Consider the following 57671-nt stretch of genomic DNA (forward strand, 5'->3'; position numbering starts at 1 on the left):
GAGGTATGGTGGGCACAAGTGCAAGAAAGTGGAATTAAGCCATTGAAAGAGTTCGCACGAAAACTGAGGCCTTATCTTCACGGTATTATTGGATCGGCAAGTTATCCGCTCAACACCTGCACATTGGAAGGGATAAACAACAAAATAAAGTTAATCAAGCGAATGGGGTATGGGTATCGAGATACAGACTACTTCTTCTTGAAGATAAAAGCGGCTTTCCCCGGAAAGCCGCGATGAACCTTTTTTGTTCCTACTTTTTATGATCTTTGTCTCGTTTTGGATTGCTTTTTATTTAAACAGGATTAAAATAGTTAGTCTTGCTAACTAAATGCCATTCTTTGATTGGGTGAGTATGCTAAACCAGAATTTAGAGAAGATAGAACGCTTCGCCTCGAAAGTATGGCGAACACAGGTAAATGAAGATCCTATCTGTCAGTTGAGCTTCAACGAATATGATTACTTGAAGGTGATTCAGGCGTCTCCTGAGCCGATTCGATTGACCGATCTTGCTGTTGAAATGCAGGTGACCAAGCCTTCAGCGACGACTATGGTACAAAGGCTCGAGAGAAAAGGCCTTGTGGAGCGTAAGGCGTCACTGGAAGACGCGAGATCTAAACTCGTGGTACTGACTCAAAAAGCAGAATTAGGTTTAGAAGAAGAGAGCAAGATCTATCAAGTGATGGCACAAATACTGGAAAGCCGTTTGTCTGATCAAGAGTCTAAGCAACTGAATCAGTTATTAGACAAAGCGTTGAAATAATTAATTTAGATATTTAGTTAGCCTTATTAACTAATTTATCGAGTCATGTCCCACTTATATGTGACTCACAATGAAAGTAGAGTAAGAAATGAGTAACTCAATTAGTCGTCAATTTTGGCGATACACAATCCCAACGGTTGCGGCGATGCTAGTTAATGGCCTCTACCAAGTTGTGGATGGCATCTTTATCGGTCGTTATGTCGGCGCTGATGGGCTGGCAGGTATCAACGTCGCGTGGCCGGTGATCGGTTCGATTCTTGGCCTAGGTATGTTGGTGGGTGTCGGTACTGGTGCTCTGGTATCGATTCGCCAAGGTGAAAAAGATACTCAAGGTGCTAAGCAGATCTTAGCTACGGGTTTGACTTTGTTGTTAGCTATAACCCCCATTGTTTCTGTCTTGCTGTATCTGTTTGCCGATAACTTTTTGCTTTGGCAGGGCGCAGAAGGGCGAGTGTATGAGCTTGGTTTGCAGTACTTACACATCTTGATTGGCGCCAGCGTGTTTACCTTGGGTTCTATCGCGATGCCGTTTCTACTGCGTAACGACGATAGCCCGAATCTAGCGACTATCCTGATGATTATTGGTGCGGTCATTAATATCGTTCTGGATTACTTGCTTATCGCTCTATTTGGATGGGAGTTGATGGGCGCGGCATTGGCTACAGCGATTGCTCAGTTTGTGGTGACGGCTTTAGGTCTCGCTTACTTCTTCTCACGCCGTGCAAACCTGCGTTTACGTTGGAGTGAGTTGAGATTGAAGCTTGCGGTAATCCCACAGATTTTCGCGATTGGTACATCAAGCTTCTTTATGTACGCTTATAGCTCAATGATGGTGGCATTGCACAACGCTTTGTTCTCTCAATATGGCGACCAGTTGATGATTGGTGCTTACGCTATTTTGGGCTACATCGTGACGGTTTATTACCTAACTGCGGAAGGTATCGCTAATGGTATGCAACCATTGGTGAGCTACAACCATGGTGCACGTAACCAAGCGAATATTCGCAAGTTGCTTAAGATTGCGATGTCGAGCTCTGTCTTGATTGGTGTCGCGTTTGTATTGTTATTGAACATATTCCCACGTGAGTTTGTTTCAGTGTTTAACTCGGACGAACCTCAGCTAGTTGAGTACACCGTATTGGGTATTCGACTGCACATGTTTGCATTGGCGCTTGATGGCTTCTTAGTGGTTGCGGGGGCTTACTACCAGGCGGTGAACAAAGGCAGTAAGGCGATGTTCGTGACGGTAGGTAACATGCTGATTCAACTACCGTTCCTTTACATTATGCCTAAGTTGTATGGTGTGCCGGGAATATGGATTGCGTATCCACTGTCTAATATCGCGTTGAGCGCGGTGGTGATGGTGATGCTCTACAAAGACGTAAAGAAGCTCGACGCCTCGCCGATGGAAACCGCAACGGCATAGGTCGATTTTCTTGAGACAAATTAAAAGGTCTAGCATGTGCTAGACCTTTTTCGTTTTGAAAATCGCTTCGTTTTGAAACTAGTATTTAGATGTTCTTAACGTCTAAACCTGCAAGCTGATGCCAGTAGCCATTACACTGGCGGCTCTCAATCTTCATTGGGTTTTGACCCTGTTCGTTGGCTCTGAAGTTATTGATTTCAGAGAAGGTATCAACGCCAAGTGGGCTTAAACGAACCACATCCACTAAGTCATGCATGTTTGGTAAGTCATTCACCAAGTTGTAGCAGTAGCCTGATTGAGTCTGGATGCCGTTAAGGTTGAAGACTGACTGACCCTCTTGGCTCTCAACTTGAAGGCCTGTTGGGTATTTGATACAGCAGGTTTCACAATCGTCTTTGGCTTTGTTCTCTGCACGAGCCGTAAAGCAGCGAGCTGAATACGCTAGCGGTAAGTAGCCGTGGCTGAACACTTCAACTTCAAACTTGTTGCGGATGTTTAGCTCGTCACACTGTGTCATCACATTGCTCAGCCATTCACGAGAAAGCTCGACCGGCATACACCAGCGCGTCATACCTTGCTTTAAGAATAAGTTCAGCGTGCGTGCGTTGTAGGTGTTTACTGCTGGGCCAACTACGAATGGTACTTTGCTTTCGCTAGCCAGTTGAATGGCAGACACATCGTTCGCTTCAATGGCAAAGTCACCGTTATCAATGTACTTCTTCATGATGTTGACTTCGCTAGGTGCTTCCAACAACGCCATAGTCGACAGAACCACCTGCTTACCTGATGCAGACAGCTCTTTAGCAATGTCCATCCAGTGTTTTGCTTTCATTTCGCGACGCTTTGAACATACCGCTTCACCTAGGTAGATGATGTCTGCTGAGCTTGATTTTGCTTGCTCGTAAAAGCTTTCAACGTCTTGTTTTGGCCAAAAATAAAGTAGAGGGCCTAATGCGTATTTCATTGAGTTCTCCAGTTGGCTCTATTGCCATTTACGGTGATAAGCGCCAAGCGTGGTTTGTGTACCTTCAGATACATTCGCCAGTGTCGCATTCCAAGCTTGTTCTACTTGGTACTGTTCAGGGTTTGCTAAGTAGCGGTCGATGGCAGCACGCCAAGTACGAGTTACTTGTTCTACATAAGCAGGGCTACGCTGACGACCTTCAATTTTTACGGAAGCGACATTAGCTGCGAATAATTCAGGCAGCATAGATAGCGTGTTAAGGCTCGTTGGCTCTTCGAGTGCATGATAACGCTTACGTTCACCATCGATATCTGCTTCAAAACGGCCTTTACATAACGTAGGGTAGCCTGCGTTTTCACCTGCTACATACTTGTCGATAAGGATCTCATTCAAACGAGATTCTAGGCCGGTTTCTGTCTCTTGCCAGCGAACGTATTTAGCTGGAGAACAAGCGCCAACCGTGTTCGGTGACTCACCCGTCATGTATGAAGATAGGTAGCAACGGCCTTCTGCCATGATGCACAAACTACCGAAAGCGAATACTTCGAGGTCAACGTCAGAAGTGATGTTGCGAGAAAGCTGTTTGACCTGATGAATCGATAATACGCGCGGCAGTACGACACGTTTTACGTTGAAGTTCTTATGGTAGAAGTCGATCGCAGCGGCATTGGTTGCAGAAGCTTGAACTGATAGGTGCAGTTCTAGATCTGGATATTTGTTTGCAGCGTACTCAAGGACAGCGATATCAGCGATGATCAGTGCATCAACCCCCAGAGCGGCTGCGTTGTCCACGGCGTTAGTCCAACGTTCGAAGCCATTTGGGTGAGCAAACGTATTTAAAGCAACATGAATTTTCTTGTTGTGGTCATGTACATACTGCACAGCACGATCGAGCTTTTTACCCGCAAAGTTAAGGCCTGCAAAGTGTCGGGCATTGGTATCGTCTTTGAATCCGATATAAACAGCATCCGCACCGCAATCAATGGCGGTTTTCAAAGCAGGTAAGTTACCCGCTGGGCATAAGAGTTCCATTTGCTCACTACCAGTAGAATTAAGTTGAAGCGGGCATTTTATGAAGAATTATGAATGACAGAATTGATGTAAGGCAGGTTTAGATGGATAAATCTGCTTTTACTCCGTTTGAGGTACTGACGAGTGGTGATTTGTGTGTCGTTTTTCTGATAAGAGGATAGGGCTTAAATCGTGTAATTAGTTCTTATGACGACGGTTTTGTGCGAATAACTCTTCGACATCTTGTTTTGGCTGCGGACGATAGAAGTGGAAGCCTTGAATTGAGCTGCAGTTGAGGTTCGACAGGAGGGTCGCTTGCTCACTGGTCTCGACACCTTCTGCAACCACGGTTAAATCGAGGGATTTACCGAGGTTGATGATGTTTTCAATCACGGTGATCTGTTTTGGAAGGGTATCGATATCCGAGATGAAAGCACGGTCGATTTTAAGCTCATCAATTGGGAAGCGAGCTAGGTAAGACAGAGAAGAGTAACCAGTACCAAAATCATCTATGGAGAGAGCAAAGCCGAGCTTTTTAATCGCGTTAAGCATTTGTACTGTGTGTTCACTGTCACTCATCACAGCGCTTTCAGTAAGCTCAAAGGTAATTGCACTTGGGTCTAGCTCAGTAGAGCGTAGTAGTTTCTCCATGTAATCAATCAGTTTAGGGTTGCCAAACTGTTCTGGAGAAAGGTTGATTGCAACACGACCTGGCAGGATCCCTTGCATCTTCCAACGCTTCACGGTTGCAAATACTTCACGCATCACCACACGGCCAAGTTGTTCGATAAGACCAGCACGCTCTGCGACAGGGATAAATGCAGCAGGACTAATATAGCCTTCAACCGGGTGCTTCCAACGGACCAAAGCTTCTGCACCATTGATGGTAAAATCACGAGCATTCACCTTTGGCTGATACCAAACTTCAAGTCCGTTTTGCTGGAGTGCTTTTTGTAGTTCGATTTCAAGCCACAGTCGCATACGCGCTTCTTTGTTCATCTGCTCGTTGAACTTAATTAAGCGGTTACGACCACGATCTTTGGCTTCATACATCGCAGTATCAGCGTTTTGCAGCAAAATACGAGCATCGATGCCGTCTTGAGGAAAGCGCACACTACCAATTGAACAAGCTAAGCGCTTACTGAAGTGGTGGAGGTCAAAGGGCTGATTGATCAGCGAAATGATTTTTTCTGCTAGTGTTTCTGCGGTTCTTGGATGCTCAGGCTCTGGCAGAATGATACCAAACTCGTCGCCTCCCAGATGCCCAATCACAGCTTGACGTGGCAGCAGGCGCTTAAGGCGCGAAGCCACTTCCTTAATCACTTTGTCGCCAATATGGTGCCCTAGTGAATCATTGATATTCTTAAAGTTATCAATGTCTAAGTACATCATGACAACCGGAGTGTCATTGTGAATGAACTGTTCCAGACGTTTAGTAAAACCCACTCGATTGTAGAGTTTAGTGAGTGAGTCTATGTAGGCATCTTCACTGTTGGTAGGCGTATATTGTTTAGTGGTCTCTTGAGCGTCCTGAATGAGCACAAGCTGAGTGCTACTTCCAAGAATCGCAGTCGAGTCGATGTTGAGTTGAACCTTACGTTCAAAGCCACATCGAGCACCGGTTAAGCAAACCAAACCAGACTCAGAAATAATAGAGCTGAGGCTATTATTAAAGACCGTTTTGGTTTGTTCATCGATAAACAAGCGTCCTAACTCTTCACCGATGAGTTCAGTCGGAGAGTTAAAACCGAGCAAGCGTGCAGCCGATGGGTTAGACGACAAGATATAGTCGTTTTCAACCAGCAGTAGCCCGTCAGGTAGTAGCTGAGATAACTTATGAAACTTGGCTTCGGATTCTTCTAAAGAACGGACGAGTACTTGATTTTCTGATGTGTCGAAAGCGTGGAAGACGATGTAATCGGTATTCTTGCCATTGGTAAGCGGGGACAAGCTGAAGTGGAGGCTTGTGTCGAGGTCAGTTTCGTTAAGGGTGACTTCGGCTTCAATGGTTTCGCCGTTGAATGCTCGTTCGTAGTATGGTTTTAGGTGTTGGTAGAATTGTTCACCTAGGGTTTGGCGGTCGTTCATGCCTGCAAGCTCAGTTTGGCTTAAACCAGCAATATCGCAATAACGCTCATTCACCATAAAGTAGTTATGTTGAGCATCAAGCACTGCAAAAAAGAACGGGCTGTTTGCAGTTAGCTGAGTAAACCAATGTTGTAGTTGCTGGGGAGGCATCAAAGTACTACCAATTCTCCAAGAGCTTGATTATTCACAATCGATAAATATTTATTTCTTTTGTGTGGTTATCGATATTTACCTGTGAGTGCAGCGATCCGCTGTAATTCTCATTACCTGAGTTACTATAACTGTGATTTTCAGGATATTAAAGGTCGAGCATCAAACAGAAGTTAATTTGATACATAACAGTAACTGAGATCTCAACATCATCTATGATGCATTCCATATTATTGACAAAGTTACGGATAAGTCACGTGATAAACAAGATTCGCACTCAACTAGTTCAAAATGCCGCATCAATTTTGCGATCTCCAGTCCAGTTATTGCCTAAAACAGTACAAAAAAGAGCCTTGTTAGAGGGGCTTAAGAACGTATTCAAAGAAGCGCTAGAAGACGGCGACTTTGAGTTTTTAGAAGATAAATGGCTTAAAGTCTCAATAAAGGATATGGGGTTAAGTTGGTGTATTAGCTACCAAAATGAGCAACTAGTTGTAGCTGATAAAGAGGTTGTTGAAGATGTTAGCTTTAGCGGCAATCTCAATGATCTTGTGTTAATTGCTGGTCGTAAAGAAGACCCTGATACGCTTTTCTTCCAACGTAGACTGTCTATAGAGGGCGATACAGAGCTCGGTTTAGAGGTTAAAAACTTGATGGACAGCGTAGATTTAGACTTATTGCCAGCTCCCTTGAAAACTTTGTTAAATCAATTAGCTGATTTTGTGCAGAAGGGAGTACAATCCCCGGATACACAAAGTGAGGTAATGAATGCTTATTCGAACTGAAGCACCGGCAGATATACTTGTCATTGATCGTCTATTGAAATCTGTTTTTGAAACGGATGCAGAAGCTAACCTGGTTATGAGCCTACGTGAGAATAGTCATTTAACACTATCGCTGGTGGCTTGTTCTGATGAGGGCGAAGTTATTGGCCACGTAATGTTTAGCCCGATTACTCTGCATGGTGAAGATCATAATTGGCAAGGGCTTGCTCCGCTTGCAGTGAAAGAAGAGTTTCGCAATCAAGGCATTGCTAAAGCTCTGGTTGAAGATGCGTTCTCTACATTGGTTGATTTTGGTTACCCAGCGTGTGTCGTGCTTGGTGATCCTGCTTATTATGATCGTTTTGGCTTTAAAGCCGCGAGCGAGTTTGGTTTAAGCTGCTCTTGGGATGTTCCTGAAGGTGCTTTCCAAGCCATTGAACTGGTTGAAGGGGCACTCGCTGGGCATTCTGGTGAGGTGGCTTACAGCTCTGAATTCAATGAGTTATAAAGCAATGTCCAACGCAATAAGATACAAACTGATTTAGTCTAAATAAAGGAGCTTGATGCTCCTTTATTTTTTGTTAGTATCAGCCCAATTCTAATGAGCTCTTTTTAGTTTGCTCTAATTAGCCGCTCACTATTAACCTAAGGTAATAACCGCTAGATATGTCACAAACACACGCACAGTACCTGCAAGAGATGGGCATCAGCCAATGGGAGCTTAGCCACCCAGAACGTTTGGCGGGTTATGAATCAAAACTGACTCCGCTAGCGAGTGATTGCAAGTTACTTCTGGTTTCGCCTGAAAAACCCCAGGGCGATCTCGCCGTGATGTTTGAGCGTGTGCTGAAAAGTATCAAGCTTGATTTATCTCAGGCTCTGCATATTCAGCCTCAACATCTAACGTCAATCGAACTAGGTAATGTTGAGTGGGTGTGGTTTGCTGGATGTGAATCTGCTCAAGAGCTCAAAGCAAAAACACTGCAATCCCCATTGCTGTCTGACATCAATGGCAATAACCAACATCGCCGCGACTTATGGCAACAAATTTGTGCATATGACTAATCAATTTTTACCGACTTCACCCCATCATCTAGACGCTATTTGGCAGATAGAACAGGCTGCGCACTCTCACCCATGGTCAGAGACTATGATCCGAGATCTCGATAGCCGAGGTGCTTGTCATCATGTTCTTGAAGTTGACGGGCAAGTGGTCGGATACTTTTTCGCGCAGAATATCGTTGGTGAAGTGACGCTCCTTAATATTGCTGTGGATCCAAGCCAACAAGGCAAAGGCTATGGTAAGGCGCTGACTGAACACTTCTTAGATATCTGTGAACAAGCTGACGCGGAAAGTGCTTGGCTAGAAGTACGCGAAAGTAATGTGAATGCGTTTAACCTTTACGAAAAGGTCGGCTTTAATGAGGTGGACCGTCGTCGTAACTATTACCCAACCAAGCAAGGACAAGAAGACGCCATCATTATGAGCTATCTTTTTATGTCTTTTAGCTAGTGATTGATCTGCTCCAGCCAGACTGGACACTTCATTAAGCGACATTTTGTTGTTCAAAGTTAACTGGGCTTAGATACCCAAGAGCACTGTGCCTTCTCGTTCGATTATAATCAACCTCTATGTACTCGAAGATCGTTTGGCGCATCTGCTCTCTCGTCATAATCGGCTCATATTGGATCGCTTCCACTTTCATAGAATGGAAGAAACTCTCAACACAAGCATTGTCCCAGCAGTTTCCTTTCCTACTCATANTGTTCAAAGTTAACTGGGCTTAGATACCCAAGAGCACTGTGCCTTCTCGTTCGATTATAATCAACCTCTATGTACTCGAAGATCGTTTGGCGCATCTGCTCTCTCGTCATAATCGGCTCATATTGGATCGCTTCCACTTTCATAGAATGGAAGAAACTCTCAACACAAGCATTGTCCCAGCAGTTTCCTTTCCTACTCATACTTTGCTTGAGATTATAAGCAGTTATGAGATCTCGATAATCCTTTGAGYAGTACTGACTACCTCGATCACTATGAACGATAACCTGCTCGGGGAATCCGCGACGGAACAACGCCATTGATAGCGCATCACAGACCAGCGTAGCCGTCATTCTGGTATCCATAGACCATCCAATTACTTGTCTTGAGTAAAGGTCAATAATTACCGCCAAGTACAGCCAGCCTTCGCTTGTGGCTATATAGGTGATGTCTCCAGCCCATTTTTCATTCGGAGCCGATGCGCTAAAGTTCTGAGCCAACAGGTTTGGAGCAACAGGCATTTGATGCTTGCTGTCCGTAGTGCACTTAAACTTGCGTGCAGCNCTAGTTCTTGCTCTCGCTGACTAGTACTGGTGTCTTTCTTCGAGTTCTTTCGCCACCCGTAGATTTGAGATTCATGTAAAGAAAGCTGTCTTGCTGTCGCAGCTACTCCCACTTTATCTGCTAACTTCAGGGCTTCTGCTTTAAATTCAGGGGAATGTTTAATTCTAGTTTTCTTAGTTGTCATTGTTCACCTCGTTAGTGATTGTACTCACTTAACTCAGTGTCCAAAACTGCTGGGGCGGATCAGTTAATACTTTGTACAACGATTTTGTATTCTAATATTTATATTTTCTCCTATTAACTTTAGTTTTTTGTAAAGCTTTCAGGCATTGATACTGCAAGTCTGGTGATAGTTTGATGAAAACTGTTGCTTATGGCGGCTCAGAAGGTGATCTGCTGCATATTTTGTGAAGAGAAATAAGCATGCATCCGTAAACTGTTACCTCAGTCATCCCTCACTTTGAAAGAACCCTATAGGATAAAACTTGGATTTAATCTGAGTGAGAGAACTATGCGGTTAGAACAGACTAAATGTGTGATATTTGATTGCGATGGCACGCTTATCGACAGTGAAAAGCTGTGCTGCCAAGCCTTAGTCAATGTCTTCAGCGAATTTGGGGCCAAGCTAAGCCTCAACGACTGCTACGCTCACTTTCAAGGGGGGAAGCTAGCCGATATTTTAATGGACACACAGACACGTCTGGGTCTGTCTATCTCAATTGACACACTAGAGCCATTATATCGAGCTGAACTAGAAGCACTGTTTCAACGTCACCTAAAGCCAATGGATGGAGCCGTTGAACTGATTGAATTTCTGAAGAACCAAGACATAGAATTTTGTATCGCTTCAAACGCGCCCAAATCTCGTGTTGAATCTTCTCTTGCGATGACAGGTATGCTCGACGATTTTAAAGGTAAGGTGTTTTCAGCATTCGATGCAAACAGCTGGAAGCCAGAACCTGACTTGATCATGTACACAGCAATGAATATGGGCTTTTTGCCCAACGAGTGTATTTATGTTGATGATACCTTGAAAGGCATAGAAGCAGGGGTCCGTGCTGGCATTCAGTCATTTAGGTTAAGACCAAATCTAGACGAATCAGTAAATGGCGATCCAGAAGCCGACACAGCGGAGCTAGCGGCTCAGGATATCTATAGTTTGGAAGAGATTTCTCTCTGGATTAATGGCAAGCACTGCTCAAGTGGTGATAAACCGAACTCTGCAGCTTTGGTGGGTTAGCGCCTAGTTGAAGGCTGAGTACTTTACTAAATTGTTTTGTGTGAAACCCACAGGATGCACAAGTAAACTTCTCTCCACTTTCTGAAAGTAGGTATTCGTCATGTTGGCACAAAGGGCATGTCACGTCTTCGATGTTTGGTGCTTCTGTTTTATTCATTATGTGTCACCTGCAGCAAGAGGGTAAGCGAAAATAAGACCCGTATAGATAGACTACTCTTAAGCTCGTTTATTAGACAGTTTTGCTCCTTTATATTCTCTCCTTTGCGACTTGCTTCATGGTAATGATAACTTCATCGTTAGTGGGCTCATTTTTCTTATGGTATTAACGCCATCCAATAAAAAAGGACTCATGTGAGCCCTTATTTGTTGTTGTCCCTTTGCTCTATAACGAGATGATTCTTTCGCGCGAGCTAGGTGCCACTTATCTACAAACGTTTAGGTGCGATATCTCGACAATGTCTGCGATAGGGTTACAGACGCTTCTGTTAATTTAGACACGCCATTCGATGAGTTTTGTGCGACATCTTTAATCACATCTGATTGACTGCGAATATCGTTAAGTTCAGCTGCAATAGTATTTGCCACGTTGCTTTGCTCATCCGCTGACGTGGCGATTTGAATACTCATATCCATCAGCGCTTGAGCTGAATCTGCGATTGAGTTTACGTCGTCACCGATATTAGAAATCAACTGGCTGCTAGTTTGTGCTTGGTCGACCGTTTGCTCAGTGATCTTAGCGATATTTCGGCTCTCTTGTTGCAAACGCTCAATCATCGCTTGGATTTCTACCGTGGCAGACTGAGTTCTGCTTGCAAGCGTTCTTACCTCATCGGCGACAACCGCAAACCCTCGACCTTGTTCACCCGCACGAGCGGCTTCGATCGCTGCGTTGAGTGCCAATAGATTTGTTTGCTCTGAGATTGCGTTAATTGTGGTGATTACTTCATTAATTTGGCTAGTGTTAACGTTCAGGCTTGTTACTGAAGAAGAGGTTTGCTCAATCAAAGAAGAAAGTGTGGTGATCTCTGATATAGCTTGCTGAACTTTAGCGTGGCTGTCATTGATTTGTTGTGCGTCTTGCTCAGTTTGCTCGGTAGAGCCTGCGGAAATGTTAGACACTTCATTCGCTGAAGCGGTCATCTGATCCATAGCTGACGCAACAGAATCGAGAGAAGCGTTCTGACTCATGATTTGTGTTTCGCTGCGTTTCATCTCAGCTTCGAAGGAAGAAGACGTTTCACTAAGCGTTGCAGCACTTTGGTTCACATTATTAACAAGCTCAGTCAATGTGTCCATTGAACGATCTAGTGCGCAGCCGATCGTACCGAATTCATCGCGTCCAGGGTGGAAGCCGAGTCGTGAGGTTAAATCACCGTCACCAATCTTTTGAGTAGTTGTGTAAAGTACCCAAAGTGCACCACCTAAGAAAGTAGCGACCCAGTAGCAGAAAAGACCAAAAGGCACACACCATAAAAAGCTGAGTAATAAGGTGTACAGTGCTTGCTGCTTTTGGTTTTGAATATCGTTATTAGAAACGGTGAGTGAGTAATAATTGCCATCATTAGCGATTGCCGTTGCAGTCACAACACCATTAGTTGAAATCGTAGTTTGTTGTGGACGTGATTGTTGAGTAATGCCACTCACGTTAGTTGGGGTGTCTGATGCTGACAAAATGCCCTGGAGTTTATATTCGGCTTGTTGCTTTGCACTAGCGTCAATATATTCCACTTTATTAACGTAATTTAAGCCTGACAAGCTTGCCACAGCGGCGAGAAAGATTAAGAAAATAACCCAAAATTTGTCGTTAATAGACATTTTGATAAACAGTTTGTCTATCGTTCGAAATTGTACTTCTTTCATAAAAACTCCACGGTAAATCCTTTACCGTGGACTCTAAATAACCGACTTCAATAAAAATGTGATGCAAGCCGAGTAATTGTGAAAACTAATGATATAGACATTCCATAAATGAGAGATTGATCGACTATATCATTAGTGAATTGCTTTATTAGCCGAGTGACGGTAATAACCCTACAGATATAAGGATTTGAATTGCAATGATAAATACACCAACACTACCCGCTAAGAACAGTGCTTTGCTCCCGCCCAAAACTTGGTAATTAGATTGTGAGCCGTTAGTCGCAATGGTGAAATCTGTGTAGCGTACTTTGTAGACCATGACAGTAGGTAAAAGAATGGCTAATACAGAAAGTGCGATGGCTGCGTAACCCAAAGCCATGATGAAGCCTTGTGGGTAAAATAGCGCAAAGCCGAGCGGTGGTAAGAAAGTAATAACGGCAGTCTTTACTCGTTTTGCATTGCCTAGTTTATTGCTTAATGAGTCGCCCATAAATTCGAACAGACCCAAGCTAACACCGATAAAAGACGTCAGAAGAGCGAGGTCGGCAAACACACCGACGATCACACTTAGATTTGATTGATGCACAGTTTGCGACAGCGATACCAAAAGTGCACCCAAGCTAGTGTCAGAAAGTAACTGCTCTTGGCTCACAACACCTAAAGTAACGCCTTGCCAAAAAATGTAGATAACTAAAGGTAACGCGGAACCTACAATCATTACTTTGCGTAGAGAGCGTACATCACCATCTAGGTATCTAACGATAGAAGGGATACTGCCGTGGAAGCCGAAAGAGGTGAACACGACTGGAATTGCCGCAACAATCAGACCTTGCTGTAGTGGCATGCTTAATAGGTATTGAGAAGTGATGTTAGGTGCTAAGAAGCTGAGAACCAAAACCATCGCGACCAGTTTTAGCCCAAATAATACACGGTTAACCTTATCAACACTGTGCGTACCAATTGTTACTACGCCAGCCACCAACAATGTAAACAGCAAAGTCGTCACTTGGCCATTGAGCTCAATTCCTGCGATGTCGGCTATTCGTTGATTAAATTGCGCACCACCGCCTGCGATGTAAGCGGCGCACAGTGCGTAAAATAGAAACATAACTGCGAAGCTCGCAATCCACTTTCCCTTTGTTCCTAGAATAGTGTGAGCCAAAGTGTGTAGGGTGGCATCAGATTCAACGAATTGGTGTAACTCCACCATTAATAACGCTGTAAATGCCATTAGTGCCCATAAACCAAGCATCAAGAAAAGTGAAGTTGAAAAGCCAATACCTGCAGAAGCAAGAGGAAGAGCGAGCATGCCGGCACCAATTGTTGTGCCAGCAATGATCAAAGTACTACCAAAAACCTTTGATTTATTCATTGTATATAATTCTTTACGTTAGGGGGTGTTTTGATTGTAATTCTTCTAGCTTAAGCGCATAAACCCAAAGAATATCTCGATTTTGGAGTATTCTGATTGAGTTTAATTCCAATTGCAACGGTTAATGTAATTTAAAATATCCACTGTAAATAAATGTGTACATTGATATTGTTGAGGTGCAAGAAACGAGGTGAGCAAACGTTTGACCATGATCGGCTTCAAAATAATTAGAGTAATTTGTTGTACTTAATGTATGGTGGCAGTACATATGTCGTTCGCGTATACCCCTTTAACGTTGATAACCGTTAATGATCGCGAGTAGCTTCAAGCTATAAATATGGAATGGGTAGAGTAGAGTGCGTTCATCAAAGTGACATAATATAAGTCCAAGATGGTGCACTGGTTAATTGGACATAACGTCCACATCAAGGAATAGAGGGGGCACTATGAGTGACCAATCTTTAAATGACGAAAGTCTAGAGTTGTTAGATGCTATGGAAATTGGCATTGATTTATCTGACTACGAACAGACAGTTAAACAGTTAGCTGAAGAACTTTTTCCATCTTCTAACTAACGTATCATTTCAATTCTTATACTGAGCAAATCTGATTCGCTCACTCGTCATACCAAAAGCTATCCTCATTAAAGTTCGCGAAGATAAACAAGTACGTTTACCATGTTACTTAGTTCTCGACACTTTAATGAGGTTCAATGAACTTTCTCGCACACCTTCATATCGCCAAATACTGTAACAGCAACCTAGCAGGAAACTTGTTAGGCGATTTTGTGAAAGGCGACCCAAATAAACACTATTCAGATTCGCTTTCCGATGGCATTCGACTTCACCGATTTGTAGACAGCTATACAGACAGGCACGATGTTTCTCGTTCTGCTAAATCACTCTTTTCAAATCAAACGAAACGCTTTGCACCTATCGCACTCGATATATTCTGGGATCACTGTTTAGCCAATCATTGGGCCAATTTTTCTAAGCAATCACTAGAGCGTTTTTGTCTCGATAGCCATCAACAAATATTTGATCATCAAGAACCTCATTGGCCGGAAAGCTTTGTGGTCATTCATCAGAAAATGGCAGAACAACGCTGGTTGGAGAGTTACCAGGATATGGAGTCCATTGAAATGGTGTTACAGCGAATGGCATTGAGAAGGCCAAAGCTTGGCATGCTAAAAGCGTGCTACGCTGATTTGGAAAACCATTATGATACGTTGCAGTGTCACTTTAATGAGCTTTATCCCATGGTTTTAAAAGAAGCGAGTGAGTTTAATACGCTTCAATTGAAGAAAAATCAAAAGGAAAGGTAAACAGCGTAATGTAGGTTTGCTACAATCCGCGCCTATTTAATCTTTGAGCATCTTACTATGTCTGAATCTACCAAATCTTTTAATCAATTAGGATTGTCTGATCATTTACTTGCTACGCTAGAAGAGCTGAACTTTGCGGCTCCAACCAGTGTTCAAGAACAAGCGATTCCTTTGGTTTTAGAAGGCAAAGATGTACTGGCTGGTGCTCAAACGGGTACAGGTAAAACGGCGGCTTTTGGCTTACCAATTATTCAAAGATTACTTGCCAGTAAAGATAACGTAATTCCAAATCCTAAGCTGGTTCGCGCTTTGGTTTTAGTGCCAACTCGTGAGCTTGCACAACAGGTGTTTGATAACGTAACCAGTTATGCAAAAGGTACCGATCTCAAGGTGGTTGTAGCTTACGGTGGTGTAAGTATGAAGGTTCAAACTGATAACCTTCGTCAAGGCGCTGACATTTTAGTCGCGACACCGGGTCGTTTGATTGATCATATGTTTACTAAAAACATCATGTTAAGCCAAACAGAAGTATTGGTTCTTGATGAAGCGGACCGCATGCTAGATATGGGCTTCATGCCCGACATTAAACGCATTCTTTCGCGTATGAACGAGGTTCGTCAAACTCTGTTCTTCTCAGCAACGTTTGATAACAAGATTAAGGCGATTGCACATCGTATGATGCAGTCACCAAGTGAAATCCAAGTAACGCCAACTAACAGCACTGCTGAGACAGTTAAGCAGATGGTTTACCCAGTCGATAAAAAGCGTAAAAGCGAACTACTGGCGTACTTAATTGGCTCAAACAATTGGCAACAAGTATTGGTTTTCACCAAGACTAAGCAGGGCACTGATGCGTTGGTTAAAGAGCTTAAGCTAGACGGGATCAAAGCGGCGTCAATCAACGGTGATAAAAGCCAAGGTGCACGTCAAAAGGCTCTCGATGATTTTAAATCAGGTAAAGTAAGAGCATTGATTGCAACTGATGTTGCAGCTCGTGGTATTGATATTCAGCAGCTCGAGCAAGTGGTGAACTATGATATGCCTTACAAAGCTGAGGACTATGTTCACCGTATTGGTCGTACAGGCCGTGCTGGTAACAGTGGTTTAGCAATCTCTCTTATGAGCCATGACGAAGAGTACTTACTAGGCGCTATTGAACGCTTACTTGATACTCGTCTGCCGCAAGAGTGGCTAAAAGGTTTTGAACCTAGCTTAGAACAAGACGTTTCTCCTGACCGAGGTGGGCGTAGCAAGACCCGCTCGTCAGAAAAGCGTAAGATGAAAGCAAAGCTTAAGATTCACCAAAACCGTGGTAAAGCCCGCCGATAAATAAGAGTACTATCACTTCACTCTAATGAAAACGCGCCGTTACGTGAAAGACGTAACGGCGCGTTTTTGTATCGTTCAAACTATTTTTGCCTGGAGTTGATGTTAGTCGTGGTTGTGTTCTGGATTACATTTCCACTCGCACGGCACTTCATAAATTAATTCTTCTAGAGTGCTAGGGTTGAGTACCCACTCATCATCAATGCCAAATTGGTTGATCATTTGTTTATTGAACATTTGCCAGTGCTTCATTAGCGCTTCTTCTGCCGTTGCTTCCATATCACCTTCGTTCCACGTGCTCTCCATGAAGGGAGTAAGGCAGACTGCACCATTCGCAAACATGATCATTTGCCACTTAATTTCGAAGATATTAATGGTTCTGTCTGGGTTTTCTTTGTTGTACTGGTCAGCAAGCATATTGATCTCGTACTCGAGGTCACCCACGTTATCGATAAAATAATCAACTAAGTTGTCTTCTTGACGTACAGAATCAGACAGAAGTTGCGTTGGCCTGCGTGAATGGATCATGTTGGTAAACAGACGCATAGAAAACAAATAGATAGCGATATTCGGTGCGACGTCTTTCGGTAGTTCTTGCATGATTTTACTGATGTAAGACTGGAAATATACGTGCAAACAATCACTTATAGCATGCCATATCTTCTCTTTACTACCGAAATGGTGGCGAATAAGGCTATGAGACACACCCGCTTTCTCACTGATATTACGTAATGAAACGCGCTCGTAACCAGAGTCACAGAACATCTCTGCTGCCACAGTCATTATTTGAAATCGAGTTTCTTCAGCGTCTTTTGCGCTTCTTCTACCTTGCTTCTTTTCAGTCATCTTCAATTCACACATTTATCTGATTACCACATTCTACACTGTTTTTACTCAAATAAAAAATACTGCACAGTTGGAAAGTAAAGCTTGTGGGTCTGAAATTTTTCAATATACTGCACGCCTGTGTAATAAATCATAATAATTAAATGGAGACGCAAGATGCAATCCAAGGTGTCTATTCAAGCCAAAGCGAGTAAGCAGTTAGGAGCGGTGGGCGTTGCACTGTTACTCGCCGGTTCGCTGAGCGGATGTAACAAGGTTCAGTCAGAAGAAAATGTTCAAGTTGTAAAGCCGGTAAAGCTGTTTGAGATCCCTCAGCAAACCGATATCGAACTTGATAGTTTTATTGCAAAAGTCGATGCCACTGACCGTGCGGCATTGTCGTTCCAAGTGGGGGGCGATATTGAAGTGTTCGAAGTACGCATGGGAGAAGAAGTTGAAAAAGGCCAAGTTTTAGCTGTATTGGACGCAACGGATTACCGAATTGCAGTCGATGCAGCACAAGCTAAATTCGACTTAGCTAATAGCCAATACAAACAGGCGTCAGAGTTGTACTCGAAGAAACTTGTGAGTACCGATTACTACGACCAAGCCGTCAACACTTTTACTGCTGCTGAAGTTGAGTTGGACCAAGCGAAAACAAACCTTGGTTACACAACATTAGTTGCTCCTTTCGATGGCGTGGTGTCCATGGTGTTTGGTAAGCAATATCAGTTGATTGCCGAGAAACAACCTGTTTTCAATATTTTGAATAATGGCGAAATGGATGTGACGTTCTCTATTCCAGTTTCAAAACTTGAAGACCGCTCGATTCAAGATTTCGTCGGTTCAAATATGTGGGTAGTAATGGATAGCCATCGTGGTGTTCGTATTCCTACACGCTTTAAAGAAATTTCTACTCAACCAGACGAAGATACCAACAGCTATCAAGCGGTTGTATCTATCGATAAACCTGACGGTATCAATCTACTGTCGGGTATGACAGCGCAAGTTGAAGTGCAGAAAAACAGATCAGAAACGGGCATTGGCATTGTTGATTCAGCTTGGTTGAGCAAAGACGCGGACCATGGTGAGTTATGGCGTTACAACCCAGATTCGCAATTGATTTCTAAGGTACAAGTCACTCTGAATAAGCAAGGCAATGTGATTGATGGCCTAACGTCTGGCGACTTAATCGTTGAAGCGGGTGTTGACGTTTTATCTGAAGGACAACAAGTAAAAGCTTGGTTACGCGAGGGTGGTATTTAATGAACCTTTCTAAATTATCGGTAGTCGTTGCATCTGTATTGCTGCTTCAAGCTTGCAATAGTGAAATCGAACACCGTGAACAACCTTCGTTACTGGTTTCTACTTTTGAAGTTGGTGCGCCACTGACGGATCAATTCAGAAGCTTTAATGGCCAGGTAATGCCTGCAGAACTGACTCCATTGTCATTCAAGCTAGCAGGTGAGATTCAACAAGTGACAGTAGAAGCCGGTGACGTTGTAGAAAAAGGGCAGCTGCTCGCAACGTTGGACAATGCAACCTACATCCAGGAGCTGACAGACGCTAAATCACAGTTTGAGCTTGCCAGTAAGCAACTTGCTCGTGGTAACGAAATGTTTAGCAGCAAGATGCTATCGCAATCTGAGCACGATCAGCTAACAGCTAACTACAAACTCGCTTCTGCGAACTTGGCATCGGCGGAGCGTAAACTCAGTTACACCAAGCTGCTTGCACCTTTTGCCGGTACCGTTTCTACCGTAGACAAACAACGTTTTGAAAACGCCACACCGGGTGAAACGTTATTAAGCTTGTACCAAAACGACAAAGTGTATGTACGTATACAGGTATCAGATTCGATCTTAGCGTCTATTAGCCCTGACATGCGTTCGAATAGCTATCGTCCTAAGGCGACATTTGGTGGGCACACAGGGGAATATCCGCTGACTTATTTGGAACATACCAGTGAACTGCACCCACAATCTCGCACTTACGAGTTTTGGATGCAGATGCAACAGCCTGAAAGTGAAATTCTGCCAGGAACAAGCGCGACAGTTAATGTCGATATGGCCAAGGCTGGTCTTAGCGATGTTCAAGGTTACCAATTACCAATGACAACACTTGAAGCGGGTGCAGAAGCGAACCAGTTTTACGTTTGGAAAATGGAAGATGGCCAAGCATTCAAGAGTGAAGTCGAAGTCGACAAAATCAGCGGTCAAGGCGCACTTATTTCGCATGGCGTTGAACAAGGTGACGTACTCGTAAATTCGAATCTAAGAAAACTCCGTGACGGAATCCAATTGTCAGGAAAAGCAGAATGAACATCGCAGAATATTCAATAAAGAACAAAGTAATTAGCTGGCTGTTTCTAGTCATTTTGGCCATTGGCGGTGTCACGTCTTTTGGTAATCTATCCCGTTTAGAAGACCCAGCTTTTACCATCAAAGATGCAATGATTATTTCAACTTACCCTGGCGCTACGTCTATGGAAGTTGAAGAGGAGCTGACTTACCCGCTGGAAAAAGAGATAAGACAGCTTCCGTACATCGACAAGATTACATCGACATCATCGAACGGTATGTCCCAAATTATGGTTAGTATGAAGATGGACTATGGTCCAGACGAACTGCCTCAAATCTGGGATGAAATGCGCCGTAAGATCAACGATCTACAACCAACACTACCAAGTGGTGTAAATTCTGTTCAGATCATCGACGATTTTGGTGACGTGTTCGGTGTGATGATCATGTTGACGGGTGATGGTTATGACTACGTCGAACTAAAGCAGTACGCCGACTATCTAACGCGTGAAATCGAATTGGTCGATGGCGTTGGAAAAGTAAGTATTGCGGGCGATCAACAAGAGCAACTGTTCGTTGAAATGTCATTAGAGCGTTTAGCCGCATTAAACCTTGATATGTCGACGGTGACGTCACTGTTAGCACAGCAAAACAGTGTGGTTTCTGCTGGCGAGGTAATGCTCAATGGGCAGAGTCTAGCTATCAAGCCAAACGGTACATTGAGCACAGTTGAAGAGCTGGAAAATCTGATTATTCATGGTCGTGACACGGGCAATCTGATTCGTTTAAAAGACGTTGCTGAAGTGACTCGTGGTATTCAAGAAAAGCCAGGTAATGTATTAACGTACAACGGTAAACCTGCAATCAATTTAGGTATCGCTTTCTCATCAGGCGTAAACGTAGTTGAGATTGGCAAAGCGTTAGACGCTGAACTTGAACGCTTAGAAAGCATTAAACCAGCAGGTGTAGAGCTGAACTATTTCTACAACCAAGCGCAAGAAGTCGATAAGTCAGTAGCTGATTTCTTGATTAGTCTGGTTGAAGCGGTTGCGATTGTAATCATTGTACTGCTGTTTGCAATGGGTTTGCGTAGCGGTCTGATCATCGGTTTGGTTCTTCTGTTGACGGTATTTGGCACCTTCATCTTGATGGACTACAACAACGTAGAACTGCACCGTATTTCATTAGGTGCATTGATCATTGCACTCGGAATGCTAGTGGATAACGCAATTGTAGTGGTTGAAGGTATCTTGGTTGGCTTGAAAAAAGGCAAAACAAAGCTTCAAGCAGCAAAGGATATTGTAAAACAAACTCAATGGCCGCTACTTGGTGCAACCATTATCGCAATTACAGCCTTTGCTCCAATCGGTTTGTCAAAAGATGCAACCGGCGAATTCATGGGCTCTCTATTCTGGGTACTGTGTTTCTCATTGTTCTTGAGCTGGGTTACTGCACTAACATTAACACCGTTCCTTGCTGAAATGATGCTTAAAGAAGAGGATAAAGTCGACGAAAACGAAGATCCTTACAAAGGTATTCTGTTCGTAGTGTTCGGTGCTTCTCTTAAGTTTGCACTTCGTTTCCGATGGTTAACCGTAGTGAGCATGGTTGCGTTACTTGCCGTTTCGATCGTTGGGTTCGGTATGGTTAAACAACAGTTCTTCCCGCCATCAAACACACCAATGTTCTACGTTGATATGTGGATGCCAGAAGGCACTGATGTTCGTGAGACCATCAAACAGACGGAAAAAGTAGAAAGTTACATTCGTAAGCAAGACAACGTTGAGTTCGTTACGACAACGGTTGGGCAGGGTATGCAGCGTTTTGCGCTAACTTACCAACCAGAGAAAAGCTATGAAGCGTACGCTCAGTTACAAGTAAGAACGACTGACCGCGACACCATGTTTCAGACATTAGAGGCGTTAGACAAAGACTTAGCCAAGACATTTGAACAACCGACATTCCAGTTCAAATTGATTGAGTTTGGCCCATCGCCAGCGTCTAAAATCGAGGCTCGTATTAGCGGTGCGGACCCACAAATACTTCGTAATATCGCAGTACAAGTGGAAGACATTTTGTTAGCCGACCCAGGCTCTCGAAACGTTCGTCACGATTGGCGTGAACGCACTAAAGAATTGGTACCGCTGTTCAACGAATCTAAGGCTCGTCGCCTAGGCATTTCAAAAACCGACTTGTCTGAGACGTTACAGATGGCGTTTGGTGGTTACAACATAGGTTTACTTCGCGATGGTACTCACATGTTACCTATTGTGGCGCGTTTACCAGAAGAAGAGCGTTTTGACTTCGAATCACTTAACAATGTGAAGATTTGGAGCCCATCGCTACAAACTTACATTCCGGTTGAACAAGTGATTGATGGCGTAGAACTTCAATGGTCTGAACCTTTGATTCAACGACGTGACAGAAAACGTACGCTGACGGTTCTTGCTGACCATGATGTGCTGGGTGATGAAACACCGGCAAGTTTGTTTGCCCGTGTGAAACCTAAGGTAGAAGCGTTAGATCTGCCTGAAGGCTACAGCATTAGTTGGGGTGGTGAATACGAAAGCTCTAAAGATGCACAAGAGTCTCTATTTGGTTCATTACCAATGGGTTACTTATTGATGTTTATCATCACGATGCTTCTGTTTAATTCGGTTCGTAAGCCATTGGTGATTTGGTTTACGGTTCCACTGTCTATCATTGGCGTTTCAATTGGTCTGTTGGGTACTAATATGCCATTTAGCTTTACGGCGTTCTTAGGTTTATTAAGCCTGAGCGGCATGATTCTCAAGAACGGTATCGTACTGCTTGACCAAATCAACAGTGAGCTTGCGACAGGTAAAGATCCATACTTAGCGGTTGTTGATAGTGCGATTAGTCGCGTACGGCCGGTATCTATGGCTGCACTTACGACAATCTTGGGCATGATCCCCTTGGTATTCGATGCATTTTTTGGCTCGATGGCGATTACCATCATGGCTGGCTTAGGCTTTGCTACAGTACTAACACTAATAGTAGTACCTGTGATGTTCGCTATCCTATATAGAATCAAACCGTCCACTGCGGGTTATTAGGGATTGATATAAAAAAGATTCTTTTAAGCCAGCCCAGTCAATTTTGACTGGGCTTTTTTGTGTCTATTGAATTTAAAATGCTCAGGCGAGAGCAAACCGGAGCCAAAGCCGAGCATTAAGTGGTATTGGGGTTCAATCAGTATTGAGTTGAGCGAAAAAAGGAGGAGGGGAACTACATGGCAAGTTGTAAGTCGAGTTCAATCGATTGTGGCATCGCTAAGTGGTAGCCCTGGAACATATCAAATCCTAATTCCTGCATGCGTTCTAGCTGTTGCTGAGTTTCAATACCTTCAATCACCGTTTTCGCGTTGATCGACTCAGCAAGAGAGATAGCAAGCTCCATATCGGACGTATCGCCCTCCTCAAACTTAAGCATGACGGAGCGGTCGACTTTAATGATGTGAGGGGCAATGTGTAAAACGCGGCTTTCTGTAGATGCTTGAGTGCCGAAGTCATCGACAGCGATTTGGAAGCCGTTGTCTGCAAGGGAGGTTGCTGCCAATTTGAGCTTTTCTTCACTATCGACGCTTAGTTCAACGAGTTCCATGACGATTTGGTCACAGGATAGGTTTAATTCGTGGAGTCTTTTAGCCAATAAGCTTTCGCTTACTTTTTCTGCGGCAAAGAGTTCGCCTACATTTGGCAGAACATTCAAAAAGAGTTGAAGGTGACGGACAGTCGATTGAGCAAAGTTACGGATATGAATTGCGCGACTCAACCTTTCAACGTTTATTTTATCCGCATTAGAGGTTTCGTCTGAATGAAAGAAGTGATCAGGGCGAACACTTTCGCCATTACTATTAGAGATTCGCACCAAAGCCTCTACACCTATCTGACACATAGAGCGGTCAAATATAGGTTGATAGACGCTTCTTAGAGTGAGGTCTTGATATTTAGCAATAAACTGCATATCGGCATCTACTGATATACAACTAATAAATTCACTTCTGTCTGATAAAATCATATTCGCTAGTAAGGGGGTAATTCATTGACGGACATAAAAGTCGCGGCTGTCACAATATTGACAGGTGTAAGTAAATTGTCAATTAATAAAAACTTATTTGTCGGGTCAATGTATAAATAAATATAATTAACGAAAAATCAGCATGATAATTGATATTAGTCATTAGCGTTACTTATCATTAACTGCAATTAATAGTTTTTATGAATTAATGAGCTGAGTAACATTGTCCATATCATGATGCACCAATTTAAGGCAATACGGGCTATACACAAGAGAAAAGTAGGGTTAAAGGACTAGATTATGGGTGAATGTCAAAGTTGTAAAATCGAACAGCTTTGATCTTTGCATAGAAATGATATCTACTTCTCAAAATACATTCAAAACACCAAGTTGTTATTATTTAACCTAAGTTAACTTTTGGATAAATAATGAGCGCATGATAAATAGATTTTTGTAAAATATTGGGATGAAGGTCTAGAATTTGTATTTTAAGTACAAAGAGAAAAACTGACCGATATTTTTATTGCCACTGAAGTACCGCATAAAGCTGAAGGTACTTGCGGACTAATTGCTGATTACCTGAACGTTTTAAGGGATGGCCAAATTTTATAAAACAGGGGCTAATCCTAAAGTTATTGTTTAGGTCAGCAGCGAATTGAGAATCGCTCTCTCTAAGTGTAATACCTTGCTGGCTGTACTCGTTTATCTCATCAGGCAACTCGCCCATCCACCAGTGCAGTAACTCTCCACTATTCTTGCTGCGGCTAATCCAATGGTCAGACACGATAATCAAGAGATCATTGGGTTGAATTGCAAACCCATACTCCTGTTGCCAGTTATGAATATCTAACATCAATTTTTTACGACAGGTCTTTCCCGCGCTGACCATATGATGGCTGATCATCCAGACGGTCCCGATCTCAGACGAGATTCGAAAGTGTCGTGGGTTATCTACAGAAGAAAGCATCTCTAAAGGACTGATGTTACTTGCATGATTAAAGCTAATGAAGGTGTGCTCCATTCGGCGTGCAAATGCTTTGCCTATGTGATGCTCACTGATCCCTTGGTTGTGCACAGTAGGGTAATGGTGTTCACAAAGCTTTAGGCAATCGTCTTGAAACTGATTAACGCTTTTAATCACGAGATCTAATAACAATGAAGTCCCTTATACATAGTTACTATCTTATTGATGGGCAATAGTACGGTAATTGATGTGTCATTACCTATTAGCAAAGTCCGAGTTCTTGATCCCTATATCAAAATTAGCGTTTGCCGAGCGATTTTCTGGATAGCACTGGCACTTCGTAGGTCTGTATTCTAAATTATGAGGAATTCTAATCAGTTAGAAGGATTTGGTTAGTTAGCTAAGTAGCAGTGAGTTAACGTAAGCTTAGTCAGTTAATCACAATTCTTCTACTTACATTTTATTTGGACACGTTAATGACCATTCAATTAGATTCGAAACAGAAGTCAGAACTTACCCATACGCTTCAGAAGTACCTTCAGGATGAACTTGATGTGGAGCTTGGTCAGTTCGACGCTGAATTCTTGGTTGACTTCATCAGTAAAAAGTTTGGTGCGGTTTACTACAACAAGGGGATAGAAGAAGCACAAAAGGTCATGGAACGAAAGATGATGGATATCTCAGATGAGCTTTATGAGATTGAACAAATCGTTGAAATCTAACGTTGTGCCCAAACTTGTTCAAAAATTTTGAATAACTCGTTTAATTTGAAATGATGTTACCAATGTAAAGCTTGGTAAATACTATGTTACAGAAACTTAGTGTAGGGTACGCTTTGAAAACTACACGACTCGTTAACTTTCGGAATAGATGTATGGAAAACAACGTTAGAAATTACAACCCTTTAGCAAGAGCGATGCATTGGATTTCAGCGCTAACAATTTTTGGTTTATTTGGCGTTGGCCTGTGGATGGTTGACCTTTCATATTACAGCGAGTGGTACAAAACAGCACCAGACTACCACCGTTCGGTAGGCATTCTTTTGGCTGTTGTTACTGTGGTTCGCTTAGTTTGGAAGTTAGTTACCGCGTCACCGAAAGTAGAAGGTAAAGCTTACGAAGTTGTAGCTGCGAAAATTGCTCATGGCTTTATGTACCTTAACTTAGCGGTTTTATTTATTTCTGGTTATTTGATTTCTACATCAGATGGCCGCGGGATCGATGTTTTCAATTGGTTCACTGTGCCTAGTATGGGCGAACTATTTGCAAACCAATCTGATCTTGCAGGAACGGTTCACTACTATGCTGCCTGGGTACTGATCATTATGGCATCAGTGCACGCCTTAGCGGCGATAAAACACCACGTTATCGACAAAGACGATACGCTACGAAAAATGATAGGAGCTTCAAAATGAAAAAGTCAATTATCGCTACAGGATTAGCATTCGCTATGGCAATGCCTTTCGCTGCTAACGCTGCTGATTACGTGATTGATACAAAAGGTGCACATGCATCAGTTAACTTTAAAGTTAGCCACCTAGGTTACAGCTTTATCCAAGGTCGTTTTAACACATTCTCTGGTGATTTCTCGTATGACGCAAACAACGTTGAAGCATCAAAAGTAAACGTTGTTGTTGATACAACGAGTCTAGACTCTAACCATGCTGAGCGTGATAAGCACATTCGTAGCTCTGATTTCATTGACGCTGGTAAGTTCTCAGACGCTACATTCAACAGCACGAAAGTTGTTGATAAAGGCGACGGCAAACTTGAAGTTATGGGTGACCTTAAACTTCACGGTGTAACTAAGCCAATCGTTATCGAAGCTGAATTCATCGGTGCTGGTCAAGACCCATGGGGTGGTGAGCGTGCTGGTTTCGTTGGTACAACTCGTCTAGAACTTGCTGATTTCAACATTCCAGTAATGGGTGCTTCAAGCTATGTAGATATGGATCTACACGTTGAAGGTATCAAGAAATAATCTCGCAATTAGTGGGCGTTTGTAGGTATCAATCTTTTAGCTAATTTCAAAGTTCACTAGATACCTAAACACGACAATTAGAAATAACGAAAGGCGCAAAGTATTCACTTTGCGCCTTTTTATTAACGTAAATGGCAACGCGTTTGATCTGTTTTGTGTCAAATCTTTAGTAGCGTCTTAAGCCACCATTTACTATTAGCCAGTTAACGTTGCTATGACTGATTCATTTACGTAAGCGACTAATCCCTAATCGATTACCTTTACCTTCGCACATCGCATTGCTAGCTAAATTCTTCCTAGCTAAACCGTTGTCAGTTTGACGATTAACTAGTTATGCTGTTTCTAATTCAGCTTCAGCAACCACGTTTAGACGGTCACCGTAAATAGGGCGAAGTGCTTGCATCACCTCAGTTCGAGTGAGGACACCAACCATTACACCGTTTTCTAATACTGGAAGCATGTGTGGTTGGCTTACTTTCATCGCTTTAGCTCGCTCTTCTAGAGAAAGAGAAGTCAGTCGGGTCGCGAAGCCCATGCTAGTAGTAGGGTACAGTTGCTCCTTGTCGATACATAGGAACTCAGCCACATCAACTAGCTTGTCGTTTGCATCGATTGCCACAACGTCACGGCTCATTAGGTCTACGACTTTCTGACCTTTAGTTGGGATGTAATCTTGGCACCAAAGGTCAACCATTACGTCGTGAACAGAGAAGATACCAACAAGACGACCTTCAACATCGCAAACAGGAGCGCTAACAAGTTGAGCGTCTAAAAGTGAATCAATTGCCACTGATGTAGGCATTTCTACGCTTAGTGTAATTGGTTGAGTGTTCATGATTTGCTTGATAGTCGTTGCTGTTTTCATAGTGATTTCCTTAACTGACGTAATTTCTGTTGTTTGTGTAATTGCAGTAATTTTTGCTGCTTTAAGTTGCGGGCGACGATAGATGCTCCAATTGGCTAAGCCGACCAATACCGAACCACCTACAATGTTGCCGATTGTTACTGGCACCAAGTTTGCGGTGACAAATTTCATGATGTTTAGGTCTGCGTACTGGGCTGGTGTTGCGCCAATTTGCATCCAAAAACTTTCTGGTGCGAATGCTTGAATCGTGATGCCTAGTGGAACCATGAACATATTCGCCACACAGTGTTCAAAGCCTGAGCTAACGAACATTGCCACGGGTAAGACAGTCATCATGGCTTTGGTCATGGCATTAGCAGAGCTGAACGTTAACCAAATGGCTAAACACACCAATAAGTTACAAAGCACACCCAAAGCAAAAGCTTGAACAGGGCTGTGGTGCAGCTTGTGTTGAGCAATATTCAGAGCATTTAAGCCCCATTGCCCACCATCCAATTGATACAAGCCAGCTGCGCTTACTAGAGCCAAAAGGAACATGGCACCGATAAAGTTACCGACATAGACCTTGCCCCAAATAGACAGCATCTTAGTGAAGGTAATCTGCTTGTTTGCCCATGAGATGCTTGATAACACTGAGCTGGTAAACAGCTCGCCACCGCAAATCACAATCAGGATTAAACCCATACTGAATGCTAGGCCGCCGGCTAAGCGACTCAATCCCCATCCAGCATCAGCGCTGCCCGTGGTTACCGTGATGTAGAATAAAAAAGCAAGCCCGATGAATGCGCCAGCCATGATTGCCAAACTCAATGTCATGCTGCTGGTTTTATTTGCTTTGCTTAATGCAAACTTCTCTGCTTCCGCCATCATTTCTGTTGGTGAGAACAGTTGATGATTTTCAGAAGTGCTGGTTGCCATATCCCCCCCTTGAACAATCCGTCATGTGTAATTCCTAGTGTTAATGAATTGGTTAATCCGTAATGGTTAATCAGTAATGTTTTGCAGGGCTCGTTGTGTCCTGCCATTCCAGATTAGGGGGTTGGTCGATAGAGGTAAAATTGATAATTTTTAAAAACCACATCAAATTTATTGATATAGCTTGGGTTACGAGTAGAATGAAATTGATTGCTCATCGGCTTAACAAAAACAGAGCAATAGGACACTGATAATTAAAAGAATTAAGGATGAAATTTGCGTTATTCATTAAAGCAGCTCGCGGTATTTGATGCAGTAGCCGATTCCGGGAGTGTAAGTATTGCGGCAGACAAGTTGGCGTTAACTCAATCTGCGACAAGTATGTCTCTTGCACAGTTGGAAAAAATGCTTGGTAGGCCTTTATTTGAAAGGCAGGGCAAGCAAATGGCGCTTACTCACTGGGGTATGTGGCTGAGACCAAAAGCGAAGCGTTTACTGCAAGACGCGCAGCAAATCGAAATGGGGTTTTACGAACAGCATTTATTGAGCGGAGAGCTCAAATTAGGTGCGAGCCAAACACCCGCAGAACACTTGGTTCCAGACCTCATCAGTATTATTGATAACGACTTTCCAGAGATGCGAATCTCGCTCGGTGTACAAAGTACCGATGCCGTTATCGATGGCGTATTAGATTACAAATATGATTTGGGTGTTATCGAAGGTCGTTGTGACGACAGCCGAGTTCACCAAGAAGTGTGGTGTACGGACCATTTAACCGTGGTTGCATCCGCTCATCACCCGTTTGCGAAGCGTGAAAGAGTGAGTTTGGCGCAACTAGAGCAAGCGAAGTGGGTATTACGCGAACACGGTTCGGGTACTCGCAAAGTTTTTGATAGCTCTATTCATCATTTAATTGGTGATCTTGATGTTTGGCGAGAGTATGAACACGTTCCTGTTTTAAGAAGTTTGGTAGCAAACGGCCCATATTTAACGTGTTTACCTTATCTAGACGTAGAGCAGTTTGTTGAATCAGGTCAGCTTGTGACCTTGAATGTTCCAGAGCTTGAGATGGAACGTACGCTTTCATTCATTTGGCGTGCCGACATGGCAGAAAACCCACTAGCTGAGTGTATTAAGCGTGAAGGCAAGCGTATGATGAAAGGCAAACCGTCAGTTCTATAGCGACAATTTGATAAAATACTGATTACTATATATGTTGAATAAGCGATTCCGGTCTCTGTTTAGTGATAAATGCACATTTGCGTACATTATTAATGTGATCACGATCGTCTAAAAAAAGGCGTTCTTACCATAGTATGCTTACTTGATTTTAAGTGAGGCTAAAACCGGTTGCGTTCAATTACGTAATTAGGCTTTAGAAATAGTATGAGTACATTAGTCGCGATTTCATTAACAACAGGTATTTTGTCAGGTCTTTGGGGATGGATAGCTATCTCTTTCGGCTTATTGTCATGGGCAGGTTTCTTAGGTTGCACCAGTTACTTTGCTTCGCCAACAGGCGGCGTAAAAGGATTGGCAGGTAGCTTACTAACCAACATGACAGGCGTATTCTGGGCAATGGTGATTATCGAAAGCTCAACCTTCGCAGGGTTAGAGATTTTAGGCTACGTGATTACTGCTATTGTCGCTTTCTTTATGTGTATTCAAGCAAAACAAGCGTGGCTAGGTTATATCCCAGGAACCTTCATTGGTTGCTGTGCAACGTTTGCAGCAGGTGGCGATTGGCAACTTGTAGTACCATCTTTACTGCTTGGTGGTGTATTTGGATACTTAATGAAAGCAACGGGGCTATGGCTTCACGAGAAATCGACCCAATCTTCGGAAGTTGTTGAACAACACGCTAAACAAGCAAAAGCTTGATGAATACATTAAGCAAACTATAGTTTAGTCACTGTGAACTCTTGCAAGATAACCCCCAATTAATTTGTATATCGATTTATACAGGCACACCATTTGGTGTGCCTTTTTTGGTTTTGGTTACTCTAATAGTACGACGATCTAATCTGCAGAAGAACTTATACCGTCTATCAGAAAAGCTAAAGGCTTAGGTGTTCCCGTTTGCCATCGTGATAACACGTTTTAGTGTCCACCTTAGTAACAATGGAATACATTCTTGCCCTTGGTTTTCACAGTGCGAGACGATAGCCAGTGCAAGGTCTGGCTTTGCGTGTTTCTTCAATACCTTAGCGACGACTTTCTTGGGAGGAATAGGGTGGTCGTAAGGGATCTTAACCATGTCACGGAAAAAGTTCTCGAATCCATTCATATATAAATAATGTTCGATGTCTTTGTCAGGCAACTCCGTTAAGCGATGACGTTCTTGGTCATTACCAAGCTTTGATAGCACGGTTGCTGCGTATTTTTTACCTGCTGCATCGCCATCTGTAACGACATGCCAGTCGATGCCAAACTCTTGCGCGACCTTAATCAATGCTTTGAGGCCTGATTGAGCAAACTCTATAATCTGCACACCTTCCGCCGCAAGGTTGTAGCCACATTGGTTGGCTAACTCATTAAACAGCCATACTTCTGTTTCGCCTTCTACTAATAGCCAGCAACGGGCAAACAGTGCACCAGAGCGGTGGAATCGAATATGAAAACCAATTCTCCTTAGTTCATCTTTACTAAAGTGATTCATGTTCAATTGATTAGCGATGGTTTTGTCTGATTGACGAACCAAACGGCGAATTGATTGCAATGGAACTGCGGCAAGTAACTCACCACTGTTGGTCGTGAGGATTTTCTGCATCGGCAGCTTTTGCATCAGGCTCCAAGCTCTTGCCAAGTGAGTAGGGTGCAATCGACCTTCGGGATCTTCTAAGATCAAAAGTGGACGTGCACAACGCCTCAATTCGTTTGGCCCTTTGGCTTGGAGATAAGCGTTTAATAAACCCATGAACAATAGGCGTGTTTGTTTATTATTAGTTTCTTCTACGAGCTGATGGATACTCTGGTCGTTAGCACCTGCAGAATAGAGCAATCCATCCCTCTGTTTTCTTGGATTACGGCGAGAATTACTTTTGAAAGAGAAATAGTGTTCAACCAAGCTTTGCATAGACTGTAAGCTACTGCGCATTTCCCCTTTGTTTACATGACCAGGGATCGCCATAAGGCGACGGCAGGTATTATCGATTCGTTTTTCGATTCTAGCTTGGCGCGCGTTACCATTATTGCCATTGCCATTGCCATTGCCATTGCCATTGCCATTGCCATTGCCATTGTTTGAATTTCCGTTTGGCGTGACCGACTTAGCATTGAAAGGGCGATCAAAATGCCTTGCATCGCGTAAGCGAATGACTGGATGCAAGGTCATCAATTCTTGTGCGAGCTTTTCTGAATGGTGCAGCTTGAGAGGATTACCATCTAACCCTAAGAATGCATAGTGGGTAGTGGTTTCGTATTGCTCCAACGTCGCGCTGATTCGGTAATAAATGCGATAAACACCAAATTCGTCTTGGACCCAGATGGGCTTGAGCTTGCGGTAACGGCCTGCATTCAATTCGCTCTTGTCGTTGGCTTTGAGCGACAGGACGATTTGGAGGTGTTGAGACTGCGGGTGTGAAACTGAGTAATCGACATGAAAATCGGTCATTTCAAAGTGGTATGGCACACCGTCTGAAGGAAGAACGACGGAAAGGGCATCAAGTAATGAAGACTTACCCCAAGTATTTTCACCAATAAGCGTGGTTAGCTCGTCAAACGCCAATGACATGCGCTTGATACCTCGAAAGCCAGAAATCTCGATTCTTTCTAGTTGCATAGGCTTACTCCTAACGGGGGGCTCTGCTAATTGTTTGAAAGCTAACAGATATCTTTAATCATAATCGAAAAATAGATAATCGGTATGCTCATTTGTCACAAAACCCACTCTTTGTTTATACGCCGCAAAATGAGGTTTTTGATCTATATCGATTTTTCTTTTTCAGTGCAGTTTCATAAAATTCACGATTCTGTCATGATTCCCGACCTAGTATGAAGGGACAAAGAGAGAAGAAAATATGACTAAAAAGAATAAGCCGACAAAGATTGTGTTGGCACACATCAACGACACCCACTCATACTTTGAACCAACGTCATTACAGCTATCACTTAAAATGAACAACCGCATCATTGAACCTTATGTCAGTGCCGGTGGTTTCGCTCGAATTGCAACACGCTTTAAACAGATTCAACAAGACGCTCAGCGACAAAAGGTTGGAACCCTTTTTCTTCATGCTGGGGACTGCTTTCAAGGCACTTTGTACTTCTCACTCTTTAAAGGTAAAGCCAACGCCGATCTACTGAATGCGCTGAATATAGACGCAATGACCCTTGGCAATCACGAGTTGGACATGGGTAATGAACCTGTGGCTATGTTCGCAAAGAAGATCCAATTTCCACTCTTAGCTGGTAACTGGAATTTGTCGAATGAGGATATCAATAAAACTCATACGTTAGCGGACAACGAAATTGTTAAGCCTTACTTAACTGAAACACGAAGTGCTTCTTTTATAACGAAGGCGTTCGATGGCGAAAAAGTCGCTATTTTCGGCTTGAGCATCGATAAGATGGCCAGCATTGCAAACCCTGATATCGATACACCATTTGAAAATGCCCTAGAAACAGCGAAAGCGACCATAGAGCAGATTCATAAAGCCGGTATCAATAAAATTGTTTTACTCAGTCACCTTGGTTACGAAGCCGATTTAGAGCTTGCAGCCAATGTATCTGGTATTGGCGTAATTGTTGGCGGGCACAGCCACCGCTTACAAGGGGACTTCTCAGATATCGGCCTGGTTAAGGACGATGACTACGGCGTTAAAGTGGGCGACACCTACGTTGTGCAAGCAGGCTTCCACGCAATGAGCCTCGGCCATTGCGAAATAGAGTTTGATTCACAGGGTAAAGTGATTCAGTTCAAAGGTAAAAATGAATTACTGTTAGGGCGTCGACTATTTATAGATGCTAAGTTGAGTGAGGTTAGGCAGGACGATGCTCATGATATGGCGTGTGAGTACCTTAATAATCACCCGAACATCTCGGTGTGTAAGAAAGATCCTGAGCTGCAAAGCATCCTTACGGATAAGTATCAGCCTAGGGTACGTAAACTACAGCAACAAGTAATTGCTCATGCAGACACCAAACTTCGGCATGTTCGAATCCCTGACGAAAACGGACCAAGCCAACTTGCACCGCTTGTCGCACAATCATTCCACTATTTAATGAACCAAAAAGGTCATCAGGTAGACTTCGCCATCCATAACTCTGGTGGGGTAAGAAACTCACTTAATAGTGGTGATGTGTCCGTTGCCGATATTGCCGGAAAGCTACTACCGTTTGCCGTACCTATTGGGATGTATGAGATAAAAGGCGAGACCATTGCCGCTATGCTCGAAGGTGCCATTAATAATGCGTTGGATAACGGCGTAGTGGGGACAGGATCGGGCAGCTTTCCTTATACCCATAACTTAAGGTTTTGCTACCACAAAGAAGCGCCAATCGGGCATCGTATCCATCACTTGGAAATTCATTCAGAAGAGTCAGGTTGGCAGCCAGTTTCCCGTGAACGTATTTACCGAGGTGCATCTTCGGCTTACACAATGAAAGGAAAAGAGGGTTACAACGCTGTACTGGATATGATTGGTGACGGTATCGTAACGACTTACTCGATGGCCGACTGTTTTATTGCGTTCTTACAAGACAATCCAGAGTCACTAAAATATAACGAGCCACTAAATTGCATGGAGTGTTTTAGGTAAACATTCGCAAAATGAACCATTTATAAAATTGGCACTGTTTATGCTTAGTTTCTAGGGCAAGTTCCTGTGGAGGCAAAGCATGAATAGGAAAGATTGGTTGGATGCAGCCGCTGTTGTTGGCTGGGTTTCTGTTTGGTCTGCATTGGTATATCTCGTTCCAATGGCGGGCATATAGCATACCTAGGCTCAGCATCTTAACGAGACTCAATAACTGAACGAATGGTATTTAACGTGTTGTTAGCAGGCTTCAGAGCAAGCTATTGCCATGAGTGGTATTGTCGGAATCAATACGAGTCTCTTATTGACAGACGGGCACAAATAAAAAAGGAGCGCTTTGCTCCTTTTTTATTAATTTCTGAAAATTTATCTAGACGAAACAAAGTTTGCGGAATATTATCCACGCGTTTGGGGAGTAGTTAGCGCAAGTTTACGTATCGTCATCTCGTTAGGCCAAGTGTCTATCCGGTGCGTAAAGGTGAAATCCCATATTTCACTTCAACGAGACCAACGCAATCACAGTCAAGATCCGTCGTGGAGCTTGATATGTTTTGTTTGCGGAAGGTCTTTGAACAGTTCTTCCGCCCGGAGGAATAATGAACTCAACTCAATCTCTATTATCTACCAATAGTGAATCCTTTTTTTCATCGCCAATCATGACGACGTATGTGGGCTTTTTCCTACTGACGGTCATTCTCGTTTCTATTGATATTTATCAGACTCGTGGTGGCAACGTCACAATCAGAAAAGCGGCAATCTGGAGTATTTTCTGGTTCTTGCTAGCATTCTTGTTTGCAGGCTCTATCTACCTGTTTTGGGATATTTACGCGCCAAACAGTGATTACACAGCGCAGAAAGCGACCGTATCATTTATCACTGGTTACTTGTTGGAAAAATCACTTAGTGTCGATAACTTATTCGTGTTTGCGATGATCTTCGCGCAATACCAAGTTCCTGAACATCTAAGACCTCGAGCGCTTCTTTGGGGTGTTATTGGCGCATTGGTGTTACGTGCAATCATGATCGCGTTAGGTGCGCAATTACTCGCTGAATACCACTGGGTACTTTATGTGTTTGCTGCGTTCCTAATTGGTACAGGTATCAAACTAGCATTAGACAAGGGCGAAGAGGAGAGTGTGAATACACTACCTGAAAAGCTACTTCGAAAAATTATGCCAGTGACAGAAGATTTCCATGGCCCGGCATTGATGATCAAACAAGGTGCAAAATGGGTGCTGACACCAATGATGTTGGTGATAGGTGCGATAGCGGTTATGGACGTAATGTTTGCTTTGGACTCTATCCCTGCAATTTTCGCGGTAACGCAAGAACCATTCCTGGTACTTGCAGCTAACGTGTTTGCATTGCTTGGCTTACGTTCTTTGTACTTTGTACTGCAAGGTATGATGGACAAGTTCATTTACTTGAAGCCTGCACTTTCATTCATCATGGTGTTCATTGGTGTGAAAATGCTATTGGTTGATAGCGAGTGGGCTATCCCGACATACTGGTCTTTAGCGGTATTGGTTTCTACCATGACGATTGCGGTTATAGCGTCGATTTATGCAAAGAAGCCAGCTATTGAACAAGTAAATTAAAACAAATATAACTTATCGAAAACTCGATAACTAACACGTGGTCAATGAAGCAAGAAATTTATTTATGTAAATTTTATGTGACATTGGCCACTTTTGTTTGTGGTCTTTTTAGACTAAATGCATGATTTAAGCATTGTAATGAATTATTAGTCAGCTTTGGTGAATAGGTATTTTGGGGGGCTTGTTAATGGTTTGTTTTATTAGAAAAACTAATCTCAAAATCTAAATTTAGTCATTTTTTAACCTGCAAAAGATCACTTATTATTCTTGTTATCAGAACGAAACATACAAACAAATTTATAGAGAGGCAATCATGGCTCAAGCAGTACAAATGAATACTATCGCTGTTCCTAACTCTATGGATAAGAAGACCTACTCGGTTAACTTCAAAGGATTGATTGCACACATTTTTGATATTCTTTTCGTAGACAACTCTCCACGTAGTTACTACGCAAGCGACCTATCTGGTCACATGCAGCGCGATATCGGTATTAACCGTTAATCTAAGCGTAAACGCATAGAATAGATGAAATAAAGAATTTAAAAAACGCCAGCTTATTCAGCTGGCGTTTTTGTATCTGAAAGAAAACGTAAAGTATCGCGGTCTTTAGATAAGTAGCTTCTATGAGGATCACGGTATGTCACACGCCAAATACAACTCACGATTGATTAAACTCTGTTTATTTGCCTTACCGATCGGCTTTTACTCTTCAGTGTCGGCAGCGCAAACTTGGAGCCACGAAGGGCAGCCAGCACAAGTAATTGAACTGTTCACGTCTGAAGGTTGTTCTAGTTGTCCTCCCGCAGATGCGTATCTAAGTACATTTGAAGACGATCCAGCACTTTGGACACAAGTTATTCCTCTCGCGTATCACGTCGACTATTGGGATTACTTAGGGTGGGGAGATAAATTCGCGAGCAAGGCCTTTAGTCAGAAACAACGACTATACAAAGCATACGGGGTAACAAGCGGGGTCTATACGCCGGGTTTTGTTGTTGACGGTAAGGAGTGGCGTGGCTACTTCAACTGGCTCGACCGTACATTGCCTTCACTCCCACAACAAAATAATCCCAAGCTGACGGTAAATCATAAAGGTGAGACCTTCAGCGTGAGTTACGAAGGTAAAGGTGACTATGTGGCTCATATCGCTCTATTGGCGATGAATGAAGTCACGAGTGTTAAAGCTGGTGAAAACAGAGGTAAGAAGTTAGAGCACGATTTCGTCGTAGTTTACGATGGTTACCAGCGTGGTGAATCGAAATGGCAATTCAATGTGGATTTCACGCCGTTAGTCGCCAAACCCGATGCCATTGCAGTGTGGCTAACAAAGCCCAACTCATATGCACCTGAACAAACGGTAGCAGGGTGGTTAAACTAGGTCTGCTCAAAGCAAACCCACGGCAAATAACCTATGGCGGCGATAAAGCTGGTCGCACTGTCGTTCTTCATAGGGTGTGAATTGGTTTAATTTGCTGTAACTGGTGACAAAGAGGCGATTTAGTTACGTAATAGCGCTGAAGTACGTTAATATAGCGCGCTATTATTTTAGCTTTGAGTTCCTGCAATTAATGACTAACACCACGACACCAACCAACTTCTCTGATCTTGGCTTAATTTCTCCACTGATGGCTCGCCTTACTGAGCTTGAATATCAACAGCCAACACCTATCCAAGCGCAAGTTATTCCTAGTGTGTTAGCAGGACGCGATTTGATTGCAGGCGCGAATACTGGCTCTGGTAAAACCGCTGCATTTGCACTTCCTCTGTTACAACAGATCCACGAAGGCGCACCTTTAGACCGTCGTTCGGGCAAAGGTAACTTCGTTTCTGGTCTTATCTTAGTGCCTACTCGTGAACTGGCGAAGCAAGTTGCTGACAGCGTTAAGTCTTACGCTGTTCACTTTAACGGTGCGATTAAGACAGTTTGTGTATTTGGTGGTGTGTCGGTGAACACGCAGATGCAAGCGTTACGCGGCGGTACGGATATCTTAGTGGCGACGCCAGGCCGTCTGCTTGACCTAATCTCAAGCAACGCAATCAAGCTAGATAAAGTCAAAACATTAGTGCTTGATGAAGCCGACCGTATGTTAAGCCTTGGTTTTACAGAAGAACTAGGCGCTATCTTGAAGCTATTGCCAACCAAGAAGCAAACTCTGTTGTTCTCAGCAACCTTCCCGGAGCAAGTTCAAGCTCTAACTGAAGAGCTACTCAATGACCCTCTAGAGGTTCAACTGCAAAGCGCGAACGCAAGTACACTGGTTCAGCGTGTATTCGAAGTAGAGAAAGGTCGTAAAACCGCTCTATTAGCGCATTTAATCAAGCAACACGAATGGCGCCAAGCTCTGATCTTCGTGAATGCAAAGAACAGCTGTGAACACCTAGCAGACAAGCTTTATAAGCGCGGTATTATTGCCGAAGTCTTCCACGGCGATAAAGGTCAGGGTTCTCGTACTCGTATCCTAGAAGATTTCAAATCTGGCGAGATCGACGTTTTGATCGCGACAGACATCGCAGCACGTGGTCTGGATATCGAAAAACTTCCAGTTGTTATCAACTTTGATTTACCGCGTAGCCCATCAGATTACATGCACCGTATTGGCCGAAGTGGTCGTGCCGGTGAGGTTGGCTTAGCGCTATCTCTGATCGATCACGAAGACTACCATCATTTCAAAATCATCGAGAAGAAGAACAAGATTCGTCTTGAGCGTGAGCAAATCGAAGGCTTTGAAGTCGATGCAGAAGCGGTAGCTGAATTGATTGCAGCGCTTAAACCTGTTGCGCCGCCTGCTGGCACAGGCAAGAAGAAAAAGAAGAAGAAAGCGGCACAAAACCAAGATGTGTGGCTGAAAAACAACTGATAATGATTCAGTAGATAATCGATATTTTAAAGGCGCTTAAAAGCGCCTTTTTTGTATTTGTTGATTGAGAACATCATTTGTACTAGAGAGGACTCTATCCATCAGTCTAAATCGTCGCCCTAACTCTAAATAGGTCGGTAAACAGCTTCGCAATCATCAAAATAATCAAAAGTGTGGTCAACATAAGTAGTGGCGTCTCAATCTGATAGACAGGAGTAAGATTCAAAGCGCCAGACGTTAGCACGACTAACAAGTTGATCCCCAGAATTCGATGGACCATGAGTTTTGGCGTTGCAAATACTTTCCATATCACAACACTATTAATGAAATAGAACAGGGCAAGTTGCCACAACTCAGTCATCATCGGCATGATGAATACATACTGAAGTAAAATAACGCTACCCGTTCCGATCACTCCGAAAAACGCGTCTTTAATGACACTCGGAGGCATAGTCGGCAGCATAGAAGAAAATACTCCAGCAATCATTGGAAAAACAAAACCACCGGGAACGGGAAGGTATATCCAGATCAGTAGTGACGTGACAAACATTGAAACACCCTGCAAGACTTTCCGGCCATCTTCATTTAAATGTTGAACAAAAGTACGATGCTCTTGGTGCCAGCATACCTTCTGGTTGCTACTCATAACTGAGGGAACACCTGCGACTAACGAGTGAGTAGGCGTCAATAGGTCTAACTGTTCCATATTGTAAATCAACGTCGTCCAATCAATCACTTTCGTTAGCTCACCACAAGTAAATTTCTGTAAACACGCTTGAATATGTGCCATTTCATTGATTCGTAAACGCCACGCTTTAACGTTTTGTTTTAAATGGTAACTTCCGGTAAGTGGTAAGCTTAACAGCTGATAAAGCTTGTTAACGTTAGCTGAATTAGACTCTAACGCTTCGATATCGAGTCGAGCTGGGTCTTGCATCGCTGATAACAAAGTTTCTCTACTTGCTTCAAAGCGCTCAATAAATTGTTGCTCTGTATTGACCGGCCAAAGCACGCGATAAACTAGCGAAAACGTGATTACGCCAAGAAGCGTTTCTTGTATACGTAACACAGCAAAATAGAAGGTCATCTGGTTGTCGAAACCACCCATGCAAGCAATGATTGAGCAAACAGCAAAGCCGATAGAAAAGACATATCCGTATTTGTCATCACTTGACATAAAAATACATAGGCCAAGAAATAGGGTAAAGAACGTCAGAAATAGCAACCGATCTTGTGAAAACATTGCGATAAGCAAAAAAGCATAGCCCGTTCCTAACAGGGTCCCCATTAGTCGGTTGTGACCTTTATTAATTGAATGTGCAAAGCTCTCATTTAATGCCATAACCGCAACCGCAATGGCTGCCCAGTAGGGTTTCTCCCATTGAAACCACAAAGCAAGACAAATCGCGATGACAATTGAAAGCGCAGCTTTGATCGCTTCTTTTGTTGAGGCACTGTACATAAAGATCACCGGTCTATTTGATTATCTTGATCGAAGCCGTCATGCCTACTCGAAGTTGTAATTCCTCAGGGACTTTATCGAGCTTTACTTTAACTGGAATGCGTTGGGCAAGACGAATCCATTGAAAATTGGGATTAACGTTTGGTAGAAGGTCGTTACCAGTGCTTCCATCTTGTTTGGCAATACCGAAACCTATACTTTTGATATGACCCTCTAACAGAATATCGTTGTGCATCATGAGGGTTACCAACGCCTTATTATTTGATTCCACACCCACTAGATCAGTTTCTTTGAAATAACCTTCAATCCAAAAACTCTCTTCGTCGATCAAAGCCACTACTGGAGTATTAGCGACTACTTGAGAGCCAGTGCGCAAATTGAAATTGGTAATATAGCCAGTGATTGGGGCGTAAACCTTCGTAAATTGCAGATTCAATTGTGCTTCTTCCACGTTAGCTTGTGCGAGCTGCACATTAGCCCCAGCAGTCTCAACGGCATTACTCAAATTGTTGAGCGTTAGAATCGGCACTGCGCCAGGTGTTCTTTTTTGTAAATTGAGCGCGCGTTGTTCTTCATTTTTCGCTTTTGCTAGTAGGGCAAGTGCTTGTTTTTGCGTTGCTAAAGCTTTGTGGTAAGCCGCGTTGTAAATACTAGGGTCGATTTCAAAAAGCAGGTCACCTTTGGATACATGAGAATTATCATCGACATGTACTTGAGTGATTTGACCTGTGACACGAGGTGTAATGGGTACAATGAAAGCACTAACCTGACCATCCCGGGTCCAAGGGTTACTTGTATAAGCTTGATAGTAGTTATAAGCAACAGTCCCTGAAGCTACGACCAATAGTAGTGAAATGAAATAGCGTTTAATCATGACTGGAGCCTTATAAGAAGGGGATAAACAATCCAATTGCGCCGGTAAACAAGACTATTAAGCAAACCTCTGCGATGGCAGGGAAGGCAACAAACTTATGTAACCCGAATTTGGTTGCGATTGCTCCTGTTAACATTGTGAGTAGGTAAGCTAGAGCAACTACCAATAGCAATGGGGGGAAGTAAATCTCACCCCAAACCAATTCGTGCGGCATTGTATTCATGTTTATTTTCTCTAACGTTTGAAGGCGGTAACGATAAAAGAATTCAGGCGAGGCTCACAATCGCTTATAGAGGATCCGATCCATCAAAGTGGTCATGTTTCGGTATATACTAGAGGGAGCGACACTTAGGTGTGGTGAATCTGTAATGCACTGAACCGATAACGAAGAAAGTACACAAGACATAATGAATTTTAGTATTGAACAACTTCTCGCATTTGTGACTGTTTATGAGCAATTGTCATTTAGTAGAGCCGCCATAAAGCTTAACAAGCATAGAACGACGGTTGGCCAGGTGATTACTAATCTAGAAGATCATCTTGCTGTTAGCCTTTTTGAAAGGGTAGGTCGTTCAGTAGAGCCTACGGAGGATGGGCACCTGCTTTACCATTACGCAAAGCAGACGATTGAACAGGCCCGGACATTCGACAAGGTTGCTCTAAGCCTGTCTTATGGTGGGTTGGAGAACATCACCATTGCTTACTCGAGTATTGTCCCTCAACGTGTTTTGGTGGATATTCGAAAACAGCTCAAGCATGATTTTCCAATGATGCGAGTAAATTTTCTGGTTAGAAACAAAGAGGAAATCAAACAAGGGCTGAAAAATGGCGAATATCACTTCGGCCTTGTTAATGTTCATAATAGTCGAGCTATGCACAGTTTAGATGCCACGTTTTTAGGGCACTTTGAGTTTTATCCGTTTGCACAAAAAGGCGGTGCAATTGCAGCTTTAGACAAAGATGAAGTGTTAGTGGCTTTACGTAACTCGAAGCAGTTCGTATTGAAATCGCAGATCGATGAAGGAATGTCAGAAAAGATTATCGTTAGTTCTGATTACGAAGAGATTGATCAGCTTGCATTGATTATCAAAATGCTTGAGGCAGGGTTAGGTTGGGCATTGTTACCGAAAGCGTTTTTTACTGATTATGAGTTTTCAAAATATCAGATAGAACCGATACACTCTGAACAAATGGTCGAAGGCTTCAAGTTTGGCTTTGCCTTGTGGTGCCCTCACTCAAAGCAAGTGAGCGAGGTGAAAGGCTCAATGTTATCTGTCATCACGGAGTATCGAAAACGACTCGTTAACAGCTTAAAATTATCCGAATCTTAAACAATAAAAAGGCGCTAAATTAGCGCCTTTTATTTTTCTATCAGACTTAATGCGAGATTACTTCTTACGACAGAACTCAGCGATCACATACATTGATTGACCGCCGTTAGTTTTACCAGAAACAAGCTTAGGATCGTCACCAACGCTGATTCCGCGGATAACCGTACCTTGCTTAATTACTTGGTTAGTACCTTTAACTGGAAGGTCTTTGATTACTGTTACGTCGTCACCTTTTTTAAGTTCAACGCCATTGCAATCAAGAGGCTTGTCATCAGCAGACATGCCGATTTGTGCCCATACTGATGTTTCTTCTTCCATGTACATCATATCTAGCGCGTCTTGAGCCCAGCTTTCTGAGTTAAGACGAGTTAGTTGGCGCCATGCTGTCACTTGAACAGGGGCTTCTTGGCTCCACATGCTGTCAGTTAGGCAGCGCCAGTGGTTAATATCTTTAGGCTCGTCAATCTCACCAAGACATTTGTCACATACCATGATGCCGTGATCCACTGTTACGTGGCTGTGTGGCGGTACTGCGTATGCAGTAAGAGAAGAATCAGAACCACATAGTTCACATTTAGATTGGCAGCGTTCTAGCATAGTAGCTTCAGAAGACATAATGGACTCACATTTATTAGGTATTAATTTACGGAGCTATTATCCACTTTATTTACAATAAAGAAAGAGGTCGTACGGTATTCTGTCTTGATTAATTTTAGCCGAGATCAACCATTTGTGTTTTAAAGTTTTATGCAAACGGTTAACTAGGCTTAGGTAAAAATTGCGGATACAAAAATGCCAGCGGTTAGGCTGGCATTTGGTTTCAGTGAAGGAGAGTTATTGTTCCAATACCGCTCCATTAACTGAGCCTGCTGATAAAGCATTGTCTACCAAGAAATCTGTAGCTTGTGTCTGCATGCTAATGTGATGGTTTAAATCTAGTGGCATAGGCGTAGTGTCATCTTGAGGAGCGACAAATGTACTGTGCGATGCCACATCACTAAACTTAACAAAGTCTTTAGTGCCGTTTGGGGTTGTGTTATTTCCATCTACTACTTCTAAGCTAAGTTTTGTAGCAAGTGGTGTAGTACCAGCGAACGGTGCATCCACAACAGTATTTGGCACAGTTTGATCGTCTTGTACTTGTCCCATATAAATAGGCATCTGAGTTGAAGCTGCTAGCAAGTAATCAGCATTAGTAAACGGGTCTACAGTATCTAACACGGTTTGTGCCGCATAAGCGAACTGTTGGTATGCTGCGGTCATTGTTGCTTTTTGTGCCGCAGTTGCATTACTTTCAAACGTGTTATAACAAACTTGATCTGTTAAACCCGTACAGTTAGCACTAGCGAAACTTGCGTATTCAGTAGAAGCGCCTAGTGCTACGTTATGCTTAACTTGCGGGCCAAAGAACGGTGAACCCAATAAAAGGTTAGATATTTGTCCGCCAGAGTTTTCAATAGCTGCAGCGCTGAAGCTGTATAAAGCATCGGCACTTGTGCTTCCCAGCGAGCGATTTGAAGCAGCGACAGCAGTTGTTCCAACAATACCGCCTAATGAATGCCCCAAGAACTTAACCTGTGATCCAGCAAATGCTTTCAAAGGCGAACCGGCAAGTAAACCAGCTTGCAAAGAAGCAGTTAAAGAGGCTCTTAAGCCCATTACATCCAATGAACTTTGGCGTACGTTATCGCGAGCTACAGGTAGGTTAGCAAGGTTCAAGTAAGCCAACACATCTGCGTTCGCTGAACGGGTTTCATCTAGACTGCGCGTACCATGTATTGGTAAGTCAATTGCGATAACAGCAACGCCAGCTCTCGCTAAATTGTAAGCGAACGCATAAGCATTTTCTTTAGCAGAGGTTATACCGTGTTGGTAAATCACCACATCAGTAGGATCTGCACCATTAGGTGTAAATAACAAAAACTCTACAGACTCTAATGATTTTACCTGAGGAACTGGAGAGTATTTCGTAATAACTCTTTCGCTATCAAGTGGTGAACCATCTGCTAAAGTCAGGTTTAGGCCAACCAGTTTAAGCTGTTCTGTTTGGTCAGTCGCTAATACACTAGTATCGATACCTGCTGCAACTAATTGAGCAGCCATGTTAGCTTGCTCGTTAGCATCTCGTAAGGCATTTGATACTTTAGCTAAGCTAGGCATACCTGATTCGAATGGCTGAGAATTCCATTCGCTAGTATTGGTTTCTAGGTAATAAGGTAACTGAACGAAACCCTGAGTCACATCAACGTTGTCAGTACCACCGTATAGTCCGTTAATCGCCCCCTTTAGAGTAGCGATAGTTGTCGCGTCACCGCCAGCAACATATTTATCGAAGTCTGTATCGTTTGCTAATGCTGTAGTGAAGAGTTCTGTAGAACCGAATTGCATTGTGTAAGCTGCCGTAAGATCGACAGAGTTAGGGTTTGCGCTGCCTTTCCAGACACCATTTAGGTTTGTCGCTGCCAATCCTGTTGCCGTAGCGCCTTTAGTAGCAAATAGCGTGTCTCCAACAGACTCAGTAGTAAACCAAGTTGAATAGATGATGTTGTCTGTATCCAGGTTAATTGCACCTGCTGCTGTCGCGCCAGCGAAGATCTTCTCAACCCCTTGAGTGACTTGTTGAGCTTGAGCAAGGCTACCTTCGGTATAAATCACTGCACTCGATTTTAGTGCAGCGTAACTTGCTGACATACCAACAGGATCACCATTCACATCCGTAAGTTCGTTTGACAGAGCCAACACATACTCACTGGAGGCATCAAGTGAATCATCAAATTTGATCGTGAACGTGTCAGTTGCAGAACTAGATGCGACCTTAAAATCAATACCTAGCGTCAATACCTTTGTAACACTTGGTGTGGTCTCAGATGTAAGTGAACCACTAAGTTTTAAAAGATAAACGCCACCAGTCGCAGCACCATCCGCTAATCCAGCACCTTCAAAATCCATGATGATCGGCATAGAGGTCGACCAACCATCCATGGTATTCATTGCGGCAATAGGGTTAGTCAATGAGTCGTCACCACCAGTCGGTAGGCCGAGTGTGCCGTCTGTCGTATCCATCAACGCAAAGCTTGGAAGAGGAACTGCGATGTCTGCACCTGTTAGCTGAAACTTGATACTCGTTGCTTGTGCAAGTGAATCTTGGATGTATTGCTCATACTGAATTGCTGTTGAAGCACCAGAGCTTGATGTGTCGTCACCACAACCAGCAAGAAACATTGCTGAAGCAAGCAGCGAAACATTAAATAACTTTTTCATGTTTTGTAATTCCGTTTAGTTGAAGGTGTAGTTCATTTGAATCGCAGATAGATACGCAACCGCATCACCAGAGAACTCTAACTCTTGGCCTAGTTCGTTAGTTTCTTTGAAATCACCATCTTTACTTTGTACAAGGGCAAAACCAGCATCGAACGAAAGGTTAGGGCTGTACTGGTAAGTTAAACCTGCGCTGTACCAAAAACGGTCACTATCAGGGATACTTAACGTCGCTTCACCCGCTTGTTCGTCGTATGCAAGACCAGCTCGCAGAGTCCACGCTTGGTTCAATTGATAAGTCGCACCTAATGAGTAACGGTTGTTATCGTCGTAATGTTCAGTCTTTTTGAAACATTCACCATTTACACAATCTGGACTGGTCGCTTTAAGTTCTTTGAAGCTACTCCAACCCGTTTGCTGCCAACCGTAGTGAATTGCCCACTGGTCAGTCAGTTGGTGAAAAGCGGAGATTTCTATAATCGAAGGTAATGTGATCTTAAGGCGACCTGTTGTAGATGTAGCACTGCCTTGTACGATGCTTCCGGTGTAATCGTTAAAGTCACCATCATCAAAATCTAGGTCGACTTCAGAACGATAGGCGATAGCGAACCGATTGTTTTCGTTTAACTCATATAGCGCACCAACGTTCCAACCGAATGCAAAAGTTTCACCCGTCATGCTAATCAGTTTGGTAGAAGCAGGATCACCGGTAATGTTAGAAATTGAACCTTGGTGACGGTTCAGTTCTGCCTCAGCGTAAACAAAGTTCACGCCGGCACCAACGCTGAATTGTTGGTTAATTCGATATGCTACGTTTGGATTGATGTTAACAGAGAGCAGAGAAGTATCACCGGCGAGATCGCCAGCATAGATATCGTCTGGGTAGTCAGTCGCTACACCATAGTTTGAGAACATTCCGATACCCCAAGCCCACTTTTCGTTGATTGGGCTGATGTAATAAGCGGCCGGAACGACTTGCAAAGGTGCAACGTCATTGGACTTCTGACTTTGACCGCCAGAACCCGGAACATTGTTCTGTGTAATATCTACTTCTGGATCAACGATAGAAACCGCGCCTGAAAATTGGGCTGTATCAAATAGGGTCATTGCGGCGGGGTTTCTTGCTAGTACACTCGCGTTGTCAGCTACTGCACCTTCACCTGAAAACGAGCGACCAAGACCTGAAGCAGAATGCTCAGCAACTTGGAAGCCAGCGGCAAGTGAATTACATGCAAATAGCACTGACAGTGAAACGAGAGAGCGTTGTATTGTTTTCATCCTTGACCCTCCTAGGGCATCAAATTTCATTATTCTTGTTTGAAAACACACTGAGCATTTTTGGTGTTGAAGCTCTAATGTAAACAGCATGTTAAATTCATGTTTTATATAAAGTCAAAGAAAGAGTTGTTATTTTGTGAACTTATATTTTTGAGGGGCGGCACTTTAACATCAATATTATAAATACAATCAATGATTTATTCATGGTTGGAGGTGTGACCAGAACGTTTATGCACCATTGCGGTACAAATAGTGTTCAACAGCTCAATATGTAACGATTTTGTTTCTGTTTACCGCCATTCCCTAAATCGGCATAATATCGGCTCATTTTGATGGTCATTTAATTGGAATTTATAGTTTGGAATTACTCGCGATAGAGTTTCTTGGTAAACCGCTTCGTTTAGAAGGATCGATGGCAGGGTGGCAGCAGCTATTTTGGGACAACACATTAGTGTCTCAATTAGATGCGACTTCGGAAGATGGTGATGTGCGAACACACACATTTATGCTTCGTTCTGGCGAAGAAACGTTGCAGTGTCACGTCGAATCTACGGTACAGTGGCAACCTTTTGAGATGGCTTATAAGGCGCTGGTTAACGGACAGGTCATCACCGAAGGAAGCCGTAATACTAAAGACATCGAACAGCAAACTCCGGTTGTCGCGCCTAAACCTGAAAAGCGTTTTAGCCTGATTGGGTTAGTATCGCTTGGAATGAAAGCGCTTAAGAGTGCTAAGTTGATTAAAGTGGTGCTTGCATCTGCAAGTTTAGCGGCCTATTCGTGGCTATTTTCTATCCAGTTCGCTCTCGCTTTGATCGCTTGCTTGATGTTCCATGAATATGGTCATATTAGAGCCATGAAATACTTCGGTATGAAAACGAAAGGTATTTATCTTATCCCTTTCCTTGGTGGCTTAGCACTGTCTGATGAAAAGATTAATACACGGTGGCAAGATGTCGTTATCTCAATCATGGGGCCTTTATTTGGACTGATATTGTCGCTTGTGTTTACCGTTTTGTATTGGGTGACAGGCGAGATGTTCTTTGCGGGCCTTGCGGTATTTAATGCCTTACTAAACTTATTCAACTTGCTACCAATTTTGCCTCTCGATGGTGGTCATGTTCTAAAAAGTATCAGCTTTTCAATGAACAGCGTGCTCGGTATCGTTCTGTGTGTCGCAGCCGCGGTTGCTGGAGTTGTGCTTAGTTACCAGTTAAATCTAACTCTGTTTGGTTTCTTATTGATTATGGGCAGTGTTGAAATCCTGTTTGAATGGAGAGGGCGCCACCATAGCCATTTATTACCACTAGATAGATATGGCCAAGTAGTTTCTTTCCTTTGGTATGTAGGTCTAGTTTCTAGTTTGATCGGCGTTATTTGGTATTTCGCTTCTACGGGCGACCAGCTACTAAGCCTACCGTTACAGATCCTTGGTACTTAATACTCTCGCTATAGAGTAAAGGTCAGTACTAAAATCTAGCTAAACTAAAAACGCCCTAACCATTTGGATAGGGCGTTTTCTTATCATGTGTTAGTCGAGCTCTGCTATAAAGGTTCTCTTCGCATTGAGACTAGGCTTTGCAGTTTGGCCTTGCGACGTTTGATTTTGGCAATGTCGTGATCTTGGTCTGTAGATCTTTGATTCGAGTACTGTGAGAAGGGTGTGTCGATAGCAATTCTGGTGGTTGGCTTCCGCCAGATGCTTTAGCCATGTTTTACCATAAGTCGACACTCTGCCTTGGGTCGAAACCGGCTTGTGCCATATACTCTAAACCAACGATGTCGGCCTCAGATTCTTGTGTTCGACCATAAGGTAGAATCACACCATATTGGACACCTAAACCTAACGCAGCCATGGTTACCCCTTGATATTGCTTGTATTCAGATGAACCCAAAGCAACACTCGTAATCGATAAACCTGTATTGGCGATCTGAGATTGGGACAAACGTTCGTTGCTGTGATCAGCTAAAACGTGTGCGACTTCGTGCCCTATAACGGTCGCTAGTTGATCTTGATTTACAGCTACGTCAAGTAGCCCAGTGTACACACCAATTTTACCTCCGGGTAAGGCAAACGCATTTACTTGGTCACTATCAAAAACAACCACTTCCCATTCGCTGAAACCTTGCTTAGGGATATGTTGAGTAATGCTATTCGCTACACATTGTACATAAGCGTTGGTCTTTGCATCTTTACTGATAGGTTGCTCTTTCTTCATCTGTTCGAAAGATTGTGCACCAAGCTGAGACATATCTTTGTCTGAAAAGAGCAGCAATTGATTTCTACCCGTTGGGGAAGCGCTGCACGCGGTTAAGCCTGCGAGTGTGAGAAGCGAGGCAAACTTCATCCATGACGTCATACAATATCCTCTGTGTATTCGGTTTTTATGCATGTTAACATCAACTTGCGCAATGGCTAATAGCTGTAAGATAACTTATTAGATGTAAGACACGAACAGACACCATTAGCGAAACCTGCTCAAGTCATACGATATTAATAATTAAGGACCCTGCATGACCATTTGGAAAAAGCCTGTTGACCTAGATACCTTCAACGCAACCTCAAAGAATACCTTAATTGAGCACCTCAACATTGTTTATACCGAGGTAAACGACAATTCATTAGTGGCGACGATGCCAGTTTGTCACTTCACTCACCAACCACTTGGTATGCTTCATGGTGGCGCTTCCGTTGTGCTTGCAGAAACGCTCGGCTCATTAGCAGCAAATTTCTGTGTGCCAGAAGGCTACTACTGTGTCGGGCTCGATATCAACGCGAATCATGTAAGGTCGATGCGTGAAGGGCATGTAATCGGTACCGCTGAGCCTATTCACCTTGGTGTATCGACACAAGTATGGCAGATAAACATCACTGACGAGCGTCAACGCTTGGTTTGCACAAGTCGTCTCACCATTGCAGTAAAAAAGCACAAGCGATGAATCACTAAACTGTTAGACCCATTGTGACTAACGGTTTTAACTCCATTACCCACCATAATCCTAGTTTGAGAAATCCATGGTCATAACCTTTAAAAGTGGAAAAGTCATTGCAACAGCACATGAGCTTGTTGTGCGTTTAGATGGTGAACATAGAGTCATGCTACAAGCACAGGTTGATGCCATTCAACTGATCGGAAAAGGGGCAAATGTCATCTCCGCAAATGGCTCTGAGTGTAAGTGGTCAATAAAACTCGATGATGAGCAACAACTTCGCGACATTGCCAATGAAATTGGCTGTGATGTCATGTAACTCTATAGCGTCTAAGCACTTTTGGTGCTTGTCGCCTCTCTATATTTGAGTAGGGCTGCCTAAATTCGATAATTCTGTGTAAAAACATTATCAGTTAGATTGATTTTCGCTAATAAAATGAGGAAACTGAATTCAATATGCCTTGATTAAGTTTTCCTCTTTATGAGTAGCCCAAGACTTCGCGTTCAATTCGAAACCCTATTTGAATACTTCGATGGTAAAGACTCTGATGTTCAGCTCGATGACATAACAGATGTGCTCTGTTGTACCCGTCGAAATGCTAGAATGGTTCTCAACAAACTCGAAGAAGAGGGCTGGGTAGAGTGGCTACCTGCAGCTGGTCGAGGTAAGTTATCCCAACTCATCTTCAAGCAGAATCGTTGTGACGTTAGCGAAAACTTGGCTAGACGCTATTTAGAAGAAGGTAAGATTGGACAGGCACTGTCTGTCCTTGATCAAAATGCCGCGAAGCTTACTCAAGTCATCCAAAATTACTTGGGCGTACAGTACCAAGAGGGTGAACAGGTTATCCGTTTGCCTTATTATCGTCCGCTCTCCATGCTTAACCCGACCAAGTCGATGCGTCGTTCAGAGCAACACATCGCCTGCCAAGTATTCAGTGGTTTAACTCGCTTGGATGAGAATGACCAGTTACAGCCTGACCTTGCGCATTCTTGGCAAAAAATCAGTGATCATCAATGGCGGTTTTTCTTAAGGTCAGGGGTTCGCTTTCATAACGGCGAACCACTTATGACAAATCATGTAGTTGATACGCTGCTAGCGCTAGAACCACTCAACATGTTCTCCCATATTAAAGACGTATCATCTCCGGCTAATTGCGTGGTTGATGTCTTTCTCACGCGCCCAGATAAATACTTCCCGCTTGCACTCACAGAATCTGTCGCAAAAGTAACGTTACCGATGATTTTGCGAGGTGAGGATTATGATATTCGTCCAATTGGTACTGGGCCGTATCGCATTGAGAAGAATGACGAAAAACAACTCGTGTTAACCGCTTTCAATGGCTACTTTGGTTTTAGGCCCTTGATCGACCGTGTGGAAGTTTGGGTTGTAGATGAAGCCTATTCATCGATGGTTTATCCGAGCCTTTCGAAACCTGTTATGGCTGATCGCGGTGATAGCGACGAGGTAGAACTTGACCCGGGATGTACCTATCTACTGCTCAATAGAAAGAAAGGTATCGCGAAGGACCCAGCATGGGCTGAGTTTTTGTCTAACGCTCTAAATGCTGCCGACCTGTTTGTCCATATCCCCAAAGATACAGTTATTGATTTGGGCGTATTGCATGCTTACGGCATCAAACCAGGTTGGTACGATATCAAGTTAAAAGTCCCAGTATGTCCACCAGCCGATACTAAGCCTTCGATTAAACTAGCATATCAATGCCAACATCCTATGTTTCCTACGCTTGCTAAGGCCATCGTTACGGTACTCAAGCAATATAATGTCGATGTGGAGCTTTTCGGCTATGAAACCGATCCACCACATGCGGATGACGTGGATATTTGGATTAACCCTATGGGAATTGCAAATAACAGAGACGATGCGTTGGCATGCTGGCTTATGGATTACAGTTTTCTTGATGAATCGAGCCCGGCAGAAGACTTTGATCAATGGTGTCATATGATTGATCGTTGGCGCTCAGGTGAATTTGAACAATTCCCAGCAAGGCAGCTTGGTAAGCAACTGGTACAAAGCAACCAATTGATACCTATGTTCCACTGTTGGTTAGGGGTTAACAAAGACCAGTGCGGTACCTTACAAAACGCGAAGTGCAATGCGCTCGGTTGGTTCGATTTTAGCCAAGTTTGGGTTAAGCCTGACGTTGATTAATACGCGAATAGCTTCTCAAAGGGCAAGGGAACAATAATGCAAACCGTCTTAGTGACATTTATTACGCTGGTGGCTTTTGCGGCAAATTCTGTGCTGTGTCGATGGGCATTGATGGATCAAACCATCGATCCTTTGAGTTTTTCTGTTATACGTATTTTATCTGGCGCGTTTACTCTATTGATTTTGCTAGGTATCGCGTCCCAAAATAGCAATAACACAGCTGAGCCTAGTCCCACATCGCTGTTTTCTAAGCTCAAATCTCAATTCAGTCTAGTCTCCATAGTGTCATTGATCGTTTATATGTTCGGGTTCTCGTTTGCATATTTAGAACTGGGAGCAGGGCTAGGAGCGTTAGTACTGTTTGTTGCGGTGCAATTTACCATGATTGCCGCTCATCTTATCTCCGGTAACAAGATGTCCTTGATTGAGTGGGCTGGCTGTTTGCTCTCTGTTTCAGGGCTTATTTATTTACTGATGCCGACCAGTTCAACCAGTACACCTGATTTAGTTTCAATTTCGCTAATGTCATTGGCAGGTATCGGATGGGGTATTTATACCTTGGCCGGCAAGCGATCTTCAAATGCTCTGCTGTCAACAACGGCTAACTTTGGGTTCTGTTCTTTGATTGTCTTGGTGTTGATATCACCGTGGCTCGTAACACCAAGTAAAGCTCTTGATATTTCGATGTCTGAACAAGGGATCATTTATGCCGTGTTGTCTGGCTCTGTAGCTTCAGGGGTAGGTTACAGTTTGTGGTACTACGTAGTGAAGAAGCTCAATACTGTTGTGGCATCCATCGCACAGCTTTCGGTTCCGGTTATTGCAACGCTCGGTGGCGTACTGTTGCTTTCGGAGCCTGTCACCATGCAATTCGTTATTTCATCAACCATCATATTAGTCGGCATAAGCTTAGTGCTTGTAGCGCCTAAACTTAAACAATAAGAATCAGCACGTTACCTTTATGGCGAAACCAAATAAGAAGCAACCTACGAAAACCGTTCAAATATTTTGCGCGAAATGCAAAACACAGTTATTCAAATATCGAAAAGGCGGTAAGGGTGCGCTCGTAAAATGTTTTAAGGAAAGGATTGTTGAAGACTTTACGACAGAGCCCTGCATTTGCCCTGAATGTGGAATTGAGTTTGCTCGAGATACCTTAGTACGAGGCACACCCGCATTTAAGTTCGTGGGTGGTAAGGTCACTATGAAATAGCCATGAAGCTAAAATACAAAAAATGCCACAACGTAAAGCACGTGTGGCATTTGAAATTGTGTCTTGAATAAACTGAGTTAACGCAGTGCTTGGCTACACTTTAGTACGCCCTTGAATCTTGAGAAGCAGCAGTGAGACGATCGCTCCGGTCGTATCACATAGCATGTCTTTTTGCGCATCCCAAATATCACCTTGTGACCCAAGGAAAGCGATACCTTCATCACCACCTGCGATTTCAGCATACCACCACTCAATAATCTCATAGCCTGCCGCAACACTCATGATGGCAAACAGTGCAAAGAAGCACGCAATCACGGGTTGAGCCAATTTCTTCCGAATTAGATACTCAGCGAGCGGGTAGGCATAAAGCCCGATAGAGAAGTGCGCGACTCTATCAAAATTGTTGCGCTCAGAGCCAATTAACTGATTAAACCAATCGAACGGTACTTCCGCAAAAGTGTACTTAGCACCAATCGTGTGCAGTGCCAACCAAATGAACATCAAAACATAAGCGGTTTTTGAAAACGTTAATTTAGTCGATAACCACCAAATCCCGACAAGATTCAGTAGGGCGGGTACGATTTCTGCGATCCAAACTGCTCTTGAAGACGGTGCAAACGCTGAGAATAGAAAAACAACGAGATACAACGCAGTGAGCGAGAGTAGAGGTCTATTTTGAGCAAGTGGCGTAATTGTCATCATCAGATCCTATATAAGTTTGATGTATAGTTACACAATAATGAACACTGTTCAATTGGGTTTTAATTACCAAAATTGTTGAAAAGTAGCGTTATCGCCCAGTATCTAGACAAACGGTTGCGAGAGTTTCACTAAAGTTTGATTTACAACAAAGCGATCCATAAAATCCCCGTATCACTACATAACAAGAAAGAAAGTCATGAAACTGGAAACTGTCGATTATCTTGCTGACGACGCAGCAGAACAATTTGTTCGCTCTTTACGTGAAACTGGATTTGGCGTACTGAAAAACCACCCAATCCCGAAAGAGCTTGTTGAGTCAATTTACGAGAACTGGTACCAATTCTTTATCTCTGAGGAGAAAGAGAACTTCCACTTCAATGTTGAAACACAAGATGGATATTTTCCACCTTCAGTGTCTGAAGTTGCAAAGGGCCACACGGTAAAAGACATTAAAGAGTACTTCCACGTTTACCCTTGGGGCCAAATTCCTGAGCAGCTTAAAGAGCAGATTCTAGATTACTACCAACGCGCTAATGCTTTTGCTCAAGAGCTATTAGGTTGGGTTGAAGCGCACGCTCCTCAAGAAGTACAAGAAAAGTTCTCTATCGCTCTATCAGAAATGATCAACGGCAGCGAACAAACTCTACTTCGCGTACTTCACTACCCACCAATGCAAGGTGATGAAGAACCAGGTGCTATCCGCGCTGCAGCACACGAAGACATTAACCTTCTTACTGTGCTACCTGCAGCAAACGAGCCAGGCCTACAAGTTAAATCTCAAAACAACGAGTGGCTTGATGTACCTTGTGACTTCGGCAACATGATCATCAACATCGGTGATATGCTTCAAGAAGCATCTGGTGGCTACTTCCCATCAACGACTCACCGTGTAATTAACCCAACTGGCGCTCGCCAAGAAAAATCACGCATCTCACTGCCTCTTTTCTTGCACCCTAAACCAGAAGTGGTGCTATCTGAAAAGTACACAGCAAATGAGTACCTAATGGAGCGCTTAAGAGAACTAGGCGTTATCTAATTAGTCAGACTTCATACTCTAAAGGCCAGCATCACGCTGGCCTTTTTGTTGTTAGAACATATAACTAATTGAAATTTGTTTATTTTGAAACTCGACAAACCGCGATAGATCGCTTTCAATTAATAATACACACAAATGCATATGGTAACGGGCCCAATCAATTATGTTAGACAACCCAGAATCATCGAGCCACCAAGACATAAGCCGTCATTTTCATGCTCATATGGAAAACCCGTTGCTCTGGCCAATAATGGAAGTGCTGAAACAAAAGCCAAGTGGGTGGAAGGTGCATACCCTGGCCGCACATCTTAATGAACTCGGTTTCGTTCCAGTGTTAGACCAAGTTCCAGAGAAGGAGTTATTCAAGAAGAACTTCTTAATCATGAACGCACTCTACCAACTGCAAGAGACACTCTACCCAGATAATTGGCTTCAAGTTCAGGCGATGAACATAGAGCTAATGTGTGGCCGATACCATGGAAGCACACACGCTATTGACCACCAAGACCCGTTGCGTGAGTACTATATCGACTGGTCAAACTATGAGGCCGAAGAGGGTGAAGTTAGAAGGCTATTGAATGAGTTTTGGACTCGATATAAAAAGTATGTGGGTGGTGTCGAAACAGACATGGATCGAAGCCGCGCATTGAGTCTATTTGAATTACCGCTCGACGCTTCCCCAGAGGAAATTCGTAAGCAGTGGAGAAGGCTAGCACTGCGCTGGCACCCAGATCGAGATCAAGGTAACACGGCTCAGTTTCAAAGATTGTGCGAAGCGTGGCACGTCTTGCGAAGCTAAAATTCTCAGTTAGATGTATTGTGGTTTATGAACGACAAAGCCCCACTTTAGACAAGTGGGGCTTTTTACGTTTTATCAGTTATGAGTGACCTTTACTCACACCGCTTTTATGTTCGAATGCGTAATCAAGCACTTTACGGATGTACGGCGCACCGACCTTAGAACCACCATTACCATGCTCAATAACGACAGTGGCAACATAATCCGGATGTTCATAAGGCGCAAAGGCAGTGTAGAGCGCATGGTCGAGTAGATGCCTTTCAAGCTTTTTGGAGTTGTACACCTGATCTTTTGCCAAGCCAAATACTTGCGATGTACCCGACTTACCACCACTTGTGTACTTGGTTCCTTTAAACGCTCTCCTGCCGCTACCACGGCTGCCATGGTTCACTAGTCGCATCGCATTAATCGACACATCCCAGATCTTGTCTGGAACTTCGTCAATAGATGGCATTTGCTTTGGTTCGACTAGCTGTTGGGTCTCAAAGTCTTCACCATGATCGAGTGTTGCTCGCAGTATATGGGGAGGCATGACCTTACCGTGATTGACTAACACAGAGGTTGCTTTCGCAAGTTGCAGCGGGGTCGAAGTCCAGTACCCTTGTCCAATACCGATCGGTACCGTGTCACCTTGATACCAAGGCGTTCGGTAGCGCATCATCTTCCAATCTCGAGTCGGCATGTTGGCGTTACTTTCTTCGTATATGTCGATGCCTGATGGCTTACCAAATCCAAAACGGTTCATCCATGTACTGATCCGATCGATACCTAGGTCAAATGCCACTTGATAGAAAAATGAATCCACAGACTCTTCAATTGCTTGTGTTACGTCAACCGGACCATGGCCCCAACGCTTCCAGTCACGCCACGCTTTGGAGTTAGACTTAGAACCTGGGATACGCCAAACACCGTGGTCATTACGAATGGTATTTTCTGAAATTACATGCTCTTCCAAGCCTGCAACAGCCATGAACGGCTTTACAGTAGAAGCAGGCGGATAAACACCTAGCGTTGCTCTGTTTACCAATGGATGGGCAGGGTCATTGAGTAGTGTTTGGTAATTCTTACTAGAAATGCCATCAACGAAAAGGTTAGGGTCGTAACTCGGGCTTGATGCCATTGCTAAAACACTGTTGTCTTTCGGGTCGAGAATAACCGCGCTACCAGTGCGATGGTCAAGCTGCTCAAACGCGTACTTTTGCAGTTCAAGATCAATGTTGAGCACTATGTCTTTCCCGGCTACTGGTGGAACATATTTTATGGTTCTGACGACACGGCCCCGGCTATTTACCTCAACCTCTTGATAGCCTTTTTGACCATGAAGTATATCTTCGTAGTATCGCTCAACACCAAGCTTACCGATGATAGTTGTTGCTTGATAATTCGCTTCTTTGCCTTGTTCTTCTAGTTTTCTTAGGTCGTTGTCATTGATGTGTGCAACGTAGCCTAATACATGGGTCAGTACTTCACCGTTAGGGTAGAAACGCTTTAAGCTGGTATCGATTGTCAGTCCTGGAAACAAGTATTGGTGAACCGAGAACTTTGCGATCTCTTTTTCCGTCAGGTTCTCTAATATCGTAACGGACTTAAAGCGGCGGGTATTGCGATAGCGCTTTTTAAAACGCGTTATTTGTTCTTCACTCAGCGGGATGTACTCATTGAGCTTGCTTAGCATCACGTCTACATCTTTTGTTTGCTCAAGGATCATGGTGAGTGAAAACACCAGTTTGTTTTCAGCCAACAACACACCATTTCTGTCGTAGATTAGCCCTCGTGTAGGGGCGATAGGGAGCACTTTAATTCGGTTCCCGTCAGCGCGGGTTTGGTAGCTATCAAAGTTTTGAACTTGAAGTCGGTATAGGTTACCGACTAAGACGAGAGTGAAAAGCAGAATACCTAT

At 43.4% G+C, this 57671-nt stretch carries 51 protein-coding genes and 3 pseudogenes (1 of these 54 running past the window's edge); 33 read left to right on the forward strand and 21 right to left on the reverse strand.

The genetic code is table 11. From position 1 onward, the window contains the following. The 3 genes from L1D55_RS02840 to L1D55_RS02850 all read left to right on the forward strand — a co-directional run. Nucleotides 1-237, forward strand: a 237-nt coding sequence (locus L1D55_RS02840; RefSeq protein ID WP_239916214.1) for a transposase, incomplete at its 5' end; no start/stop codon positions are given. A gap of 115 nt (nt 238-352) precedes the next feature. Further along, the gene (locus L1D55_RS02845) at nt 353-760 is read left to right on the forward strand and encodes a MarR family transcriptional regulator (RefSeq protein WP_239916442.1); all 408 of its coding nucleotides are present in this window, start codon (nt 353-355) and stop codon (nt 758-760) included. Nucleotides 761-848: 88 nt separating this feature from the next. Beyond that, nucleotides 849-2186, forward strand: a complete 1338-nt coding sequence (locus tag L1D55_RS02850; protein ID WP_239916443.1) for an MATE family efflux transporter — start codon at nt 849-851, stop codon at nt 2184-2186. Nucleotides 2187-2271: 85 nt separating this feature from the next. Here L1D55_RS02850 and L1D55_RS02855 read toward each other — a convergent pair whose 3' ends face one another. From L1D55_RS02855 to L1D55_RS02865, 3 genes are all read right to left on the reverse strand, one after another. Next, a complete protein-coding gene (locus L1D55_RS02855; RefSeq protein ID WP_239916444.1) occupies nt 2272-3150 on the reverse strand; it encodes a U32 family peptidase in 879 nt (292 codons plus the stop codon). Between the two features lie 18 nt (nt 3151-3168). Next, a complete protein-coding gene (locus L1D55_RS02860; RefSeq protein WP_004740627.1) occupies nt 3169-4182 on the reverse strand; it encodes a peptidase U32 family protein in 1014 nt (337 codons plus the stop codon). A gap of 177 nt (nt 4183-4359) precedes the next feature. Next, on the reverse strand, nt 4360-6399 hold the full coding sequence (locus tag L1D55_RS02865; RefSeq protein WP_171367381.1) for a bifunctional diguanylate cyclase/phosphodiesterase: 2040 nt from the start codon (nt 6397-6399) through the stop codon (nt 4360-4362). 257 nt (nt 6400-6656) lie between these two features. On the opposite strand from L1D55_RS02865, the gene L1D55_RS02870 reads away from it, so the two are divergent. The 4 genes from L1D55_RS02870 (at nt 6657) to rimI (ending at nt 8676) form a co-directional block, all read left to right on the forward strand. Beyond that, nucleotides 6657-7184 carry an SCP2 domain-containing protein gene (locus L1D55_RS02870; protein ID WP_164880306.1) on the forward strand — a complete coding sequence of 176 codons (528 nt, stop codon included), beginning with the start codon at nt 6657-6659 and terminating at the stop codon, nt 7182-7184. After that, complete coding sequence (locus L1D55_RS02875; protein ID WP_239916445.1) at nt 7168-7671, forward strand: N-acetyltransferase; 504 nt, start codon at nt 7168-7170, stop codon at nt 7669-7671. The genes L1D55_RS02870 and L1D55_RS02875 overlap by 17 nt, the downstream gene beginning before the upstream one ends. Before the next feature lie 158 nt (nt 7672-7829). Beyond that, entirely contained in the window at nt 7830-8228 is a 399-nt protein-coding gene (locus L1D55_RS02880; protein ID WP_239916446.1) for a DNA polymerase III subunit psi, read from the forward strand. Continuing rightward, nucleotides 8221-8676 carry a ribosomal protein S18-alanine N-acetyltransferase gene (gene rimI, locus L1D55_RS02885; RefSeq protein ID WP_239916447.1) on the forward strand — a complete coding sequence of 152 codons (456 nt, stop codon included), beginning with the start codon at nt 8221-8223 and terminating at the stop codon, nt 8674-8676. Before L1D55_RS02880 ends, rimI begins: the two co-directional genes overlap by 8 nt. Before the next feature lie 34 nt (nt 8677-8710). Here the strand turns inward: rimI and L1D55_RS02890 are convergent. Together L1D55_RS02890 and L1D55_RS02895 are read right to left on the reverse strand one after the other, a co-directional pair. Further along, nucleotides 8711-8926 (reverse strand): annotated as a pseudogene (locus L1D55_RS02890) (IS3 family transposase); the annotation flags it as partial. After that, a pseudogene (locus L1D55_RS02895) lies at nt 8919-9673 on the reverse strand (IS3 family transposase). The pseudogenes L1D55_RS02890 and L1D55_RS02895, both read right to left, overlap by 8 nt. 327 nt (nt 9674-10000) lie before the next feature. Here L1D55_RS02895 and L1D55_RS02900 point away from each other — a divergent pair. Further along, a complete protein-coding gene (locus tag L1D55_RS02900) occupies nt 10001-10729 on the forward strand; it encodes an HAD-IA family hydrolase (protein WP_239916448.1) in 729 nt (242 codons plus the stop codon). A gap of 435 nt (nt 10730-11164) precedes the next feature. Here L1D55_RS02900 and L1D55_RS02905 read toward each other — a convergent pair whose 3' ends face one another. Together L1D55_RS02905 and L1D55_RS02910 are read right to left on the reverse strand one after the other, a co-directional pair. Next, nucleotides 11165-12589 carry a methyl-accepting chemotaxis protein gene (locus L1D55_RS02905; RefSeq protein ID WP_239916449.1) on the reverse strand — a complete coding sequence of 475 codons (1425 nt, stop codon included), beginning with the start codon at nt 12587-12589 and terminating at the stop codon, nt 11165-11167. Between the two features lie 148 nt (nt 12590-12737). After that, on the reverse strand, nt 12738-13961 hold the full coding sequence (locus L1D55_RS02910) for an aromatic amino acid transport family protein (protein WP_239916450.1): 1224 nt from the start codon (nt 13959-13961) through the stop codon (nt 12738-12740). Between the two features lie 446 nt (nt 13962-14407). Here L1D55_RS02910 and L1D55_RS27540 point away from each other — a divergent pair, with 446 nt between their 5' ends. From L1D55_RS27540 to L1D55_RS02920, 3 genes are all read left to right on the forward strand, one after another. Next, entirely contained in the window at nt 14408-14536 is a 129-nt protein-coding gene (locus L1D55_RS27540; RefSeq protein ID WP_004738089.1) for a hypothetical protein, read from the forward strand. A gap of 137 nt (nt 14537-14673) precedes the next feature. Next, on the forward strand, nt 14674-15285 hold the full coding sequence (locus L1D55_RS02915; RefSeq protein WP_239916451.1) for an ACP phosphodiesterase: 612 nt from the start codon (nt 14674-14676) through the stop codon (nt 15283-15285). Nucleotides 15286-15342: 57 nt separating this feature from the next. Beyond that, nucleotides 15343-16614, forward strand: coding sequence for a DEAD/DEAH box helicase (locus L1D55_RS02920; RefSeq protein WP_239916452.1), 1272 nt, complete (start codon nt 15343-15345; stop codon nt 16612-16614). Between the two features lie 102 nt (nt 16615-16716). On the opposite strand, the gene L1D55_RS02925 is transcribed toward L1D55_RS02920, so the two are convergent. Next, nucleotides 16717-17463, reverse strand: a complete 747-nt coding sequence (locus tag L1D55_RS02925) for a TetR/AcrR family transcriptional regulator (RefSeq protein ID WP_239916585.1) — start codon at nt 17461-17463, stop codon at nt 16717-16719. Nucleotides 17464-17613: 150 nt separating this feature from the next. Here L1D55_RS02925 and L1D55_RS02930 point away from each other — a divergent pair, with 150 nt between their 5' ends. The 3 genes from L1D55_RS02930 to L1D55_RS02940 are packed head-to-tail and all read left to right on the forward strand — an operon-like array spanning nt 17614 to nt 22813. Continuing rightward, nucleotides 17614-18702, forward strand: coding sequence for an efflux RND transporter periplasmic adaptor subunit (locus L1D55_RS02930; RefSeq protein ID WP_239916453.1), 1089 nt, complete (start codon nt 17614-17616; stop codon nt 18700-18702). Further along, nucleotides 18702-19757: an efflux RND transporter periplasmic adaptor subunit gene (locus tag L1D55_RS02935; RefSeq protein WP_239916454.1), complete on the forward strand. Its 1056-nt coding sequence runs from the start codon at nt 18702-18704 to the stop codon at nt 19755-19757. Before L1D55_RS02930 ends, L1D55_RS02935 begins: the two co-directional genes overlap by 1 nt. Next, the gene (locus L1D55_RS02940; protein WP_239916455.1) at nt 19754-22813 is read left to right on the forward strand and encodes an efflux RND transporter permease subunit; all 3060 of its coding nucleotides are present in this window, start codon (nt 19754-19756) and stop codon (nt 22811-22813) included. Before L1D55_RS02935 ends, L1D55_RS02940 begins: the two co-directional genes overlap by 4 nt. Before the next feature lie 172 nt (nt 22814-22985). Here the strand turns inward: L1D55_RS02940 and L1D55_RS02945 are convergent, their stop codons facing one another. Together L1D55_RS02945 and L1D55_RS02950 are read right to left on the reverse strand one after the other, a co-directional pair. After that, nucleotides 22986-23723, reverse strand: a complete 738-nt coding sequence (locus L1D55_RS02945) for an EAL domain-containing protein (protein ID WP_239916456.1) — start codon at nt 23721-23723, stop codon at nt 22986-22988. Between the two features lie 574 nt (nt 23724-24297). After that, complete coding sequence (locus L1D55_RS02950) at nt 24298-24933, reverse strand: hypothetical protein (RefSeq protein ID WP_239916457.1); 636 nt, start codon at nt 24931-24933, stop codon at nt 24298-24300. Between the two features lie 284 nt (nt 24934-25217). On the opposite strand from L1D55_RS02950, the gene L1D55_RS02955 reads away from it, so the two are divergent. The 3 genes from L1D55_RS02955 (at nt 25218) to L1D55_RS02965 (ending at nt 26721) form a co-directional block, all read left to right on the forward strand. After that, entirely contained in the window at nt 25218-25463 is a 246-nt protein-coding gene (locus L1D55_RS02955; RefSeq protein ID WP_239916458.1) for a DUF2164 domain-containing protein, read from the forward strand. A 152-nt stretch (nt 25464-25615) separates the two neighbouring features. Continuing rightward, nucleotides 25616-26155, forward strand: coding sequence for a cytochrome b (locus L1D55_RS02960; protein WP_102423165.1), 540 nt, complete (start codon nt 25616-25618; stop codon nt 26153-26155). Further along, nucleotides 26152-26721 (forward strand): YceI family protein, encoded by a 570-nt coding sequence (locus L1D55_RS02965; RefSeq protein ID WP_004738072.1) that lies wholly within the window; start codon nt 26152-26154, stop codon nt 26719-26721. The genes L1D55_RS02960 and L1D55_RS02965 overlap by 4 nt, the downstream gene beginning before the upstream one ends. 331 nt (nt 26722-27052) lie before the next feature. Here the strand turns inward: L1D55_RS02965 and focA are convergent, their stop codons facing one another. After that, on the reverse strand, nt 27053-28504 hold the full coding sequence (gene focA, locus L1D55_RS02970) for a formate transporter FocA (protein WP_239916459.1): 1452 nt from the start codon (nt 28502-28504) through the stop codon (nt 27053-27055). 273 nt (nt 28505-28777) lie between these two features. Between focA and L1D55_RS02975 the strand changes: the two genes are divergently transcribed. Both L1D55_RS02975 and L1D55_RS02980 read left to right on the forward strand, forming a co-directional pair. Further along, on the forward strand, nt 28778-29683 hold the full coding sequence (locus L1D55_RS02975) for a LysR substrate-binding domain-containing protein (protein ID WP_017631156.1): 906 nt from the start codon (nt 28778-28780) through the stop codon (nt 29681-29683). A 204-nt stretch (nt 29684-29887) separates the two neighbouring features. Beyond that, nucleotides 29888-30382: a DUF1097 domain-containing protein gene (locus L1D55_RS02980; protein WP_017631155.1), complete on the forward strand. Its 495-nt coding sequence runs from the start codon at nt 29888-29890 to the stop codon at nt 30380-30382. Between the two features lie 184 nt (nt 30383-30566). On the opposite strand, the gene L1D55_RS02985 is transcribed toward L1D55_RS02980, so the two are convergent. Continuing rightward, nucleotides 30567-32282, reverse strand: coding sequence for an ATP-dependent endonuclease (locus L1D55_RS02985; RefSeq protein WP_239916460.1), 1716 nt, complete (start codon nt 32280-32282; stop codon nt 30567-30569). Between the two features lie 238 nt (nt 32283-32520). On the opposite strand from L1D55_RS02985, the gene L1D55_RS02990 reads away from it, so the two are divergent. The 5 genes from L1D55_RS02990 to L1D55_RS03010 all read left to right on the forward strand — a co-directional run bounded on the left by L1D55_RS02990 (nt 32521) and on the right by L1D55_RS03010 (nt 38714). Then, on the forward strand, nt 32521-34260 hold the full coding sequence (locus L1D55_RS02990) for a bifunctional UDP-sugar hydrolase/5'-nucleotidase (RefSeq protein WP_239916461.1): 1740 nt from the start codon (nt 32521-32523) through the stop codon (nt 34258-34260). A gap of 593 nt (nt 34261-34853) precedes the next feature. Next, nucleotides 34854-35855: a TerC/Alx family metal homeostasis membrane protein gene (locus L1D55_RS02995; RefSeq protein WP_239916462.1), complete on the forward strand. Its 1002-nt coding sequence runs from the start codon at nt 34854-34856 to the stop codon at nt 35853-35855. Between the two features lie 313 nt (nt 35856-36168). Next, nucleotides 36169-36357, forward strand: a complete 189-nt coding sequence (locus L1D55_RS03000) for a hypothetical protein (RefSeq protein ID WP_017059812.1) — start codon at nt 36169-36171, stop codon at nt 36355-36357. 136 nt (nt 36358-36493) lie between these two features. Continuing rightward, the gene (locus L1D55_RS03005) at nt 36494-37234 is read left to right on the forward strand and encodes a DUF1223 domain-containing protein (RefSeq protein ID WP_239916463.1); all 741 of its coding nucleotides are present in this window, start codon (nt 36494-36496) and stop codon (nt 37232-37234) included. 190 nt (nt 37235-37424) lie between these two features. Beyond that, nucleotides 37425-38714 carry a DEAD/DEAH box helicase gene (locus L1D55_RS03010; RefSeq protein WP_239916464.1) on the forward strand — a complete coding sequence of 430 codons (1290 nt, stop codon included), beginning with the start codon at nt 37425-37427 and terminating at the stop codon, nt 38712-38714. A gap of 106 nt (nt 38715-38820) precedes the next feature. On the opposite strand, the gene L1D55_RS03015 is transcribed toward L1D55_RS03010, so the two are convergent. From L1D55_RS03015 to L1D55_RS03025, 3 genes are read right to left on the reverse strand one after another with little or no spacing between them, the layout of a single operon-like run. Next, complete coding sequence (locus L1D55_RS03015) at nt 38821-40176, reverse strand: FUSC family protein (RefSeq protein ID WP_239916465.1); 1356 nt, start codon at nt 40174-40176, stop codon at nt 38821-38823. A gap of 13 nt (nt 40177-40189) precedes the next feature. After that, on the reverse strand, nt 40190-41050 hold the full coding sequence (locus L1D55_RS03020) for an HlyD family secretion protein (protein ID WP_239916466.1): 861 nt from the start codon (nt 41048-41050) through the stop codon (nt 40190-40192). 10 nt (nt 41051-41060) lie between these two features. Beyond that, entirely contained in the window at nt 41061-41273 is a 213-nt protein-coding gene (locus L1D55_RS03025) for a DUF1656 domain-containing protein (RefSeq protein WP_239916467.1), read from the reverse strand. Between the two features lie 184 nt (nt 41274-41457). Here L1D55_RS03025 and L1D55_RS03030 point away from each other — a divergent pair, with 184 nt between their 5' ends. Beyond that, complete coding sequence (locus tag L1D55_RS03030) at nt 41458-42381, forward strand: LysR family transcriptional regulator (protein ID WP_239916468.1); 924 nt, start codon at nt 41458-41460, stop codon at nt 42379-42381. Nucleotides 42382-42438: 57 nt separating this feature from the next. On the opposite strand, the gene L1D55_RS03035 is transcribed toward L1D55_RS03030, so the two are convergent. The 3 genes from L1D55_RS03035 to L1D55_RS03045 form a co-directional block, all read right to left on the reverse strand. Continuing rightward, the gene (locus L1D55_RS03035) at nt 42439-42996 is read right to left on the reverse strand and encodes a PhnA domain-containing protein (RefSeq protein ID WP_102423169.1); all 558 of its coding nucleotides are present in this window, start codon (nt 42994-42996) and stop codon (nt 42439-42441) included. Nucleotides 42997-43215: 219 nt separating this feature from the next. Beyond that, nucleotides 43216-45642, reverse strand: coding sequence for a VolA/Pla-1 family phospholipase (locus tag L1D55_RS03040; protein ID WP_239916469.1), 2427 nt, complete (start codon nt 45640-45642; stop codon nt 43216-43218). Nucleotides 45643-45657: 15 nt separating this feature from the next. Further along, nucleotides 45658-46917: an outer membrane protein transport protein gene (locus L1D55_RS03045; RefSeq protein ID WP_239916470.1), complete on the reverse strand. Its 1260-nt coding sequence runs from the start codon at nt 46915-46917 to the stop codon at nt 45658-45660. A gap of 358 nt (nt 46918-47275) precedes the next feature. Here L1D55_RS03045 and L1D55_RS03050 point away from each other — a divergent pair, with 358 nt between their 5' ends. Further along, nucleotides 47276-48358, forward strand: coding sequence for a site-2 protease family protein (locus tag L1D55_RS03050; RefSeq protein ID WP_239916471.1), 1083 nt, complete (start codon nt 47276-47278; stop codon nt 48356-48358). A gap of 130 nt (nt 48359-48488) precedes the next feature. Here L1D55_RS03050 and L1D55_RS03055 read toward each other — a convergent pair. Next, nucleotides 48489-49277: pseudogene (locus L1D55_RS03055) on the reverse strand (M48 family metallopeptidase). Nucleotides 49278-49431: 154 nt separating this feature from the next. Between L1D55_RS03055 and L1D55_RS03060 the strand changes: the two are divergent. From L1D55_RS03060 to L1D55_RS03080, 5 genes are all read left to right on the forward strand, one after another. After that, nucleotides 49432-49857, forward strand: coding sequence for a hotdog fold thioesterase (locus tag L1D55_RS03060; RefSeq protein ID WP_004738033.1), 426 nt, complete (start codon nt 49432-49434; stop codon nt 49855-49857). 76 nt (nt 49858-49933) lie between these two features. Continuing rightward, the gene (locus L1D55_RS03065; protein ID WP_239916472.1) at nt 49934-50167 is read left to right on the forward strand and encodes a DUF3389 domain-containing protein; all 234 of its coding nucleotides are present in this window, start codon (nt 49934-49936) and stop codon (nt 50165-50167) included. A gap of 162 nt (nt 50168-50329) precedes the next feature. Continuing rightward, on the forward strand, nt 50330-52021 hold the full coding sequence (locus L1D55_RS03070) for an SgrR family transcriptional regulator (RefSeq protein ID WP_239916473.1): 1692 nt from the start codon (nt 50330-50332) through the stop codon (nt 52019-52021). Between the two features lie 36 nt (nt 52022-52057). Next, nucleotides 52058-52963, forward strand: a complete 906-nt coding sequence (locus tag L1D55_RS03075) for a DMT family transporter (RefSeq protein ID WP_239916474.1) — start codon at nt 52058-52060, stop codon at nt 52961-52963. A 19-nt stretch (nt 52964-52982) separates the two neighbouring features. Beyond that, nucleotides 52983-53234, forward strand: coding sequence for a hypothetical protein (locus tag L1D55_RS03080; protein WP_004738029.1), 252 nt, complete (start codon nt 52983-52985; stop codon nt 53232-53234). Between the two features lie 93 nt (nt 53235-53327). On the opposite strand, the gene L1D55_RS03085 is transcribed toward L1D55_RS03080, so the two are convergent. Continuing rightward, on the reverse strand, nt 53328-53933 hold the full coding sequence (locus L1D55_RS03085) for a DUF2238 domain-containing protein (RefSeq protein WP_239916475.1): 606 nt from the start codon (nt 53931-53933) through the stop codon (nt 53328-53330). A gap of 199 nt (nt 53934-54132) precedes the next feature. Between L1D55_RS03085 and L1D55_RS03090 the strand changes: the two genes are divergently transcribed. Then, nucleotides 54133-54972: a 2OG-Fe(II) oxygenase family protein gene (locus L1D55_RS03090; protein ID WP_004738026.1), complete on the forward strand. Its 840-nt coding sequence runs from the start codon at nt 54133-54135 to the stop codon at nt 54970-54972. Nucleotides 54973-55135: 163 nt separating this feature from the next. Further along, nucleotides 55136-55771 (forward strand): DNA-J related domain-containing protein, encoded by a 636-nt coding sequence (locus L1D55_RS03095; RefSeq protein ID WP_239916476.1) that lies wholly within the window; start codon nt 55136-55138, stop codon nt 55769-55771. Between the two features lie 79 nt (nt 55772-55850). Here L1D55_RS03095 and mrdA read toward each other — a convergent pair whose 3' ends face one another. Then, nucleotides 55851-57671, reverse strand: partial view of a penicillin-binding protein 2 gene (gene mrdA, locus L1D55_RS03100; protein ID WP_239916477.1) — the 3' portion only. Its footprint extends 78 nt past the window's final position; the window shows 1821 of its 1899 coding nt (coding positions 79-1899); the start codon falls outside the window, past its right edge; the stop codon is at nt 55851-55853.

Origin of the sequence: Vibrio sp. Isolate22, assembly GCF_022398115.1 — a bacterium.
Classification (GTDB): Bacteria; Pseudomonadota; Gammaproteobacteria; order Enterobacterales; family Vibrionaceae; genus Vibrio.

Coding starts and splice junctions, on each gene's coding strand:
- L1D55_RS02845 (WP_239916442.1), top strand. CDS start 353: ATGCTAAACCAGAATTTAGAGAAGATAGAACGCTTCGCCTCGAAAGTA.
- L1D55_RS02850 (WP_239916443.1), top strand. CDS start 849: ATGAGTAACTCAATTAGTCGTCAATTTTGGCGATACACAATCCCAACG.
- L1D55_RS02855 (WP_239916444.1), bottom strand. CDS start 3,150: ATGAAATACGCATTAGGCCCTCTACTTTATTTTTGGCCAAAACAAGAC.
- L1D55_RS02860 (WP_004740627.1), bottom strand. CDS start 4,182: ATGGAACTCTTATGCCCAGCGGGTAACTTACCTGCTTTGAAAACCGCC.
- L1D55_RS02865 (WP_171367381.1), bottom strand. CDS start 6,399: ATGCCTCCCCAGCAACTACAACATTGGTTTACTCAGCTAACTGCAAAC.
- L1D55_RS02875 (WP_239916445.1), top strand. CDS start 7,168: ATGCTTATTCGAACTGAAGCACCGGCAGATATACTTGTCATTGATCGT.
- L1D55_RS02880 (WP_239916446.1), top strand. CDS start 7,830: ATGTCACAAACACACGCACAGTACCTGCAAGAGATGGGCATCAGCCAA.
- rimI (WP_239916447.1), top strand. CDS start 8,221: ATGACTAATCAATTTTTACCGACTTCACCCCATCATCTAGACGCTATT.
- L1D55_RS02900 (WP_239916448.1), top strand. CDS start 10,001: ATGCGGTTAGAACAGACTAAATGTGTGATATTTGATTGCGATGGCACG.
- L1D55_RS02905 (WP_239916449.1), bottom strand. CDS start 12,589: ATGAAAGAAGTACAATTTCGAACGATAGACAAACTGTTTATCAAAATG.
- L1D55_RS02910 (WP_239916450.1), bottom strand. CDS start 13,961: ATGAATAAATCAAAGGTTTTTGGTAGTACTTTGATCATTGCTGGCACA.
- L1D55_RS27540 (WP_004738089.1), top strand. CDS start 14,408: ATGAGTGACCAATCTTTAAATGACGAAAGTCTAGAGTTGTTAGATGCT.
- L1D55_RS02915 (WP_239916451.1), top strand. CDS start 14,674: ATGAACTTTCTCGCACACCTTCATATCGCCAAATACTGTAACAGCAAC.
- L1D55_RS02920 (WP_239916452.1), top strand. CDS start 15,343: ATGTCTGAATCTACCAAATCTTTTAATCAATTAGGATTGTCTGATCAT.
- L1D55_RS02930 (WP_239916453.1), top strand. CDS start 17,614: ATGCAATCCAAGGTGTCTATTCAAGCCAAAGCGAGTAAGCAGTTAGGA.
- L1D55_RS02935 (WP_239916454.1), top strand. CDS start 18,702: ATGAACCTTTCTAAATTATCGGTAGTCGTTGCATCTGTATTGCTGCTT.
- L1D55_RS02940 (WP_239916455.1), top strand. CDS start 19,754: ATGAACATCGCAGAATATTCAATAAAGAACAAAGTAATTAGCTGGCTG.
- L1D55_RS02945 (WP_239916456.1), bottom strand. CDS start 23,723: ATGCAGTTTATTGCTAAATATCAAGACCTCACTCTAAGAAGCGTCTAT.
- L1D55_RS02955 (WP_239916458.1), top strand. CDS start 25,218: ATGACCATTCAATTAGATTCGAAACAGAAGTCAGAACTTACCCATACG.
- L1D55_RS02960 (WP_102423165.1), top strand. CDS start 25,616: ATGGAAAACAACGTTAGAAATTACAACCCTTTAGCAAGAGCGATGCAT.
- L1D55_RS02965 (WP_004738072.1), top strand. CDS start 26,152: ATGAAAAAGTCAATTATCGCTACAGGATTAGCATTCGCTATGGCAATG.
- focA (WP_239916459.1), bottom strand. CDS start 28,504: ATGGCAACCAGCACTTCTGAAAATCATCAACTGTTCTCACCAACAGAA.
- L1D55_RS02980 (WP_017631155.1), top strand. CDS start 29,888: ATGAGTACATTAGTCGCGATTTCATTAACAACAGGTATTTTGTCAGGT.
- L1D55_RS02985 (WP_239916460.1), bottom strand. CDS start 32,282: ATGCAACTAGAAAGAATCGAGATTTCTGGCTTTCGAGGTATCAAGCGC.
- L1D55_RS02990 (WP_239916461.1), top strand. CDS start 32,521: ATGACTAAAAAGAATAAGCCGACAAAGATTGTGTTGGCACACATCAAC.
- L1D55_RS02995 (WP_239916462.1), top strand. CDS start 34,854: ATGAACTCAACTCAATCTCTATTATCTACCAATAGTGAATCCTTTTTT.
- L1D55_RS03000 (WP_017059812.1), top strand. CDS start 36,169: ATGGCTCAAGCAGTACAAATGAATACTATCGCTGTTCCTAACTCTATG.
- L1D55_RS03005 (WP_239916463.1), top strand. CDS start 36,494: ATGTCACACGCCAAATACAACTCACGATTGATTAAACTCTGTTTATTT.
- L1D55_RS03010 (WP_239916464.1), top strand. CDS start 37,425: ATGACTAACACCACGACACCAACCAACTTCTCTGATCTTGGCTTAATT.
- L1D55_RS03015 (WP_239916465.1), bottom strand. CDS start 40,176: ATGTACAGTGCCTCAACAAAAGAAGCGATCAAAGCTGCGCTTTCAATT.
- L1D55_RS03020 (WP_239916466.1), bottom strand. CDS start 41,050: ATGATTAAACGCTATTTCATTTCACTACTATTGGTCGTAGCTTCAGGG.
- L1D55_RS03025 (WP_239916467.1), bottom strand. CDS start 41,273: ATGAATACAATGCCGCACGAATTGGTTTGGGGTGAGATTTACTTCCCC.
- L1D55_RS03030 (WP_239916468.1), top strand. CDS start 41,458: ATGAATTTTAGTATTGAACAACTTCTCGCATTTGTGACTGTTTATGAG.
- L1D55_RS03035 (WP_102423169.1), bottom strand. CDS start 42,996: ATGTCTTCTGAAGCTACTATGCTAGAACGCTGCCAATCTAAATGTGAA.
- L1D55_RS03040 (WP_239916469.1), bottom strand. CDS start 45,642: ATGAAAAAGTTATTTAATGTTTCGCTGCTTGCTTCAGCAATGTTTCTT.
- L1D55_RS03045 (WP_239916470.1), bottom strand. CDS start 46,917: ATGAAAACAATACAACGCTCTCTCGTTTCACTGTCAGTGCTATTTGCA.
- L1D55_RS03060 (WP_004738033.1), top strand. CDS start 49,432: ATGACCATTTGGAAAAAGCCTGTTGACCTAGATACCTTCAACGCAACC.
- L1D55_RS03065 (WP_239916472.1), top strand. CDS start 49,934: ATGGTCATAACCTTTAAAAGTGGAAAAGTCATTGCAACAGCACATGAG.
- L1D55_RS03070 (WP_239916473.1), top strand. CDS start 50,330: ATGAGTAGCCCAAGACTTCGCGTTCAATTCGAAACCCTATTTGAATAC.
- L1D55_RS03075 (WP_239916474.1), top strand. CDS start 52,058: ATGCAAACCGTCTTAGTGACATTTATTACGCTGGTGGCTTTTGCGGCA.
- L1D55_RS03080 (WP_004738029.1), top strand. CDS start 52,983: ATGGCGAAACCAAATAAGAAGCAACCTACGAAAACCGTTCAAATATTT.
- L1D55_RS03085 (WP_239916475.1), bottom strand. CDS start 53,933: ATGACAATTACGCCACTTGCTCAAAATAGACCTCTACTCTCGCTCACT.
- L1D55_RS03090 (WP_004738026.1), top strand. CDS start 54,133: ATGAAACTGGAAACTGTCGATTATCTTGCTGACGACGCAGCAGAACAA.
- L1D55_RS03095 (WP_239916476.1), top strand. CDS start 55,136: ATGTTAGACAACCCAGAATCATCGAGCCACCAAGACATAAGCCGTCAT.